Source organism: Methylophaga sp. UBA2689, from assembly GCA_002354555.1.
GTDB lineage: Bacteria > Pseudomonadota > Gammaproteobacteria > Nitrosococcales > Methylophagaceae > Methylophaga.
Window position 1 is genome coordinate 1 of the sequence record DELT01000008.1, and the last position, 48,192, is coordinate 48,192.

Consider the following 48,192-nt stretch of genomic DNA (forward strand, 5'->3'; position numbering starts at 1 on the left):
ATCAGCTCACGCAGAAAGATCTCTTTGTTGCTGTAAAGCGAGTTAATCATCAGGTTGAGAAGTTGTTTGACTTCTGTCTGGAAACCCATTGTTTCCTTATGTGCATCAACGCCCATTTCTGTGTTGCCTCCATCTGGCTGTTTTAACGATAGCTCACAGATGGGGTTGTTCATATTAGATATCAAGAGTACGTCACTATAAAAGCCTAAAAATATGATAAATCAGAACTTTAACGTTGATTAAGCTTGAATTAATTAAGCCTGTGTTAGCCTGTTGCTGGCCATGATGCCCACCCAATTCAAATAATTAAGAAAAGGATAGACACCATGCGTAAACTTACTTTGAGCTTGTTATTGGCCTTCAGCTTCACAGTACATGCCAATGAAAGCAAAGTTGATATCGAAGAACAATCAGTTCTCGGTCATCAGGAAATCGTCACCTTATTTCCTGGTGAAATCCAAACTAAAGCAAGGATTGATACTGGGGCTGCAACCAATTCCATGTATGCAGTAGATACCAAGGTCATTGAAGAAAACGGCGAGGAAATGGTGAGCTTTACTTTTATCGATCACCAAGACCAGGAATATATATTGACCCGGCCCATCGTGGATAAAGTCACGATTAAACAAGCCAGCGGGAAACAAACACGATATGTAGTTGAAATGGGGCTGTGTGTGGGCACCCATTACGAAGAAACCCGTTTTACGCTTGCTGATCGTAGTCGTATGACCTTCCCGATTCTGGTGGGGCGTAACTTTTTGGAAAATTCATTATTGGTGAGCTCATCAGAAAAGATGGTTGCATCACCGGAATGTGAGGTGGAACTGGCAAAGAAAGATCTGGAAGAACTTCCCGTAGTACAACCTTGATTCCGTAAAAGCTACTTTAAAAGCCACATTACATAACGCCGGCTCATAGTTGAACCGGCGTTTTTTTTGAGCTATGACTTAAAGGATTTAATATAGGTAATATTTTCTAGCCATAAGAGATGTTACTGTATTGCTTTAAGCTTTTTTCAGAGATGGAATGTCCAAACAATCACTTAGAATCCTGACTTACAACCTGCATAAAGGCTTTAATACCGGCAATCGGCAGTTCATCCTGCATGAAATGCGGGAGGCGCTGCGCGAAGCAGATGCCGATATTATGCTGCTACAGGAAATTCAAGGTGAGCATACTGGCCATCAGCAAAAACACAGTCATTGGCCGGATTGCCCACACTGTGACTTTATTGCTGAAGATATGTGGCCACACTTCGCTTATGCCAAAAATGCCGTTTATAGTGTAGGTCATCACGGCAATGCCATACTCAGTAAATATGCGTTGCAGAGTTGGGAAAATATCAATGTCTCTCCCTACACCTGGGCCAGCCGCAGTTTGTTACATGGCGTCATTCACATTCCTGACACCCAGCAAGAACTTCATATCGTCTGCCTGCATCTTGGTCTGACGGGCACCGAACGTAAACGTCAGTTACAAACACTTTGTGAACGCATTGATGAGCACGTGCCACATGATGCGCCATTGATTGTCGCCGGTGACTTTAACGATTGGAACGGGCAGGCTGAAAAACATTTCTACCAACGATTGGATTTGAAAGAAGCTTTCCGAACGCTGCACAAGAGACACGCACGCACCTGGCCGTCCTGGATGCCGATTTTCAAGATGGATCGCATTTATTATCGTGGCCTTGAACCTACCTTCTGTGAATGCCCCCCACATTCTTCGTGGAAATTGCTGTCGGATCATGCTCCATTAATTGCAGCGTTTGAGATTTAAACAAAAATTTAGGTCTTGCTGATCTTTTATATCCACCTTCTTTAACAAAGATTTGCTCGGCGATCTCCGGCAATAACGTTACAATAGCGCCTCTTGTTTGTTGTATAAACTCAAGGAGTGCCTGTGCCTGACATCGTTGTTATGTTTTTCCTGCTTGGCCTAGTCGGTGGCCTGGTGAAATCCGATCTGGCAATTCCCAAAGCCGCATACGATGTTTTAAGTTTGTTACTCATGCTGACGATTGGTCTTAAAGGTGGCATGGCGTTACATGGCAATATGGGCTGGAGTCTGCTGCCGGAGCTTATTTCTGTTGCTCTTTTGGGCTTTTTGATTCCGCTTATTTTATTTCCATTGCTGTTGAAAGTGGTTCGTCTGAATCTGGCCGACAGTGCCAGTTTTGCTGCACATTATGGCTCGGTCAGTGCCGGTACATTTGCGGTTGCGCTGGCTTATGCAGAAAGCAATCAATTGGTTATTGGCGGACAGGTAACCCTTTATCTGGTGTTACTGGAATTACCAGCCATTGTTATCGGTTTAATACTTTACCGACATTTTAGTGGGGTAAAACAGGCCTCGTCCGGCGGCATGTTGAGCATTCTGCATGAATCATTAACCAACCGAGGCGTTATATTGCTGGTTGGCGGGGTGTTGATTGGCTGGATGTATGGTCCAAGGCAAGGCGCCGGGGTAACTGATTTATACACTGGAGCATTTATGGGCGTGCTCGCACTATTTCTATTGGAAATGGGCCTGGTAGCCGCCGAAGCATTGAGTAAATTATCACGCGATAAAATTCCGGTAGTCATATTTGCCATTGTTGCACCCACCGTATTAGCTTTGGCTGGATTGTTTGTCGGTAAACTGCTTGGACTACCAGATGGCTCCGTATTGATCCTGGCAAGTCTAACCGCCAGTGCCTCGTATATTGCTGCACCGGTTGCCGTTCGTTCGGCTATTCCACAAGCTGATATCGGACTTGCCATGCTGGCAGCGTTAGGTCTGACGTTTCCATTTAATGTGCTTGTAGGTATTCCGCTATATCACAGCCTGATTGGTTAATTTCTCTTCCCTATGTCTGAATCTGACATTATTTTTTGCAGAGTATTTATGCGGTTCAACAATTGCATAATGCTTTAAGCAATCAACTGCAGCGAAGATGCTGCTCCGCAGTGCTACACCCCAATAACCCTTTAATAATGCAGGTTTAGCTGCATTATTAGACTAAGTGCATTTGCATTGCAGAATCCATCACAGCTTTATTTTGGTGCGGGATGGTTCAAAAATAAACAAATAGACAGTCGAATAAGGAGCCATGCATGCAATCACTGGCGTTGCTAAAGCCTATTCAGTCGATCTTGTGGAGCGTTGCTCTGCTGCTTCTTGGAAATGGACTTATCAGCACACTGTTAACCTTGCGAGGAACCAGCGAAGGGTTTTCCAGTGCAGTAATGGGCATGATCATGTCTGCTTATTTCGTCGGGTTTATCTGTGGCACCTGGGTGAGTGGACGCTTGATTCGTCGTATGGGGCATATTCGTACCTTTGCATTTTGTGCCTCTATCTGCGCCACTACCACGCTTTTACATATTATCTTCATTGATCAATGGGCCTGGATGGGCTTTCGTTTCTTTTATGGATTGGCCTACATTACGTTGATGACCGTGATTGAAAGCTGGCTCAATAGTCAGGCCGCCAGCCATGAACGTGGACGCATTTTTGCTTTTTATATGGTGGTCAATCTGGGCGCGCTCGCCATTGCCCAACAGTTGTTGCATCTTGATTCACCTGAAGGCTTTTTATTATTTGCTTTGGTATCCATTCTGGTGAGCTGGGCTATTTTACCGTTAACCATTACCCGGCGAAATCAACCCAATATCGCTACTGAAAGACCCAAAAGCAGCTTGAAAAACTTATTAAGAATCGCTCCACTATCTGTTGCCGGTGCATCTTTATCCGGATTGGCGATGGGCGCTTTCTGGTCAATGACACCGATTTATGCCACCCAACTTGGCTACGATATCAGCGGTATTGCTTTGATCATGAGTCTGACCATTATCGGGGGTGCTGTGTTGCAGATTCCAATTGGTCGCTATTCGGATAAGCATGATCGACCGAAAGTCATGACATGGGTGGTGATGCTGGCTGCAGCAATATCGATAGTGATGATTGTAGCGTCCTCACAAAAATTGCTGCTTAGTATGTTCTTTATCTGGGGTGGTCTGGCATTTTCCATCTATCCACTCTCGGTTGCCCAGCTGATCGATCAGCTGCATCCGGATGAAATTGTTTCCGGTTCATCCGATATGCTGGTCTTGCATGGGGCCGGCTGCGCGTTTGCTCCGGTGCTGTCCGGTTCTTTAATGACATTACTGGGGCCCCATGGACTACCGATTTATATTGGACTCGTATTGCTGTTGCTTGGCAGTTATATAGTTTACCGTCGTCGTCGTGTGGTCGATCTGGTCAGTGGTCGAAATGCCCACTTTGAGCCCATGGTGCAAACCAGTGCTCAAGCTTTAAATATGATGTTTGATCAAAAACAAAGAGATTTATTCGATGATCCGAGTTTTTACGGAGAAGAAGAACAAAATCGAATCATCAGTGTTCTTCGACAAAGCGGTTCTTAGATTATTTAAAGATTCCAAACGGGTACTGAATGACAAAATATTCAGCCGCCCAGCAATTGCGTTATTTTCTCAAGATCCTCTGCGATAGACTGATAGGCTTTCTTTTCCAGCTCACGGTAAGCGGTCAGGATGGATTGTCCAAACTCGGTAACTTCCGCTCCACCGCCATGTGAGCCACCTTTTGCTGTCACCACAAGCGGTTTGGAAAAGCTCAGATTCATTGTATTTACCAGATCCCAGGCACGTTTGTAAGACATCCCCATCGCGCGTCCGGCAGCAGAAATTGAACCATGCTGCACAATAGCATCGAGTAAATCAGCTTTTCCTGGCCCCAGTGCGACCGTGTCCTGGTTATGTAACCTGATTTTTATACTGACTGAATCTGACATGCAGCACCCTGATAAAGTAATTTCAAACAGATAAATAATAGCATTGTCGACTTACTCTCAGTTGAATAGCTGCGAGTTTGTGGATCCCTTTCGCTTTGATGAAAAAGCATCAAGACAAGACAAACAGGTTATTGTTTATTACCCTGAAAGGACTAACTAACGGAAAAACTGATGGCGCATAGTCACCCACATCAACACGAAGCAGCTAATTACAATCAGGCATTTGCCATTGGCATCAGCCTGAATATTATCTTTGTAATCATTGAGGCCAGTTACGGCATTCTGTCAGGATCCATGGCTTTGCTTGCAGATGCAGGGCATAACCTGAGTGATGTAGTCAGTTTATTACTCGCCTGGGGAGCCAGTGTCCTGGCAAAAAAAGCTGCCACTGATAAACGCACTTATGGATTTCGTAAAGCAACAGTGATGGCGGCATTAATCAGTTCTGTCATGTTGTTGATTGCCTTGGGTGGTATTGCATGGGAATCTATCAACAGGATGCTGAATCCACTGCCAGTTCAGGGTATGACGGTTATTATTGTCGCCAGCATTGGTGTGGTCATTAATACCATCACGGCACTGTTATTTTTTAAAGGGCAAAAACAGGATTTGAATATTCGCGGGGCTTTCCTGCATATGGCTGCCGATGCTGCTGTCTCATTAGGTGTCGTCGTTGCTGGACTGTTTATTTTGTTCAAGGGTTGGTTATGGATTGATCCTGTGGTCAGCCTGCTTATTGTTGCAGTCATTCTGGTAGGAACCTGGCGATTATTAAATGAATCTCTTAATTATGCGATGGATGCTGTGCCGGCCAATATCAATATTAAAAAGATCCAGCATTATTTGTTAAGCTTTGAACAGGTCAGACACTTTCATGACCTGCATGTATGGCCTTTAAGCACCAACGAGACAGCATTGACCGTTCATCTGGTCGTTGATGAGTCCGATCTGAATACTGTCTTGCTCTATCAGTTGCAAAACCATTTGCATGACCATTTTGGGATCGTACATTCCACCATTCAAATCGAGTCAGTGATGGAAGCTGAAAATTGCCTGCTAAACAGCAGTCATGAATGCCGAAAAGATCATTAGCTCACAGTATTAAATCAAGCCAAATTGATAGATGATTAACCCGATTTAACCTTTCAATTGAAAACGTTTGGCGTCTTGGATAAGCAGGAGAAACAAATGAGCCAGATATTTTTTGATAATTGGGAAACCTTGTTTCGCACTTTGATTATCGGTGTGCTGGCATACGTCAGCCTGATAATGTTATTGCGGATTTCAGGCAGACGGACTTTATCCAAAATGAATGCGTTTGATATGGTTGTGACTGTTGCCTTGGGTTCTACCCTGGCAACTATTCTACTTAATCGAGATGTAGCATTGGCAGAGGGAGTCCTGGCATTTGCTTTACTGATCGGCATGCAATATCTGGTGACCTGGTCCAGTGTCAGGATGCCCTGGGTACGAAAAATTGTCACCGGCGAACCTGCACTATTGGTCTATGAGGGAAAACTGTTACCGTCGGCGCTGAAACGTGCAAGGGTCACTGAAGATGAAATTCATTCGGCTGTTCGCTCTGCGGGTAGACAAACATTTGAACAAATCAAAGCCGTGGTACTGGAAACCGATGGTTCATTTAGTGTGGTGCAGCATGAGAATGCTCAAGCCACTTCAAGCTTACAAGGCATCGTTATTCCAGGCAAAGGAAAACTGGGTGGCTCGGACCTGCATTAACGATGAATAAGTTTGTCAGTGATCGATAAATCTTTCATGGAGCACTTTATTAAACTTTCTTAAAACGTCTGGCTTTGTTATGTTGCCAAGCTGTTAATTAAATTAAGATTGAATGAAAATGCATGGAAAGTTAATCAAATGGAAAGACGACAGAGGCTTTGGGTTTATCCTCTGCGAGCATAATCAACAACAAGTATTTGTTCACATTTCAGCCTTCCCATCCAGCAGTACCCGTCCCAAAGTCGGTGAAGTGCTTGATTTTGACATTGAAACTACAGCCGATGGTAAAACCAGAGCCATCAATATTAGCCGTAAGGGCTCAGTAAAAACGCAAACGCATGCTTCGACTATTAAACTCAGTAAAACGCCGGGTAAAAAAACAAAAATACTCAGCGGGATAATTATACTGTTGGTAATAGGATTGATTGTGGCGAGCGTTTCTCAAAAATTCACGTCTCCTCCAACGCCAATTGAATAATTTACTGCTCGTTGAATAACGCCACATATTCCCCTGAAAACTTACCTGCCAGCAGTTGACCGGAATACAAAACTGCTGCCACGCGAATACGGGCTTTTCCTTTACGACGTAGCAATTTAAGGAACCTTGCCCAATCCTGCTCATCCACTAGTGCAGCCGTTGCAGTAAAGTCTTCGGTCATAGGTTTGAGATAGGCCATCTCATTTCGCTGAATCACCAGTTGGGAAGCAATCCCCTCTTCCGCCAAACGGGTATGTAATAACGACCAGGCTGAAAGAATTGCCAATGTTGATGCACTACCACCAAATACTGTTTGCTGATGGTTAATATTTGGAACTAGCGGTGCATGCAGGGTTAATGATTTTGCAGTCATTTTCTGCACACTCACCTGCATGGCAGCCGACAAAGGAATGTGTTTATATAGATAACGTTCGAGTTGATGATGTGTCATATCCATAAGTCACTACTATCGTGGCAGTGTATTATCAAGGTAATCCAGTACAGAATTCATCAGCTGATTGATATTCTGATATTTTTGCAGATCGGCAGTCAGTATTTCACCCTCAGCCTGTACATAAGGTGCTGGCACCAATTCATCGGCACAGTTTTCAATAATGGCCTGAGCGGAAGCTTCGGTAGTTTCTAAATGAAATTGCAAACCAATTACTGAATGCCCCATTTGAAATGCCTGATTATGACAGCCAAAACTTTTTGCCAGTCGCAGGCTATTCTCCGGTAAATCAAAGGTTTCTCCGTGCCAGTGAAACACCGTGGCCATTTCAGGAAAAGTGAAAGCAGCTGCATTATTGTTGGCCACCCCCTGAATAGGCCACCAGCCGATTTCTTTTTCATTATTGGGATAGACTCTGGCGCCCATCGCGCTGGCGATCAATTGTGCACCGAGACAGATTCCCAGAACAGGTTTACCGGTCTCTATAAATTGCCGAATAAACTGCTTTTCTGCTATTAACCAAGGATACTGAGCTTCATCATTCACGCTCATTGGCCCGCCCATCACCACCAGAAAATCCACATCGTTAATATCTGGCAAATCAGCTTGCTGATAAAACCGGGTAGCGTTGATTTGATAGCCATGATTATCAAACCAGGCTTCAATACTGCCTAAACCTTCAAATGGTACGTGCTGAAAATAATGTGCCTGCATCTGAGTCCCGAAAATTTATTTAAAGAGGTATTACTATCACCGTTGTGTTGAACTTTGCATGTTTGCTTAATAAATTAAACAAGAATTAACCTGGCTTAAGCCATGGGAGTAATTTATTTGGTTTAATGAAAACTGCTCACTTAAAACAGCGTTTTGGAGTATCTTGGACTGAAAATGCCTATTATTTTGCCTCATGCTGTTGTAAATGATATGTGCTTTCCGAAGGAGGATCATTATGACAAAAAGTGTTTTTTTATCTATACAACAACTCAAACTAACCTCTACTCTAGCATTGAGCTTAATGCTGATGGCCTGTGCACCAGAGCCAGAAGTAAAAGACGTTCAGGCAACTGAAGCAGAAATCGAATACTTGTTTGACCGTTGGAATAACGCTTTGCAAACCGGCGATGCAGCCGCGGTAGCAGCATATTATGCAAATGATGCAGTTCTGTTACCAACGGTTTCCAATCAAGTCCGAACTGACCATGAAGGCATACGCGACTATTTTGGATATTTTCTTGCCCTGCAGCCCAATGGACGAATCGATGAAAGCAACATTACCATTAACGGCAATATTGCAATAGATGCCGGCATCTATACATTCAGTTTGACAAAAGATGGGCAGGAACAGGAAGTTCAGGCGCGTTACAGCTTTGTGTATGAACGTCAGAATGATGGTGAATGGTTAATCATCAATCACCATTCATCAGCCATGCCAGAAGAAATAGTTGATGAACCTGAGCTAATGAAAAATATTCTGATTAAAGAACAAGGCTAATTCTGTATTATCATTGATGCTCAAGTCTTCAGACATGCTTTTTGAGCACCATAATAAAATTAATCACAACAGCGAGGGAAAAAGATGACTATTGCACTGACTCCACTGATTTCTTTGATAGCCGGTATTCTGATTTTGGTTGTACCAAGATTACTGAACTATATCGTGGCAATTTATCTGATTATTATCGGTTTGGTAGGTATCTTTGGCGGCAATCTGAATATTACGCCTTAAACTTAAAAGTTACGTTTCAATGGCGACGGGAGTTGTAATAAACTTTCGTCGTTTTTTGATTTTGTTGTGATGTTCATAGCGTTATTGCATCTATCGCGTGATAACTCATATCACTGCAATGACAACTTCATGCTTTAATTTTTTACTCTTTTCCACTCACTTCTTTCAATGAAATTTTCCGGCTGTTAGCCAGTTCCACCAGCTGTTCGAGCGGGTCGGCCAGCGCTTTTATTCCTTGTGCAATTTCGTCTTCTTGATATCCCAGCTGGTGCATCAGTTTGATCTGATTTTGCAGCAGCTTCTGCATTGCAGCGACTTCTTTCAGCTGATGCATTTGTTTATCGTGACGATTTTGTTCAGTGATACGCTGTTTAGTCAGTCGGTTTTGATAGGAAATATCTTTCCACAAATCACGCAATTGCTGAATGATTTTATCCACTCCCAGTAGATTAAAATCTCCTGGCGAATGCACTTCGATGGATTTGATAATAAGACGGTGGGATTCACTCACCGAGGATAATGAACCATAAAACGCATTTTTAAGATTACGGCTTTGGCCCTTATTTTTTATCTTTTCCAGAACATAAAGACGGTTATAGAGGATATTCAGCTGGTGAAAGAAACGGTAAAAATCCTCTACCGTCCAGTCTTCGCTGGCGCTAAATCCAATTGGACTAATAATGCTCTCTGACAATCGCGGCCTCCTTGTTCGATTAATATCATCCAGTGATTAATCAGGCAAATCAATCCTCTTTGCGGCTGATAATCTCACCTTCAATGATATGAGTCTCATGACGAGATTGTCGAGAAGATCGTTGCGAAAACTGTTGATGCTGGCTGCCTGCTTGTTGAGCTTTACGCATTTGTTTACGGGCCCGGTACAACATCAAAGGAATCAGGATCCAGCTTAGTAAAACTACCACTACCAGAATCGCCAGGCTGAGCATCATCACCAGGCCCAGTAAAATCCAGGCGAAAATACGTTGCAGTAAACCGGCAGACTGAACTTGTCGGAATTGTTGTTGCCAGTTTTGAGCTTGCTGACGAAAAGCATCTGATCGAAACATAAAACCTCTTTTTTCAAGCACTTTGAGTGAAATTAGCTTTGGAAATACATAGTTCTGAGATAGCCTGCGGTTTATGGATTGAGAAAGTCGCCGGAGGTGATAAGTTTCTTTCCCGATATAGGGTGATTATAAAGATAAACCCAGGCTGGCAGCTTATTTCCATTACTCAAACAAATCATTTGCTGCTGCCGCACATATTCGTGAGGCTCTACAAAACTTGAAGAACATTCTTCATAATCATCAAGCTCGGCAAGTAGCAATTGTGGGTGGTGGATACGGTACACCTCACCGACAACCTGCTGTTGTGGATCATCTGTCAATATCACTCCTGGATAATAAGAAATTTGATACATCACAGCCTGTACCATTCCGGTATCGATATAATCACAGAAGCGCTGCAACAAATCATGGCGTTCAGTGTTTTTACGTAAGGTACCGTATACAAAAAGATAATCTTCAGTCATAAATTCGGGCTATAAAATATCAACAGATACTAATTACAATCTACGTGGTGGATTATCTCAACTAAACATGAATTCAGTCTTAACATCTCCACACTATATTGGACGCTTTGCACCGTCCCCCACAGGTCCACTACATTTTGGCTCTTTGGTCGCTGCAACAGCCAGTTATCTTGATGCTCGGGCCCATAATGGTAGTTGGCTGGTGCGAATGGAAGACCTTGATAAACCCCGTGAAGTTGCAGGTGCAGCCCAGGATATTATTGATACCCTTATAAGCTTCGGTTTTCAATGGGATGCCGAAATAATTTATCAAAGCCAGCGTGATGATATCTATCTTCAGGCACTTGAACAATTAACCTCACAACACTTGGCCTACCCCTGCAGTTGCAGCCGTAAAGACATCAACTCCGCGGCCCGAATGGGGATTGACGGCCCCGTTTATCCTGGATTCTGTCGTGATGGTTTACCGGAAGGGAAACAGCCACGTTCCTGGCGGTTGCAAGTAAATAATGACAGCATTGAATTTGAAGATCGGGTTCAAGGCAAACAATCCCAAATATTAGATCAGCAGGTTGGTGACTTTGTCCTGAAACGGGCTGACGGTTTTTTTGCTTATCAAATGGCAGTGGTGGCTGATGATGCGCTGCAGGGAGTTACACATATTGTCCGTGGTGCAGATTTACTCGATTCAACACCGAGACAGATTTATCTGCAACAGCAGCTTGGGGTTAACTCCTCGAAATATGCCCATATTCCGGTGGCCACCAATCTTCATGGTGAAAAACTCAGTAAGCAAACTCGAGCACAACCAGTAAAGCATAGAGACAGCGGTGCTGTGTTATGTCGTGTGTTGAGTTTTCTGGGAATGCAACCACCAGCAGATTTGGCGAATGTCCCGCTTGATGCGTTATGGGAATGGGCCATTCAGCATTGGCAGATACAATCCGTTCCACGGATGCGTCGTCAGGTTACATTGATACCAGAAAAAATTGAGGAGGATATCTAGCCGATCATTGGCTCATCAAGAACGCTTGAATATTCCTTTGCAATCAATGAATCAGTCGAGCTGCGGCTCGGGCAATAACGGCGAACTATTTTCCATAGATGTGAGATAACTATGCCATATCTGATGCGTTCGTAGTTTTGTCATACGAATAGAACAGCTTAATCCCATAATGCTGCGGATGGTTCCATCTCGCCAGATATTATAGATTGAACCGCATTGTTCCTGTCGATAGCTGAGCCAACTTTGCTGGGCCTTTTCAATCGATTCCACAATCAGTTTATCATCAGTATAACGCGCTCTGGATTCTGCAAGATAATGCTGCATTTCAACCTCTTGCTGCTCTAATTGCTCAGACATGCAGGCACCTATCTCATAGGTTGTGTTGGCATTTTTGCAGTCTTCTGCAGCTATTACAGGAGCTGAAATACACAACAAAAACACTCCAATGATTCTCATCACGACTCCTGGATGATTAGACGCTTCAATGCAAATCGATCAGGCAATAAAGATTTATATCTCTTCAACAACACAGACATTACGACCCTGTTTTTTGGCTTTAAACATAGCAACATCAGCACGTTTAAATACTTTTTCGGTATTATCTCCCTGGTGAAAAGTAGCTACGCCGGCAGAAACGGTTATTGGTACAGGTTTCCCGTCATAGAGAAAACGGGTATTGTTGATCTCTTCGCGGATTTTATTGGCCAGCACCGTAGTTTCAGCTAACGCGGTCGCAGGAAATATCCCGACAAACTCCTCCCCGCCAAAACGGGCAACAAAGTCAATTTCACGGGTAGAAGTCGATAAAATCTCGGCAATACGAATTAATATCTTATCGCCTGCCAGATGACCGAGGTTGTCATTTATCTGTTTGAAGTTATCAATGTCCCAGACCACCAGGCTTAGCGGATGTTTGTAACGCTGCCAGCGAATATATTCTGTTTCCAAAGCATCCATCAGTGCCTGACGATTACCGATCCCAGTCAATGTATCCTTACGTACCATTTCATGGGCTTTGCGGATACCGTCCTGCAAGGATTTGGTTTCAGATTCCAATTCCTGTAACCGATCTGTCAGCTTTTTGATTTCTAACTGCGATTGATAATAGCGGCTCTGATCAGCATTACGATATTCTTCTACCGCTCCGCTCAGTGCAGTCAAACGTTCACGAATAATCGACTTCAACTCACGTGGTTCACTTGCAACGTCAATTTGTTTGTAAATATCATCCAGACCTGCATCGACCTTTTGACCAATTTTCTGCCGTTTATTAAAGGCTTCTTCATCATCTTTCACTGTCACTCGAAGCAAGTCATCAAGTTCGTTAATGCGTTCACTTAACGTGGCAAGAAAAGCTCGATATTCAAGCTGTTGAAGCTGTGCCTGCGCTCCTAGCGAGTTAATCAGAGCGGTCAGTGCATCAATAATTTGCGGTAAATTCTTTTTATCGGGCTGGGATTGCAATTGTGCATGGATCTCGCGAAGTTGTTCGTTGAACATCTCCGGAAGCTGCAAATTATCAATCATGCTGCATAGCAACTGAGTTACTTCAATAGTACGTTTCTTAAACCCGATTTTTTGCAACAACCCTGAACGGTTTTTTTCGGGGCCTGGTGAAGCAGGTGCATTGACGTTAATCGTTTCCAGTAAAGTGACAAAATCCGGTAATAATTCACGGGTTTTCTGGTTGGTAGCACCTGTCAGCTGGATCAGCAGATTATCAACAGCTGGTTTCGACTCTGCTGGAATGGTTAAAGATAACAGCAGATGCCGTAATAATTCTGAAGCGTCGGAACTCTGCGGACTTTCATCCATTTGGTTAATAAATTGCTGTATTTTTTCGAGGATGTCGCTGATCCGTCCAACGTCTTTATTACTACGTAATTCCTTTCGCAGTGAATGTAACTGTTTATCAAGGGCGGGATTAATACCTTCGGAGACCAGGGCGAGCCGGCCAAGACTGCGTTCCAGAAGTTGAGTATAGGTTGTTTGCTTTTCTTCACTTGCAAGCAGCTCGAGATACTTATGCTTCCATTGCTCGAGTTTACTTTCCAGATCTTCTGCCGTCATTGGTCCAACCTTTGTTGTAGGCAACGTAGGATTTATTCCTTTTCCGGAATCTTACATCAGCTTTGCATGGATCTGAACTCATAATTTTCCGCAATGTGATGCAGCCCATGAACGCTTTAATAAGTTTGCCTGCACCAAAACAGCATCAAGCTGAGAAACATGACTTCACCGACAAACGTTAATAACGACTAATCAACTAGGGCTGGTTGATATTTTTAACCCGCTGCAGCCTTAATGCATTTAACACAACAGAAATAGAACTGAACGCCATTGCTGCACCAGCCAGCCAGGGAGCCAACAAACCTGCTGCGGCAATTGGAATGCCCAGAGAGTTGTAGCCAAATGCCCAAAACAGGTTTTGTCGAATATTACGCACGGTCAGGTGACTTAACTGAATGGCGGTAGCAACGGTATTAAGATCAGCCCGCATTAACGCGATATCAGCTGTTTCAATTGCCACATCGGTGCCGCTTCCCATTGCAATACCAACATCTGCTTCCGCCAGTGCCGGGGCATCATTGATACCATCCCCCACCATTGCCACGACTTGTCCCTGCTGACGCAATTCACGGATTTTATCGGCTTTATGTTCCGGCAAGACTTCTGCAATTACCTTATCAATACCCAGCTCAAGCGCAATGGCATCTGCTGTAAGTTGATTATCCCCTGTCAGCATAATGACCTGTAAGCCGCGTTTTTTTAACGCATTAATAGCTGATTTGGCGGTATCACGAATCGTATCAGCCACAGCCAGCAAACCGATTACCCGCTGATCTACTGCAATCAACATGGCGGTTTTTCCCTGTTTTTCCAGTTGTTGTTGCTGAGTTTGCCAATCTCCCATATCGATATCGTGATCCAGCATCAGCTTTTTGGTTCCCAAACGAATCTGGGAGGTTTTGCCGTTCACCTCAGCATTACCCATCACACCATGGCCACTAAGGGCAGTAAAATTCTCAACCAGCACCTTCAGTGTATTTTGGGGTTTTAACCCGTCAACAATAGCCTGGGCCAGCGGATGTTCTGATTTGCTTTCAATGGCGATGACGATGCCAGCGATAACCGATTTTTCATAATCTTCTGCCAGCAAAAAATCGGTTAATGCCGGTTTGCCTTGGGTCAACGTACCCGTTTTATCAAACACAATCGCTGTCAATGATTGGGTTAATTCCAGTGTATCGGCCTGTTTGAACAAAATACCAGCCTCTGCCGCACGTCCTGACCCCGCCATAATCGAGGTAGGTGTGGCCAGTCCCAGAGCACAAGGACAGGCGATGACCAGCACGGCCACCATGGTTTCCAGAGATCTGCCAATATCACCGGGGGTAAACCATAACCACCAGAGCAAAAACGTAATCAGGGCTATCACCACAACCACCGGGACAAATACACCCGATACCTTATCAGCCAGACGCTGAATGGGGGCCTTGGAGCCCTGTGCCTGTTCAACTACACGGACAATCCGGGCCAGTGCCGCCTCTTCACCCAGATGAGTAGCTCGAACTCGTAAAAAACCATTTTTGTTAAAGGTGGCACCAACCACTTTGTCATTGACGCTTTTTTCCACCGGCATGCTTTCACCGGTCAACATGGATTCATCTACAGCCGATTGACCTTCGACTATCACGCCATCAACGGGGACCTGTTGACCGGGTTTAATCTGCACGATATCGCCCTGCTGCAACTCTTTTACCGAAACCAATTGGGTCTGACCATTTGCTGATTCGCGTAATGCCTGTTGAGGCTGCAGTTTTAATAGTTTTCGAATAGCTTCGGAAGTGTGGCCTTTGGCTCTTGCTTCAAACCATTTGCCTAATAATATTAATGTGATCAATACCGCACTGGTTTCAAAATACAGACCATCATGTGCTGCCATCGCACCAAATTTGAAGGTAAGCCATACACTGTAAAAATAGGCAGCTGATGTGCCTAACGCCACCAACACATCCATATTGGCACTGAGATTTTTTAAGGCGTAATAACTACCACGATAAAACTGCCAACCAATAATAAACTGCACTGGCGTGGCTAAAGCCATTTGTACCCAGGCATTCATCAACACTGCGGGAATCGGCAGTTCACGGGTCCAACTGAAATGACCGATCATGCTGTATAGCAGCGGCAGAGATAAAATTGCTGCGGCGATAAATTTATATAACTGGATTCTCTGCAAATCCTGACGATTTTCTTCCTGATGTTCAATATCAATTAATTGCGCCTGATAACCCGCTTGTTCAATGGCTTTTATCAAAACAGCTGCTTCAAGGTGTTCGCCACGTATTGTGGCTTTTTCATTGGCATAATTCACCTGCGCCGACTTCACCGAAGGCGTTTTTTTCAGCGCTTTTTCAATAGTGATCGCACAAGCAGCACATCGCATGCCGCTGAGTTGCAATTGCACAATTTGCTGAGCCATTTTATGTCCTGTTGCTTAAAATGAGTGGAGAGATCAAATAGAGATTGAGGTGATGCCTCTTAAAACAAGTTTACAGGGGCCAAACCCATAATATTACCGGTAGGGCTGTCAGAATCACCAAAATAGATAACGGTAAACCAAGCTTCCAGTAGTCAGTAAAGTTATAACCACCGGGCTCCATGACTAATGTATTGGATTGATGAGCAATCGGGGTCAAAAAAGCACAAGAAGCGCCGATTGCCACGGCCATCAATAATGGGTCAGCCGAGACATTCATACCGCTGGCCACACTTAAGGCAATTGGAGCAGCCAATATCGCCGCCGCCGCATTATTAATGATATTCGACAGTAACATTGTTGCCACCATCAGGATCACCAGCGTCATTGCCGGTGGCGTGGACTCAGCCATATCAAGCAACAAACTGGCAATTAACTCCGAGCCACCCGTTGTTTCCAATGCCTGACCAACAGGCAACATCGCCGCTAACAGCACAATCACCGGCAAATCCAGGCTCTTGTATAACTTTGCTATTGGCAATAAACCTGCAAAAAACATGGCCACTACCCCTGTCACCATTGCCGTGGCTGTCGAAACTGCATCAAACATAATCAACAGAATAACGGCGACAAAGATGAGCGAAGCAATGGCCACTTTCCGCGGCTGGCCCAGACGTAAGCCTCGAGAGGCAAGCGGCAGACAGCCAAGTTCTCCCATAACGGATTTGAGTACGTCCTCATTACCTTGCATCAGCAAAATATCGCCGGCGACAAAGCGGATTTGATGTAAACGTTGTTTGAGCTGATGGCCGCGACGCGCCACAGCAAGAATATTGACGCCGTAACGTTGGCGGATCGACAGACTGCTTAAGGTATTTCCAACCAAAATCGAATCATGCGCCAGAATAGCTTCGGCCAGATCCAGATCTTTGGTTTTGTTCGAATCATCCTCGTCGGCTTCTTCTTCAGTTTGTTCATCGGTTTTATCGCCGATAAGCTTCAGGCCCGTGACATCGGTAAGCGCTTTCAAGCTGTCGGAATCCGCTTCAACCAACAACACATCGTCCTGCTGTAAGACTTTATACATGGAGGGTGTATTAAAGCGCTCTTCGCCACGAAGTAATGCTAACACTGTAATATCAGCCTCATCTTCTACTGCAGCGACTAAATCCATCAGACTGCGCCCTTTATAATCAGATTGTTCCGGCAGTGTGAGTTCTGAGAGATAACTGCTGATCTCGAATAATTCATCTTCGCTGTTACTGGCCTCACGCTTCGGCGTGAGCAAACGCCCGAATAGCACCAGAAAGATCACCCCGACAATCATTACTGCTGCGCCAACGGGTAAAAAATCAAACATGCCAAATGCGTGCGAATCTGTTTGAGCACGATAACTGGCAATAATAATATTCGGTGGTGTACCAATCAGGGTCAAACAACCACCCAGCAATGAACCAAATGCCAGAGGCATCAAAAACATTGACGGGGAATGTCCGCTCTGGCGGGACATCCAGATTGCCACGGGCATTAATAATGCCAATGCGCCGACGTTATTCATAAATCCAGAGCAAACTGCCACTGTCACGGTCAGAGCGGCCATCTGCATGGTTGGGTGACTGCCCACTCGGGTCAACTGGCGAGCAATGACATCCACCACACCGGCATTGACCAGTGCCTGACCAAGAATTAACACCGCTGCCACCGTCACCACAGCAGGATGCCCTAATCCGGAAAACACATCATCTGCGGGAATCAAACCTGTTAATGCAACGGCGAGCAACGCCAATATAGCCACCACGTCATAGCGCAATTTATCCCAGATAAATAATCCCAGCGTTGCTGCCAGCACGGCAAAAATAATGATTTGATCTGTGGTCATAAGATTCCTTTTAAACCGCAATATAACAGCTTGTTTCGAGAACGACGTTAGGAAAATAAAGTCTTAAGCTCTGATCATGCCTGTCTGCATCTGCTAGACTCAATGCGATATTTTTCATCATTAAAACAAATTGAACCACGGAGCATTTATGGCCCACGAAGAGCTGCACCTGAATTTACGTAATCTGACCCTGGAGGATTACGATCAGCTCAAAATTCTGATGGACACCGTATACGACGACATTGGAGGTGCCTGGCCGCAACCCACGATTGAAGGGCTGATTACTCAGTTTCAGGATGGACAGATCTGCATTGAAGATTCGGGTGAACTGATTGCTGTGGCATTAACCGTTATGGTCAGTTATGAGCGATTCAGCAATCCGCATACCTACGATGATTTAATCCTGAAAAACGACAAAATCTGGCATAACCCCAAAGGTGATTCATTGTATGGACTGGATGTATTTATCCATCCGGAATATCGCGGTTACCGTTTGGGGCGTCGTTTATACGAAGCGCGTAAGGAATTATGCCGTTCAATGAATCTACGCGCTATTCTGGCCGGTGGACGGATCCCTAATTACCATAAATTCGCTGATAAGCTTTCACCTGCAGAGTATATCGATCAGGTCTCACGAAAAGAGATTTATGATCCGATTCTGACTTTCCAGTTATCCAATGATTTTCAAGTCATGCGGTTGATGCATAAGTATCTGCCGGAAGATGAGAAATCATTGGGGCATGCCACATTGCTGGACTGGAACAATATTCTCTACACTCCACCTACCTCGTTATTAGATGTCAAAAAAACTCAGGTTCGTCTAGGCGCTGTGCAGTGGCAGATGCGTGAGTTTCATTCGGTTGAGGAAGTGCTTAAACAGGTTGAATACTTTGTTGATGCATTGTCCGATTACAAAAGTGACTTTGCCCTGTTTCCTGAGTTTTTCAATGCGCCATTAATGGGACTGACCGATCAAATGGATCAGACTCGGGCAATCCGTTATCTGGCGAGTTTTACCGAACAGTTCCTTAACGAAATGTCGGAAATGGCGGTCAGCTACAACATTAATATTATTACCGGCTCGATGCCATTACTGGAAAATGATCGGGTCTACAATGTGTCTTATCTTTGTCATCGTGATGGTCGGGTCGATGAACAGCGTAAAATTCATATCACCCCGCATGAGCGCCGTGACTGGGTAATTGAAGGTGGCAATAAATTTCAGGTGTTTGAAACCGATGCTGGCCGTGTCGCCATCATGATCTGCTATGACATTGAATTTCCAGAACTTGGCCGTATTGCTGCCGATCAGGAAGTCGATATTATTTTTGTGCCGTTCTGGACCGATACCAAAAACAGTTATCTGCGAGTTCGCCATTGTGCTCGGGCCAGAGCGATTGAAAATGAATGTTATGTTGCGATTACCGGTAGTGTTGGCAACCTGCCGAAAGTGGAAAACCTGGATGTGCAATATGCTCAATCCTCGGTATTTTCACCGTCAGATTTTGCTTTTCCACATGATGCAATAATGGCTGAAACCACGCCCAACAGTGAGATGATCATGTTTTCCGATCTGGATCTGGAAAAACTCAAACTGGTCCGCAATGAAGGAGCCGTCAATAATCTGAAAGATCGTCGGGCTGATCTCTACGAACTGTTTATCAAACCAAAAGATTAAATGTCTTATCGCACCCTTTTATTTGGGTGCGATAAAGATAGTTTGGTAAGAAATATCGGATTGTGGTCCCTCAATAACATCGACATTAAAAACCAAAGGACTGATGCCGCTCTGCAGCTCCGATTCTGGCACCCTAACCAGTGCAGTTACTGTGAGTACTTTGGCGGGCTCTAAAACATAAGTGTCATGCACTCCATGCAGGCTTGCCCCCTCCAGACCTTCAATATGATATTGCACTTCAATCGGCACATTCTGTTTGTTGAGCAATTTCAGCGTATAGCGGTTCTGTATCGAACCATCACTCAGACGTACAAACAGGGGCTGACGATCGGGCCTGACACTGAAGTCTGTGGCAGATAACGATAAAAAGCCATAGGCTATACCGGCCAATGACGCCATCAGGATCAAGCTGTAAATAATGACCCGTGGACGCTTATACAAGGGTTGGGGTTTACTGTGACCCTGGAGCTCGGCATAGGAAGCATAACGAATCAAACCGCGGGGTTCATTAATTTTATCCATTACTGAATCACAGGCATCAATACACATTCCACAGGTAATACATCCCTCCTGCTGACCTTTACGAATATCAATCCCGGTCGGACAGACATTGACACAAAGTTTGCAATCTATGCAGCTGCCTTTAGTCGGATCGGTCTCACCTTTTTTCAGTTTGCCACGGGGCTCGCCGCGTTCAGCATCATAGGCAGGCAAAACCGTATTCTGGTCATACATAACTCCCTGTAAACGGGCATAGGGACACAACCAGAAACAGACCTGTTCACGCATAAACCCGGCAAACACATAGGTAAAAGTGGTAAAGATTGCCATCGCAATCCATACCGCAATATGTGCCTGAAAACTAAACACATCACGCCACAACTCAAACGCATCAGTGAACCAGGCGGAAAAGGTCAGACCGGTTAACAAGGCAATAGCCAGCCATAAAGTGTGTTTACTGATTTTTCTCAGCAGTTTACTGACCGACCATGGCGCTTGTTTGAAACGTAATTGTTTTTGGGGAGTATTCCCTTCAAGTTTGCCTTCAATCCAGGTATAGATATCGGTCCACACCGTCTGGAAACAAAAGTAACCACAAAAAACCCGCCCGGCGACACTGGTTACTGCCGCCAATAGAATGGCAAAAAACAACAAGGTCAGTGAGAGCATCCAGATATCCTGCGGGAATATCGTCAGCTCAAAAAAATGAAACTGGCGATGGGGAATATCCAGTAATACCGCCTGTTTATCATCCCAGCGGATATAAGGCACCAGAAAATAAAACAGCCAAACTGACATACCAAACCATTTAAGGTTACGAAACCTGCCTGACATACGTTTTGCGACAATTTTCTCGCCACCGGCATTCACATCCCAATCGGCCATTTCCTCATAGATATCATCGTTTTTTTCCATAAAGTGAATAGGTTGTTCAGTCATAATTATTTCACCTCAGGGGTCAAATGATGTGATGTGATGTAGAAGCGGGCTGAATTAATAATCCGCGCAATATGCTTAATGCCTGTGACAAAGTCGCATGATCTGGGGACAATCCCAGCGACAATCGCACGGCTTGTCGTTGATTGTCAGTGAAACCAAAACTGTTACATGCCACAACTGATACACCCAGCACGGTGGCTTGTTCAGCAAAAGCTTGAGCCTGCCAGCAACTAGGGAGTTGTAGCCAGATATGATGGCCTTCCTGATGACTGTAAAAATCCATTCCGGCTAATAATTGGCTGGCAATCTGTTGACGCAGACGATTTTCTTCCCGAATAGCCTCGGCAAACCGATTAATACGTCCATCGTAAATCCAGCGTGTCACCAGCGCCGCCATCAATGGTGACGCCATAACACTAATCGCTCTTAATACATTCGCAAGGCCCAGTGCATGTGAGTTACTGGGAGCAATCACATAGGCCAGTCGTAAAGCGGGCGTGATACATTTGGAAAGCGTTCGTACATACCAGGTACGATCAGCTGCTAAATCGACTATGGCTTTAACTGCCTCAGTCTGCAGTGGCGAATAAGGATCGTCTTCAATAATCGTGATGTCATATTCATTGGCAACGGCAACGATTTGCTGCCGGCGGGTTAATGACATGGTGGCTGTGGTTGGATTATCCATTGTCGGAACCAGATAAATTGCCTTGATTCTATGCTCCCGACATGCCTGTTCAAATGACGCTGGAAGCACACCTTCTTCATCCATAGCTAAAGGCTGCAATACCAGTTCAAGTTGTTCAGCAGCCGATTTAAGACCTGGGTAGACAAACTCACCACAAGCAATAATATCGCCGGGTTTAGCCATACAATGCAAAATGGCATATAAAGCAGCCTGTGCTCCACCGGTAATTAGTGTGCGTTCTGCCGAGACATTCGTTATAGATTGATTTAGCCAGCCTGATGCAGCACTTCGATCATGTGGATTCCCGGCACTATCCTGATAATGCAGCTGCAACACGCGATCTGCTCCAGAAATCAGCTGGGCAATACCTTGTGGAATATGTTGCTGTAACCCGGCTGACTCAGGCTGCGGCGGATTATTCATGCTCAAATCCAGCAATGGACGAGACTCGGAGATATGTGAAATAAGTTTGCTTTCGACGTGCTGTCGGACATAACTACCACGCCCGGTTGTAGCGTCAATCAATCCGCGGCGACGGGCTTCGTTGAAAGCCCGGGTAACCGTGGTCAGATCAACATTTAAGGTTTCAGCAACAGCACGTTGCGGTGGTAAACGATCGCCGGCTTTGACATAACCGGAATAAATATCTGCTTCCAATGCCTCAACAATGCCAAGATATTTGGATTTGGCATCAGTTTCGATTCGGGCTTTCCACAAGTGCATAGATAAGATCCTTAACATATGGGCTACACGCTAAGCACTTTCCCGTACAAAAACAACTTTATTTGCATACAAAAATAAACAATGTATGGGCATATTGATTTAACGAGTAATATTGTATGGAAAAATGGCGTATTAATGACAAAATTGTCGAAAAGACCCATACAATTTTTTACAACTAACGTTATCGGATTTTAATTTTTTAAGTTTGCATTGCGCAAAGGACTCAACAAGCCCTTGTGTGTTTTATGTGCCAAACGAATTTCGGAAATAGTTTGTTGCCAGTCGGCCACTGGCGCAGGCTTACCAAAGTGATACCCCTGATAAACATGGCAGCCAAATTTTTCCAGCAGCACGGCTTGCTCTTCGGTTTCCACGCCTTCTGCAATCACCGCCAAGTCCAGGCTTTGTCCCAACGCAATGATGGTGCTGACAATTGCTTCATCGTTCGGATCGGTCAGCACATCGCGGACAAATGACTGATCGATTTTCAGTTTATTCAGCGGCAGTAATTTTAGATAACTTAACGACGCATAGCCGGTGCCAAAATCATCAAGGGCAAACCGCAAACCACGTTGACGCAAGGCGTTCATCCGTTCGATAGTCTGGTCAATGTCTTCAATTAACAGACTTTCGGTGATTTCAAGCTCCAAATGATTTGGATTGACATCGAACTCTTTCAGGCAGCTGTCGATATAATCAATAAACTGTATATGTCGGAACTGCCGTGGGCTGATATTGACTGATAAGGTAAGATTTTGCATTTCCGGGATCATTGCCCAGTCTGCCAGAATCTGACACGCCTCCCTTAACACCCAGGCGCCCAGAGGAATGATCAGCCCGCTGGATTCGGCGACCGGAATAAAGTCTACCGGTGAAATAAATCCTTCAACCGGATCATGCCAGCGAAGTAGCGCCTCCATGCCAACATATTGCTGGTCACTGCTGATTTGAGGCTGAACATACAATTCGAGTTGCTGCGAGGCAATTGCTTCCCTTAATTTGCGTTCCAATTGACTGCGACGATTAACTTCCAGCTGCATAACCGGATCAAAGAATCTCAGACTGTTTCGTCCCGAGGCCTTGGCTCGGTACAAAGCCATATCAGCATCCTGTAATAAACGTTCAACATCCCCCTCGGCATCGGAAAACAATGCTATTCCCAGACTCGCAGAAGCAATGTACTGAGTTTGTTCAAGGGCGAATGGCATTACAAAATCCTGCAGAATTTCCTCGGCGCATTGTCGTGCAAGGGCTTCTACTTCTCCCCGAGCTTTACCCATTTTAGGTTTGACGATTACAAATTCATCAGACCCCAACCGGGCAGCCAGATCATGGGGTAATAATCGTGACTGAAGTCGTTTTGAGACGCCTTGTAGTAATAAATCTCCGGCGTGATGCCCCAGCGTATCATTCAAGGTCTTAAAGGAGTCCAGATCGACAATCAGTAATGCACCTTCCATTTGGGATTGACGACCTTCTGCCAGCGAATCTTCCAGAAACTCCATTAACAATCTACGGTTGGCCAGACCGGTCAGAGAATCATATAGCGCCAGTTTACGGAGCTGTTTCTGGATTAGCAGGTAATCGGTAATATCTGTGGAAATGCCACATAACGCGTAAATAGTGCCATCTTCCTGCCGTAATGGTAGCTTGACCGATAAAAATGTTTGGGCTTTGTCCGTTCCAAGAACGGTACTCATTTCTTCTTCAACGATACGTTCGCCTTTTTCGATAACTCTTAAATCATGTTCCCGAAAAGTTTTGCAGGTATCGCGATCAAACAGTATTTCATCAGTTTTACCGATGATATCGTTTTCATTCAGGCCTATCAATTTGACAACATTTTTATTTACATATTGATAGCGTAATTGTAGATCTTTAATGTAGATATGGGCATCCACACTATCAAGAATCACGTTGAGATTTTGTTGGGTCTGGCGCAGAGAAATAGTTTTTTCCTTTACACTGCGACGCATCATCAGCAAAAACAATAAAGCACTGAGAAAACCGACCACCAAAGCAATAAGCAACCACCAGATTTCTTTTGGAATCGTCATCCGGGTTGTTGAACTGTTCCATTTTTTTAAGACCGTAAAATATGGCGAATTGGCATCTGCCTGCCATTTTTGTAAGTAGCGATCTATTGTTTTTAGCACCTCACCATGCTTATTTTTGGGAGCGGCAAAAAATAATCGACTCGGTTGAAATACCACTGGCGTGGGTCTTAAATTCAGTTCAGCCGCTTTAAGCTCACTGATAAAGTTATTAGCGGTAACAGCATCGGCAATGCCCCCGGATAGAGCAGCGAACGCTGCCTGTTGGGTGTCAACGACAACAAAGGTGACATCAATATTGAAATTTTCAGTTAACTGTCTGAGGTAGTCATATTGAATGGACCCCTTGAGTAATGCCAGGCGTTTACCATCAAGTTCCAACAGACTGCTGAGGTTATGTTCACGGGTTACATAAATCTGCGACCAGCTGAGTAATGCAGCCGTGCTATGAAAATCATAAAACTCAGCTCGCTCTGAGCTGGCTGCCACATCAGGCAATATATCAATTTCTCCCTTGGCAAGTTGCTTCAGACAATCATTCCAGTAGCAGGGTACAGCAACCAGCTTCCAGTTTTCCTGTAACGCAATAACTTGTAAAAGATCCCCCAGAATGCCACTCACCTGACCGGCTGGATCCATCACCAATTTAGGTGGGTTTTCATAAACACCAACGCGTAAAACAGTTTGCTCAGCCCATAATTTGCCGCTGGTAAGGATGGCTGATAACACCACCAGAAACCTTAATAAATTGGCTAATTTTGCGTTTGAACTCATTATGGGAATAACCGCCGGGACAGAACACTATTTATACCAGAATATAGTGCTCTCATTGAGCAAATATAATTAATCAATCTGTAGTGACAGGCCAATGCATTACAGGTTGGTATTGCGGCCCGTGATCGGTGGAAACCGATTTCATTAATACCAGCTGTTCTACTTTAAAATGAACTGGAGCAATGGGCACGTCTAAAGACTCACTGGCTTTTCGCGCCAATGTAATATGGGGAAGGTAAGGTTTTTCATCGACTTTAATATCTGCCTGACTGGCGATATGTTCCAGTTGGTTCACCAGACTATACAACTCAGCGCTTGGAGCACGGCTGGTCAGGCAAAATATCTTTGGTCCATCCCAGTAAGAAAGATGATCAAACTGCATATCTATTGCCGGGAAACGTATTGAGTCAGTCTGTTTCAACAGAGCATTTAATTGTTGTTGATCTAATTGGCCGAGAAATAACAATGTCTGATGTAAATTGGCAGTGGTTTGCAATTTCAGCGAGGGGTCATCCGGCAGACGTTTCATAATGTGCTGAATCTGCATCCGTGAACTGGTGTCGGGAGACAAGGCAAAAAAATATCTGCCTGGTGTTAACGGGGAGTTTTGTTGTGAATTCATATTAATCAGAGTCCGCCATTACAATCTGATTCCGACCATTTCTCTTGGCTTTATAGAGCGCATCATCAGCTCGCTTAATCGTATCACCAATAGTTTCCCCGTGCCTATATTCGCTTAATCCAAAACTGGCGGTAATTTGCTGATTTACCGGGAAATTATAACTCTGTACCTGACGACGGAGCTGATCGGCCAACTGAAAAGCTCCATTTTTGGTAGTTTGGGAGCAGAGAATCAGAAATTCCTCCCCACCCCAACGACCTACCATATCGTTCTCACGCACCATGGACATTAACAGAGAAGCAAATTGTTTGATAACCTCATCGCCCACATCATGACCGTAGTCATCATTAATGGTTTTAAAAAAATCAACGTCCAGCAGAATGATTGAAAAAATCTGCTTGGTCTGACTCGAAGTTTCAATTTCCTCGTTGAACCGTTCATGTAAGGCATACCGGTTAGCTAATCCGGTCAGATGATCGTAGCGCGAGATTTGTTCTAACTGATTATTCAGATTACGCAGGTTTCGATTATGGTGATGCACCTGCCGATAACGATAAACCAATACTAACAACACTAACGACACGCCCACCAATAATTGCCAGAATAAAACAGTATTATGTTGTTGAAAGTCTATTGATAACCAATTGTTCAATACACGTTGTCGTTCTACTTCTGAAGTATCATCAATGGCCTTGTTGAAAATTTCGAGCAATTGCGGTTCGCGAGTGCTCACCCCCACCGACATTGCATACTGCAGCTCCAGCACATTACTGATCTTCAGGTGCGATATTCCCCAGCGAAGCATCTGGTAATTAATGGTCGGTACCGTATCGATAAATCCATAGGCAGTGCCGGTTTCGACCATTTTCAGGCCTTCTCGTGAGGTATTTACAGTGGTGATATTGATATCCGGATAGCGATTACGCAACAATTCGACCCCGGCATAGCCTTCCACCATCACAAAATCGCGATGTTGAATTTGTTCAAACTTCACCACAAACTGGCGATCAGGCTGAGTGGCAACAGCCAATGGATAAAAAATAAATGGCTTGCTGACATTCAGCCATTCACGTCGACTGGGCACATCCTGTGCGCTGGCAAGAATATCGCACTTGCCATCCTGTATAAATTGCAACGATTGTTCCCAGTTAGTCGTGTTGACCAACTGGATAGGCTTATTGATTTTGTCAGACCATAAAGCATAAAAATCTGACATGATCCCGGTGAACTTACCTTTCTCATCAATGCCTTCATAAGGCAGCCAGTCAGGATCAACACACAGCTCAATGACTTGTTTTTGGGTGAGATAAGCCTGTTCTTCTTTGGTCAATACAACTTCTGCATTGGCTGAAATGTGTCCCGCCATAAAGCCAATCAAGACCAATATTGTGTTTATGGTTCTAGTAACCGTCCCTGGCTTCATTGCCGACCTTAGCTCACTTTAATTAATTATTGTCCCGGATAAATACCCAATCATTTTTTTGACTCATTTCTTCACTGTATCGATAGCCATCCGAGTCAAATTGCTTGAGTTTTTCCGGAGTGTTAATTTGCTGGTCAATAATATAACGACTCATCAAACCACGTGCTTTTTTGGCATAAAAACTGATCATTTTGTACTGACCGTTTTTCCAGTCTTTAAAAACTGGCGTAATAATAGTCGCCTTGAGCTTTTTGGCATCAACGGCTTTAAAGTATTCATTTGATGCTAAATTGATCAACACGCCATCTTTCAATGCAGGTTCCCCTTCCAGGGATTGCCGTATTTTATCTCCCCAAAAACTGTAAAGATCTCTGCCGGCATCATTTTGAAACGGGGTGCCCATTTCCAGACGATAGGGTTGCATTAAATCCAGGGGTCTTAACACACCATATAAACCGGAGAGTATTCGTAAATGCTGCTGTGCAAAGTCCAGCCCTTTATCATCCAGGGTCTCAGCTGCAAGACCGGTATACACATCTCCTTTAAATGCCAGAATTGCCTGTTTGGCATTTTCTTCGGTAAAGGGTGTTTGCCATTGCTGAAACCGCGCCATATTCAAACCGGCAAGTTTGTCGCTGATCTTCATTAAATTGGCGATTTCCTGAGAAGACAGCTTTTTCAGTTGCTCAATCAATTGTTGTGATTGATCCAGAAAACGAGGTTCAGAGTATTTATTGGTAGACACAGGCGTATCGAAATCAAGCGTCTTGGCCGGAGAGATTACAGTGAGCATAAGAAATTCAGTATTCCATCAGTCAATTTTATTTTTTAGGGGCATCTGGATCATCACGGTCAGTGATGTCTTCATAGTCAGCAATATAATCGTCGTTATCATACACCGCTTCAACTTCCACCTCATCATATAGTGGGTTGAATGGGAACGGTTTTTTATCATCATTGTATGTCAGAAATAAAACAATTTGCTGTATAAAACGAGACAAGTCTTTTGAAAATCCTCGAATAGCATCATTGGCGCTGCCACTAAATAAAGCAAAGATAAACTGCACAATGACCACAATCGCCAACACTGACATCGTTAGATACAGCACAAACCCGTAAAGCAACATATACAAAAGGCGTATCAATTGGTTTTTTTCATCACTGTCTTTAAATTCCGTATTATCCATGTCATTTCTCCTGGTAGGTAATAAGTCAATATCACTTTAACACTTCCATAACTTGTTGCGGAAAGTCGAGCAATAAATTTCTTAAAATGGTGAATTGCTGGAGCAATGGGCCGCTTTATGGGAAACTTCAACGTTTATTTTGTTGATGACAGACTATGGACCGATTCTTTGCCTCGTTGGAAACTTCGATAAACCATTTCACTGAATACACTGGCAAACTTTGCAGCTGGTTGGTTTTGCTACTGGTATTGTTAACCTGCTACGACGTAATGATGCGTTATCTGTTTCAACAAGGATCAGTTGGTTTACAGGAATTGGAATGGCATCTGTTTGCATTGATATTCCTGCTCGGCAGCGCCTATACGCTAAAACACGATGCACATGTACGGGTAGATATACTTTATCGCAGTCAACGGCTAAGTGATAAACACCGTGCCTGGATTGATGTCCTTGGCATCATATTGTTTCTGATGCCGTTTTGCCTGCTGATTCTGATCAGTAGCTGGCCATTTGCCTACAATGCCTATCTTTATCAAGAGGGCTCACCCGACCCTGGCGGTCTACCCTTTCGCTTTATTCTCAAAGCAGCCTTGTTGCTGGGGTTTCTACTGATAATGATTCAGGCTGTGGCTGAGTTAATTCGTAATATCCGCATTATTCAACATCATCAGGAGCAAAAGTAATGGAATATATTGCTTTACTGATGTTTGCCTTGTTGATCCTGCTCTTATTGACCGGCTATCCGGTCGCCTTTGTGCTCGGTGCCATTTCGCTATTATTCGGTAGTATCTATCTGGGCTTTGACTTCTTCCAACTGTTGCCATTTCGTATTTGGGGCATCATGACCAACTTCACCTTGTTGGCGGTGCCATTGTTTGTATTTATGGGTGTGGTTCTGGAAAAATCCGGTGTTGCAGAAGAACTACTCGATACCATGGGACGGGTGTTTGGGAGAATTCGCGGAGGGCTGGCAATATCAGTTGTCATGGTGGGTGCTTTGTTAGCTGCCACCACCGGAGTAGTAGGCGCATCGGTAGTCACCATGACCGTCATTGCTTTACCTTCGATGCTGAAGCGAGGTTACGCCCCGTCTTTAGCCAGTGGCACTATTGCTGCTTCTGGCACGTTAGGACAAATCATTCCCCCAAGTATCATATTGATCCTGTTAGGTGATGTTATCGGCGTGCCGGTGGGTGAATTATTTATCGGTGCGGTCGTGCCGGGCATAATGCTGATTGTGGCTTACATTCTATATATAGTCTATGTCGCATGGCGTCATCCACACCTGGCACCAGCGGTTCGGGATGATAACCCGGAACTGGCCGCGCTCTGGATCAGTGTTTTAAAGAGTCTGCTTCCCCCCTTATTGCTCATAATCGCGGTATTGGGTTCCATTTTTTATGGTATTGCCTCTCCTACCGAATCCGCTGCGGTTGGTGCGCTGGGGTCATTGATACTGGCTGCTCTGCATCGTCGTTTGACGCTGCCAAATCTACGCGATGCTATGGAGAAAACAGCTCGTCTGACCAGCATGGTGTTTTTAATTTTTATAGGTGCCACCGCCTTTGGACTGGTGTTCGTCGGCATGGGTGGTGATGGACTGATTCTGGATATTTTTTCAGGTCTGCCGGGAGGCAAATGGACGTTTTTAGTCCTTAGTATGTTGCTGATATTCATACTGGGCTTTTTTCTCGATTTTATTGAGATCTGTTTTATTGTGGTGCCGATCATTGCACCGGTAGCCATCCATTTGAATATTGATCCATTGTGGTTTGCTCTGCTGATTGCGATTAACCTGCAAACGTCATTTTTAACACCGCCATTTGGTTTTTCATTGTTTTATCTGAAAGCCAGTGCCCCAGCAAACTTAAAATTGATGGATATCTATAGAGGCATCATGCCGTTTGTAGGTATTCAGATTATTGTGCTTGCACTGCTTATCAGTTTTCCGGCCATCTCACTATGGTTGCCAAACCTGATGGGGTAAAACAGCCCCTAAACTATTACGCTATTTTTTAAGGGTGTACCAAAGTCCAATTGTTTATTTTTTGTATATCAATACCATACAACTAACTTCCATGTATCCATTAAAGGATTAAGCCAAGTGCATGTATCTAAATTAACTCTTGCCAGCCTCTTTTTTATCAGTTGCAGTCAGATGGCAAATGCCAGCCCTGTCGATGCCACTTCATTACTCAACCAATATAACCTCATCACCTCTGGCGATGTCACAAGTACCTCAGAGGTCGAAGGAAATGCACTTATTGGGGGCAATGTTAATGGCGGCCTTTACAACATGCATCAAACATCGAATGCCGCTGTGCCGGCACTGACGGTGGGTGGAGACGTTAGTGGCAACGTTCAAACCAAAGGCAAAGGTCTGAATGTAGGTGGAAATGTTGCCGGGAATGTCACAATGAATGATGGTGGGGATGCCTTTGTTGGTTCGGTCTCTGGATCCTTACAAAATAATGCAAACAGCAACGGCTCCACTTCAGTTGTTGGTGATATCTCAGGTAGCGTAAACACCAATGGTGGTAATACGACTTATGGCGGAAATCTGACGGGTTCGGCAAATGCTAATGGCGGCGGAAGCGTATCAAACCAACCGGTTACCGCTCCCTTCGATCCTGCTACTCAAGCTTCAAATGCAATGAATGTGTTAAGCAATTTTTCTAACCAATTATCCGGGCTTGATGCAAACAGTAGTTATAGCATTAATGGGGGAAAAGTTACTTTTAACGCCGTCGGTAATGATAGTGGGCTGGCAATCTTCAGCATCACTGATGCAAGTAATTTTTTCGACAAAGCCTTTGAGTTTGATTTCAGCATGACCAATACGCAGAGTATTCTGTTTAATGTGTTCAGTGGCGACAATACTGGATTGGATATCATGGCTAATTTTCTAGCCAGTTCAGCGACGCTCTCGGGATCAATGTTTTTATGGAATTTTGTCGATGCTACTGAGCTCAATCTGAACAGCCAGTTTGGTGGGACTATTCTGGCACTGAATGCAGATGTCACAAATAGTAATAATATTGAGGGCACACTAGCAGCCAAAAGCCTGAGACAATATGGTGAGATTCACTCTCAACCTACCGATTTCATCCCACCGGCAGCTGTTCCGATCCCAGCCGCATTGCCTTTGTTTCTGAGTGGTTTGATTGGATTCTTCTCACTTCGTCGTAATCGCAAAAAATCACTTTAATTTAAGTTTTAAAACCAAAAAGCCACCAACGACATCGTTGGTGGCTTTTTTATTTGCATAGGGCTTGTTAGTTCTCAATAAAAGCAATGCCTTGAACCTGGCTGATATTGTTTTCAGCAAAATGCAGCATCATTAAACGGTCCAGTCCCAATGCCACGCCACTGCATTGCGGCAAACCACACTGCATTGCTGTCAGCAGATTTTCATCTATCGGCATTTGGGGTTTGCCTTGTTGCAGACGCAATTGATTATCCTGCTCAAAACGCTGACGTAATTCGGTGGCATCACATAATTCGTCATAGCCATTAGCCAGCTCCATTCCACCAGCGTATAGCTCAAACCGACTGGCGACCTGATGTCCTTCAGCATTCATTTCGATTTTCGCCAACTGCGCCTGAGATGCAGGAAACTCCGTAACCATCACCGGCATTTCCAGCGCTTTAAGCTGTGGTTCAATTACTTCGCTCATCAACATTTCCAGCCAGCCATCCCGATCAGTTTGCCAATCAGCGGTAAGCCCGGCTATACTATCCAATGCAATCTGTTTCAGTAAATTGTCATCCGCCTGATAAATATCCAGCTGCAGATATTTAGCGAATAAATCACGATAAGTAAATATGACTGCTGCAGGTAAGCCGATCACCTGTTGCATAAAAGCATCGACTTCCGCCATTAGCTCAGTCAGCGAAAACCCCGGTCGATACCACTCCAGCATGGAAAACTCGGGCGCATGCTGGTGACCCAACTCACCATTTCGAAATACCGTGGCAATCTGATAGATCGCGCCGCTGCCGGCCGCCAGCAAGCGTTTCATCGCAAACTCAGGTGAAGTATGCAAATACAGGACTTTGGAATCGCTGCCCGCCTCAAACCGTGTGGAAAAACTGTCAAGATAAAGCGCAGTAGGTGCTGCCGAAGACAAAATGGGAGTATTCACTTCCAGTACATTGCGAACTGAAAAAAAACGGCGGACATTTGCCAGTAGCTTTGCCCGCCGTTTTAATGTGATTTGTAATTGCTCATTTTGAAGCATTATTCAGACTTAGGGGTAAGGCATGTAAGCTTGCTACATACACCACTAAAAATACAAAAACTGATAATGATTTTAATCTTTTTTAGCACGTTCGACGTAAGAAGCTGAACGAGTATCAACCCGCAACACTTCACCGATTTCGATAAATAACGGGACTCGCACTACTGCGCCCGTTTCCAGCGTTGCCGGTTTACCACCGCCACCTGAAGTATCACCACGCACACCCGGATCAGTCTCAACCACTGCCAGATTAACGAAATTAGGCGGCGTCACCAGCAGTGGTGTGCCATTCCATAGAGTGACCGTGTATACATATTGTTCTTTCAGCCAGTCTTTACTGTCAGCAATCGCATTGGCATCGGCAGCATATTGTTCGAAACTACTGGGATCCATAAAGTGCCAGAATTCACCGTCGCTGTAGGAAAATTCCAGATCGATTTCGACAACGTCAGCACTTTCAACAGATTCGTTCGTTTTGAAAGTACGTTCGTTAACGCGCCCGGTTTTCAGGTTACGGAATTTAACGCGGTTAAATGCCTGACCTTTACCTGGTTTCACAAATTCATTTTCGATGATGCTGCAAGGATCGCCATCCATCATGAATTTCAGTCCGGCTTTAAACTCATTTGTACTATAACTTGCCATGCTTACCTCTTTTGGGGGACGATCGTCGCCTGTTCACAAAATCAAAGCCCACTATGATACCGCAATCGCAAGCTGACGTAATCTTTGCTGATTGGCAGGATGAATTAAGTCATGCCGTTAAAAACCCTGCCCTATTACTGCAAATGCTTGGGCTGGAGGATCGATTGCAGGCAATTAATGCCGAGAGCTTAAAAAACTTTCCGCTGCGGGTGACGCAAAGTTATATCAATAAAATGCATTATGGTGATGCCAGCGATCCACTGTTACGTCAGGTTTTCCCGCTGATTGATGAAAATATTGAGGTCGAAGGTTTTTCAGCGGATCCGGTCGGAGATCATCTGGCGATCAGCTCACCTGGCATTTTGCATAAATATCAGGGCCGGGCATTACTATTGACAACCGGTGCCTGTGCCATTCATTGCCGTTACTGTTTTCGCCGGCATTTTCCTTATAGCGAGAGCAACCCATTAGCCAGTCAGTGGCAACAATCGATTGCTGCATTGCAAAGTGATAACAGTATTCGGGAAGTGATTTTCAGTGGCGGCGATCCATTGGCATTAAACGACACTAAATTAGCGGCCATGGTAGAAGACCTGCAGAAAATCCCACATATCAAACGGCTGCGAATTCATACACGGCTGCCATTAGTGCTGCCAAAACGGGTTAGCAAAAGCTTATTGAGTTGGATCAGCGGCTCTTCCCTACGGGTAGTGATGGTCATCCATGCCAATCATGCAAATGAAATTGATGCTGAAACAGCTGAAGCGCTATTGCAGTTACGCAATGCCGGTTGTGAACTACTCAATCAAGCCGTTTTATTACGTAGTGTTAATGATGATGCCGAAAGTTTAATCGCGCTAAGCGAGAGATTAAGCGAAGTTCAGGTTTTACCCTACTATTTGCACTTACTCGATAAAGTAAAAGGGGCCAGTCATTTTGATGTAGCTGAACAGCAAGGAATAGAGCTCATTGCTGCCATGCGTCGCGAATTACCTGGCTACCTTGTGCCGCGGCTGGTGCGCGAGCAACAAGGTGAAACCAGTAAAACCATTATTGCTTAGACGCTTTTTTCCGTTCAGACATCGGGATATATTCACGCTGTTCATGACCAACATAAATTTGTGTTGGACGATAAATACGGTTATTGGAAATCTGCTCACGCCAATGAGCCAGCCAACCGGCTGAGCGAGCGACTGCAAACAATGCGGTGAATTGATCTTCTGGAATGCCCATTTCTGAGTAAAGAATACCGGAGTAGAAATCCACATTCGGATACACGCCTTTATGCCCCAGACGATCCACACAGACTTCTTCCAGTTTCATCGCCGTAGCAAACATCTTATCAAGTGAACCACCACGTTCTTCCACCAGCTTGGTCACCAGCTTGTGCAGGATGGTGGCACGTGGATCTTTGACCTTATATTCACGATGCCCCATGCCCCAGATAACTTCTTTGTTGGCGAGTTTTTTATCGACCCAGGCTTCAACATTTTCTGGTGAACCAATTTCCTGCAACATGCCAACTACACGCTGATTGGCACCACCATGTAATGGACCGGAAAGCGTACCAATCGCGGCTGAAATAACGCTGTAAGGAGATGCTAATGTTGAACCGGCAACCAAGGCTGCAAAGGTTGACGCATTCAACGTATGTTCAGCATGCAGAATCAGACAAACGTCCATAATGCGCGCCATCAGGCTGTCCGGTTCTTTACCGGTAAACATATACAGCAGGTTTTCCGCCACGGATAAATCATCTCGCGGATTAATGGGATCATAGCCCTGGCGCATGTGTTCCCACATCGCGACCAAAGGTGCCATCTGCGCAATAATGTTCACCGTCATATTGCGGACATAGTCAATATCTTTACAACTTTCTGCATCGGTCAGACATTCGGTGCCCGGATAGAACATGCCCAAACTGCAAACCGCTGTTTGCAACATATCCATCGGATGACCGGTATGCGGGAAATGACGCATCATTTCACGAATATGATATTTGATGCGATAGCTGCTGCGCAGCTGTTTGGAAAAGCGATTTAAAGCTGCTTTAGTGGGTAGTTCGCCATCCAGTAGCAATAACGTGGTTTCTTCAAAAGTACTGTTGGTTGCCAGTGTTTCCAGTGGATAACCACGGTAACTAAGGATGCCTTTTTCGCCATCAATGAATGAAATGGCTGACTTCGTGGCAGGCACACCTTCCAGGCCGGGTAAAAAATCGCTCATCTACTACCTCGTGTTTAAATCCAGCTGGTGGAGTTATTGAAATTGGGGGTCATTATACTGCAATGGGACAAGACCGAAACCCCGCGCCATTGGTAGCAGATTTCGCCTTCTCAAATATGTTTATCCATTACGACTAATATATCGTTGCTTTGGAAAATCTAGCCTAACGTATCCGCCCAGATGTTTTCAGCCCAACCTTGAGCATAACGACCTTCCTGTTCACTGGCCGTCTCGGAAACTCCGCCGCTGGGGTGAGGGACCATATCCTGACTGTTTTTATCATAACGATAAACCGCGGCAACATGCCCTGCTTGCTGCCCATCGACAAAACTGTAGCAGGTATTGCTGAAGATAGGTTGTTGCTCTGGTAATTCATCACGCAACAAAGCTATAACTGCAGCGGCACACACTTTAGCCTGCTGGTTAGCAATATGTGCAGATTTTGGTAGTTTGGCGGCCACCGCATCACCTATCACATGCACTCGTTCAACCGCTGTGGACTCATAAGTCAGAAAGTCTACAGCACACCAGCGATTATCAACATTAATCACCCCAGCCATTGCAGCCACCGCGCCAGCTTTCTGTGGTGGGATGACGTTTAATACATCTGCCTGATAACGGTCAAAAAAGCTCTCAACCTCCAGATTGGCCACATTGACCGACTCGATCGGATTCATTGGCTGATACTCAATCAAACCATCATATTGCTGTTGCCACGCTTCGGTAAATAAGGCTTTTTTAGAGACAATATCCGGGTTGGCATCCAGTATCAGTAGTTTGCCGGTAGGATTATGCTGTTTAAGATATAAAGCGATCTGACATGCACGCTCATATGGGCCGGGAGGACAGCGAAAAGGTGCTGACGGAACCGTCATTATCACCACTCCGCCCTGCCGCATCGACTTAAGCTGATTGGCTAATAACAAAGTCTGCTCACCCGCTTTCCATGCATGGGGGACATGTTCCTGAGCTTCAGCCGTAGCAAGGATAGGCAGCTGGTCATAAATAAAACTGACGCCGGGGGCAATAATCAACCGGTCATAGTCCACTCTGCTTTCATCTGCCAGCCAGAGTTGGCGGTTTTCGGTATCAACTGCGATAACTTCGGATTGTACAAAACGAATAGCCTTCTCTGTCTGTAACGCACTGTAGTCATGAGTAAGCTGTGACAGGTTGCGATTGCCGCTGAGCACCAGATTACTCTGTGGACAGGAGATAAACTGACGGTTTTTTTCTATCAACGTGATATCAAGTTCCGGCGCCCACATGCCCAGATAACGTGCTGCGGTAGCACCAGCAAATCCGCCGCCAACAACCACGACTTTCTGTTTTTGATTCCGATAACACGCCGTAGACAACCCCAATGGTATAGCTGCCATAGCTGATAGATAGGCTGCATTTTTTAACACTTGTCGACGCTTGATAGTCATATCAGAGCTCTCAGCTGTTAATTTACTGACTCAGGAGACTTTTTCACCCTCAGCCTGCAGATCCGCATGATAAGAGGATCGCACCATTGGTCCGCTGGCAACGTGTTCAAAGCCCATTTCCTTACCTGCTACTGCCAGTTCGTCGAATTCGGCAGGAGTGACAAAACGCTCAACAGCCAGATGATGCCTGCTAGGTTGCAGATACTGGCCCAGCGTCAGCATACGACAACCATGATCGCGTAAATCCTGCATCACTTGTTTAACCTCATCAATCGTTTCCCCGAGTCCCAACATCAGGCCTGATTTAGTGGGTACTTCAGGATGCATTTGCTGAAAGCGCTGAATCAGATCCAATGACCATTGATAATCCGAGCCAGGTCGAACGGCTTTATAAAGTCTAGGGATACTCTCCAGATTGTGATTAAAAATATCCGGTGGATTATCCGCCAGTATTTCTAATGCCACATCCATACGGCCGCGAAAATCAGGCACCAGCACTTCAATACGGGTTTGCGGAGATTGCTGACGGATTTCACTGATGCAGCGACTGAAATGCGCTGCGCCACCATCACGTAAATCATCACGATCTACCGAAGTCACTACCACATGTTTGAGCTGCATGGCGGCAATGGTTTTTGCCAGATGATTCGGTTCATTTTCATCCAGTGCATCAGGCCGACCATGGGCCACATCACAGAAAGGGCAACGTCTTGTACAGATATTGCCCATGATCAGAAATGTCGCCGTACCATGGGCAAAACATTCCCCCAGATTAGGGCAGGAAGCTTCTTCACACACGGTGTGCAAATCATGATCACGCAACATTTTTTTGATACGTTGTACTTCAGGTGCACCTTGTGATTTGGCACGAATCCATTCCGGTTTGCGTTTCGGATCACTAGGAACGATTTTTATGGGAATACGCGCGACCTTTGAGGCACCTTTCAGCGCTTTTACATCACGTTTTACCGGTTCAACCATATCACTCATGTTTTGTTACCTTGTTGCATCTGTGAGGTAAAAACAGACACAAATTGTTTTTTTACTGAGGCCATATCTGTGTTTACACCCAGGGCTTTCATATCCGTCATTTGCATTCCTGCATAACCGCAGGGATTGATATCGGCAAAAGGCTGCATGTCCATATCGATGTTCAAACTCAGACCATGATAACAGGCGCCACGTTTGACCCGTAATCCCAATGAAGCAATTTTCGCTTCACCACAGTAAACACCGGGGGCATCTTTACGGGCATATGCGTCAATCTTATGCTCAGCCAGCATGGCAATAACTGTGTTTTCCAGACAACTGATCATATTGCGAACGCCCATGCCGTGCCGACGTAAATCAATCAATGGATAAACGATTAATTGTCCCGGCCCATGGTAGGTTATTTGCCCCCCACGATCAGTTTGTACCAGCGGAATTGTATTTTGTCTTAGCAGATGATTTTGCTGGCCATTAAACCCCTGAGTGTAGACAGGATAATGTTCTAATAGCCAAAGTTCATCTTCGGTGTGATTATCACGTTGCAGCGTGAACTGCTGCATGGCAACTAAAGTAGGTTGATAATCCCGTAGGCCGAGATCCTGTATCTTCATCAGAGCACGTATTTAACGGCTTCGTGACTACTGAGTTCCTGATAGATAGCGTCCAGTTGTTTTTTACTGGTCGCCTCAATAACCACGGTAATGGAAGTATATTTGCCTCCCGAGCTCTGTTTGCTGGTGACTGCCCCTTCAGTAATATCACCAGCATGCTTTCGGATGATTTCCACCACAATATTATCCAACTGTGGGTGGGTTTCTCCCATTGCCTTCACCGGATAGTCGCAGGGAAATTCCAGTAAAGTCTCTTCGCCGTTTGATTCACTCATCAGATTACCTCTTGTTTAAAGCGCTGAAACAAGATGTCCATTTGTTGCCAAACGGGGCCGGGTTTACCGTTACCAACGATTTCACCATCCAATAAGGTAACCGGCACCACTTCTTTTGTTGAACTGCTGATCCAGATTTCATCCGCATTTCGCAGAGTTGATTCGCTGACGGCTCTCTCATGTAACGGCATATCATTTTGCGCCGCCAGTTCGATAATCAGATCACGGGTAATGCCAGGCAATACTTTTTCATCTTTTGGCGCAGTAAAAATGACACCATCGATAACTACATATGCATTGCTGGCTGAACCTTCGGTCAGATAATTATCGCGGAGCAATAATGCTTCCTGTGCACCAGCATCCTGCGCCAGCTGTTTCATCAGACTGTTTGCCAGCAAGGTAATAGCTTTAATATCGCAACGCATCCAGCGAATATCGGCTGTAGTAATGGCCTTGATACCATCCGTTTTCCAGCTATCGGCAACCGGATGCAGCGGATTACTCATCATAAACACACTGGGTGCCACACCAATTGGAAAGATATGATCTCTTGGTGCAACGCCCCGGGTGACCTGCAAATACAATGACTGATCGCCCGCATTATTTCGGGCAATCAAATCATTAATAATCTCGGTCCATTGCGCATCTGAAAACGGGTTTTCGATCCGTACGCCGTCCAGACTATTTTGCAAGCGCTGCAGGTGCCTATCGAGTAAAAAAGCGCTTCCGGCATAGACCGGAATCACTTCATAAATGCCATCACCTAATAAATATCCGCGGTCATACACAGAGACCTGAGCTTTGTCAGCTGGGATAAATTCGCCGTTAAGATAAACTATTGCCACGAAACATTAACCCCAGATAAGCATCAACAAACTGTCGAGGATTCGTCTCCACCAGCTGCCTTTTTCAACCTCATCCACAGCAACCAGCATACGAGTGGCAACCACCTCATCGCCCAAACGAATTTCCACCTCTCCCAGCTCAGAGCCTTTGGCAACGGGAGCGACAACAGGCTGTTGGATATTGGTTGATGCCTGCAAGTCTTTATAACGCCCGCGAGGAACCGTAATAGACAATGGCTGTGCCAGGCCCAGGTTCAACTGATCAGTTTGCCCTTTCCATACCTTGGTTTGAGTAATCGCCTCATCAGCAGCGTAAAGCTGATGCGTTTCAAAGAAACGGAATCCAAAGTTAAACATCTTCTGGATTTCCTGGGCACGGGCATTTTCACTTGCCGTGCCAAGAACCACAGCAATCAGGCGCATACCATCACGCTTTGCTGAAGCAGATAAGCAGTAGCCAGCCTCTTCGGTGTGACCTGTTTTCAGGCCATCTACCGTATTATCACGCCATAGCAATTTATTACGATTGTGCTGAGTGATACCGTTGTAGGTATATTCCTTTTCTGCATACCATTGGTAATGTTCCGGAAAATCTCGGATTAAGGCTGCAGAAAGGATCGCAATATCATGTGCCGTGGTGTAATGCTCTGCTCCAGGCAAACCAGTAGCATTCTGATAATTAGTGTTGACCATACCCAGTTTCTGAGCATATTGATTCATCATCTGGGCAAACACTTCTTCACTACCAGCCACATGCTCAGCCAACGCTACAGCAGCATCATTACCTGATTGCACAATCATGCCACGCAACAGGGCTTCCACCGTTACCTTGGTGTTCACCTCGATAAAACTGCGTGAGCCAATCATACGCCAGGCTTTTTCACTGATTAATACTTCATCATCAAGTTTAATATTGCCATCGTGGATTTCCTGGGAAACCACATAAGAGGTCATTAATTTGGTAATGCTGGCCGGTGGCAGCCGCTCATCTGCATTTTCGGACATTAAAATATGTCCGCTATCGTAATCCTGCAAAATATGTGCAGTACCCGCAATTGAGGGTGCTGTAGGATTCGGCGTGATCATTCCCGCCGAACTGATAGTGGCGACACTGAACAATAGCCCTGCCAGGCTCATTTTGAAAATTTTAATCATTTAGTTACTCTCAATAAAAAACAGTTATTCCTTGATAAGCCGGGTATCAGAAAAACCTAATCCCATTAGTTGATTAGCGATCCTATCGCTATATTCAACACTTTCAAGTGGGCCAATCCGAACCCGGTATAAGGGAGTTTGAGCACGTTCAACAGATGAAATATGAACTCGCTCTTGAATCTGTTGCTGAACTTGTTGCTTTATCTGTTCTGCCCTGCTTAATGTGCTGAATGCTCCTATCTGCAGAAACAGTGCGACTTTTCCCATTGTAGTGGTTGGGGTTGAAACAGCATTTGCTGTGGGTGTTACATTGGCAACTACATCTTTTTTAGCGGCAGTAGAGGCAACGACATTCTTACTGTTTATCGCTCGTACCTCTACATGACCAGTACCTTTATCAATAATACCCAGCTTGGTTGCTGCGCTATAGGATAAATCTATCAATCGATCATCATGAAACGGCCCACGATCATTAATTTTTACCACNNGTTTTATGAGCAGCCGTCATCGCATACATATCGTAAGGCTCACCACTGGAGGTGCGTCTGCCATGAAACTTTGTACCGTACCAGGATGCCTTGCCACGCTCTACATAATTTTCACTACTGGCAAGCGTGTAATATCTTCTGCCGAACACTTCATATGAAGCTGGATTACCATATTTACTTCTTGGTTCATCACGTGGGACTGCATCCGGGATTTTCGAAACATCCGGCTTTACTTTTGGTGCAGAATCCTGTTGTTCAGTTACTGTTCCGCACGACCAAAGCCCCGTCAACATTACCGATAAGGTCAAATACTTAACTACACGCCGTTTCATTTTGCAGACTCATAACCATCACGAATCGCTTCTGACAGTTGAATAACAGCCATGGCATACATACGGCTGTGATTGTAACGGGTTATCGCATAAAAATTCTGTCGGCCTAACCATAGCTCTTCACCATCGGGCTGGGTCAGGCTGAAAACGGTAATCGCATCTTCACCCTCCGGTAATTTATCGGTGCTCAAACCGGATTTCCTTAACTCTTCACGCGTTACGGTAGGCTTCAATCCGCGATCAATCAAATCCTGTGGCAGATCATTACCTTCGTATTCTGTTGCATGCACAATGCTTTCGCCTGGCTGCCAGCCGTGACGACGCAGATAATTAGCAATACTGCCGATAGCATCCGTTGGATTATTCCAGATATCACGGTGACCATCATTATCAAAATCGACAGCATATTCACGAAAACTGCTTGGCATAAACTGTCCCAACCCCATAGCCCCGGCATAGGAGCCAACCGGTTCCAGTTGAGACATCTCTTCTTCGCGAGTCAAAATTAAAAAGTTTTTCAATTCCGAGCGGAAAAAAGGGCTACGCGGAGGGTAACGAAAGGCCAGAGTCGATAAGGCATCCACAACCCGGAAACTCCCCATGTTACCGCCGAAACGGGTTTCCACACCTAAAATAGCCAGGATTATTTCAGCAGGTACACCCAATTCTTTTTCTGCTCTTTTTAGAGTATCGGCATGTTTTTTCCAATAAGCCACCCCCGCATTAATGCGCGCCTGATCAAGGAATATCTCACGATATTCATACCATGGCTTACTTTTCTCAGCAGGTCTGGAAATCGCTTTAAGAATACTGTCTTTGACTTCAACCTGAGCAAACAGGGTTTCCAGTTCTGCTCTGTCAAACGCATGTTCTTCAACCATTTCGTCAATAAATTTATCCAATTCCGGTAGTTCAGAGTTGGCAAAGGCTGGCGTCATTATCAGGCTTAACAGCGTAGCGGTAATGTATTTCTTCACGGTGACATCATCCTCCGATGAGTGTGTATGGACATCAGGATACCGAAGCCTGCCAGCAAGGTCACCATGGATGTACCTCCATAGCTGATCAGTGGCAGCGGCACCCCGACAACAGGTAAAAGACCAGTAACCATTCCTACATTTACGAATACATAGACCAGAAATGTAATGGCAATACTGCCCGCCAATAATTTCATGTAACTCAACTGCGCTTGAGCAGCTATATACAGGCCTCTCGCAGTAATTAAAAGATAAACTGTAATCAGCAGTGTCAAGCCAATCAGACCAAATTCTTCTGCAATCACAGCAAAAATAAAATCGGTGGAGCGTTCCGGTAAGAACTCCAGATGCGACTGCGTCCCCTGTAACCAGCCACGGCCTTGTAACCCACCCGACCCAATCGCAATCTTCGATTGGATAATATGATAACCGGCACCTAGTGGATCCGACTCAGGGTTAAATAAGGTCATCACCCGGCGACGCTGATAGTCATGCATTAAATACCATAATACCGGCGCAGCGGCAGCGGCCAGTGCCAGAAAACTCATGATCAGCCGCCAGGAAACACCCGACAGAAAAACCACTATCAACCCCGAACTGGCAATTAATAATGCCGTTCCCAGATCTGGCTGTTTGGCAATTAACAAGGCTGGAACAGCAATCATCACCAGTGCAAAAAACATTCTGACAAAACTGGGTGGTAATGGTCTATCTGCCAGATAAACGGCTACCACCAAAGGTACCGCCAATTTCATAATTTCAGATGGTTGAAAGCGGAAAAAACCCAAATCAAGCCAGCGCTGAGCTCCTTTTCCTATTGTGCCAAACAATAAAACAGCAATCAGCATTAACAGTCCGACAGCATAGATCCAAAAGGCAACATCTTTGAATCGATCGGGATGTATCTGTGCCAGAATAATCATCACCGTTATAGCGATTGCCATTCTGACTCCCTGACGAAGCAATAAACCAACGTCTTCACCACCACTGCTGTATAGCACTACGGAACTGAACAACAGCAGCGTCAGGATACCCAGTATCAAGAAGCCATCCATGTGCGCACGTTGCAATCCCGATCGCCACTGAAATCCGGGCACCCGACGTCTATCCTGCAGCAAGCCGCTCATCGCTCTTGGCGATTGTCTTACTTCATTGCGTAACTGGCTCATCAGTCTCTATTCCAAAATATACATCGATAAGCTTACGTGCGATTGGAGCGGCTGTGGCACTGCCACTTCCCCCGTTTTCAACTACTACCGCAATCGCTATTTCAGGATCGACCGCTGGGGCAAAGGCAACAAAAAGTGCGTGATCATGTAGTTTTTTGGCCAGTAACTCCGCATCATATTTTGCATCCTGAGCTATTCCGAATACTTGTGCTGTGCCTGTTTTCCCTGCAAACTGGAATGGTAAATCTGTTCCGATATGCCTTGCCGTGCCACGCTTACCATGGACGACCTCAACCATCGATTCAATTACCGACTGCCAGTGACTGGATTTTTGTATCGGTAAACTGTCAGCTTGTTGAACACCCAATAACTGCATACCCTCGTCATTATCCGTTTTAGTAGCACGTACCAGTTGTGGGGTATAAACCGTTCCCATCATTCCAAGCGTTGCTGTGGCATGCGCCAGTTGAATCGGCGTCATCTGATTAAATCCCTGACCTATCCCCGAAATCAGCGTTTCACCGGGATACCAGGCCTGATTGCGCTGATTACGCTTCCATTCTCTGGAAGGTGACAGGCCCTTACTCTCGCCAGGAATATCGACACCTGTCTGATGACCAAAGCCAAACAAATCCAGAAAGCCATGTAACCGATCAATCCCTATCGCATGTGCCAAATCATAAAAATAAACGTCACAGGATTCGGCCATGGCACTTTTCAGATCAACGTGACCATGCCCTACGCGTTTCCAGCAGCGATACCGATGGGTATTACCAGGTAATGAATAAAAGCCAGGACAATATGTGCGGCTTTGCTGGGTTACGACATTTAACTCCAACCCCGCCAGAGCAACAAAGGGTTTGAATGTTGATCCGGGTGGATAATGACCGCGTAATGCACGATTAAACAGGGGTTGATCGATGGAGTCACGCAATTCTGCATATTCTTTGACGCTAATCCCGTTCACAAAAGAGTTTGGGTTGTAATCCGGTTTGCTGACCAAGGCTAACACACCACCGTTTTTTGTATCGAGTACGACGACGGAGCCATTATAATCACCCAATGCTTCTGCGGCCGCCTGCTGCAGATTGATATCAAGATGCAAATACAGATCCTGTCCTGCAGTGGCCGGTTCACTGAACAGTTCTCTAACGGTACGACCCTGCACATTGGTTTCAACCTGACGATAGCCTACTGTGCCATGCAGCAAATCTTCGTATTGTTTCTCAACGCCGGTTTTACCTATTTGCAGTGTGCCTTTGTAATTTTGCCGATCAATAACCTGCGTTTCCTGCTGATTAATACGACCAACATAACCCACCGCATGGGCAAAAAGCGGTCCCTGCGGATAATGCCGAATCAAGCGACCAACCACATCAACCCCAGGGAAACGATGGCGATTAACTGAAAATAATGCGACTTCTCTCTGAGTCAGCTGGTTACGAACGACTATTTCTTCGAAAGCTCGATGACGTATACGGCGCTCATTGAACGCATCAATATCTTCAGCGGTCAGTGATAGCAGCTCAGCCAATTCAGCAATAGTTTCATCCAGGTTTTGTACTTTCTCAGGGATCAACTCCAGACTGAACGTCGGAATATTTTCGGCCAGTAACACGCCATTACGATCGTAAATCAACCCGCGTTGGGGTGGTAACGGCTCAATATCTACACGATTACGATTGGAAAGTGAATCAAAGTGTTCAAATTCGACAATCTGCAGCATCACCAGGCGAAAAATAATGATGCCAAACAAAACTAGCGATAACAGCCCGGCGAATATCAGTCGGTTACTGACCAGTCGACTTTCACGAAAATGGTCTTTGAGCCTGTGCCGAGGATCGATCACAATCAACTCACCTGAAAACTACGACGTATTTTCCTTAATACGGCATACACAAGGGGCCAGACCAGTGTACTGGTCAGTACGGTCAACCAGTGGTTCCAACTGAAGCTGATCGGCGCACTCAGCATCACAATAAAATGCACCAGAGATACCAGGGACAATATTGTAAAAGCCTGTTGCCAAAGAGGATATTGACGTATTTGTAAATGTAAACGCCCCACCAGATAAATCACCAATGCATAGGCAAATGCATGAATGCCCAGAATACCTCCGGTGACCACATCCATCACCAAACCGGTAAACCAGGCGACACCAATGCTGACCCGTTGTGGTAAAGCCATGGCCCAGTAAATCAGCGTGATAGCGACCCATTCCGGGCGTGCATATCGAAGCGTATCCGGCAGTGGCACCAGCATTAATAAAATGGCGAATAACAAGGTAATATAGATGACACTGCTGTGCTGTGGCTTCACCAGAACCATCAGTTATTTTCCTCCGATGAAGTTATTGGCGCATCAGCTGCAGGCTGTTCTTCCAATGCAGGTAAATCACTTTCTTCAATTTGCAAAGGGAATGTTATACCGAAATCAATTTTCTCACCCGGCAACACCAACATGACTTCTCGACTGGTTGCCAATCGAGCGGCTGGGGTAACGGTAATTTCCGCAAAAGATTTTCCCTGCGGGAAATTTACTGAGATCACCTTTCCAACGGGGTAACCAACAGGGAAACGTCCGCCCAAACCAGAGGTTACCAATAAATCTCCTACGCGCACATCGGCATTGTGCGGTAAAAACTCCATCTGTAAATTTTCTCCCAGACCACGTCCAGTGACCACAGCGCGTAAGCCATTTCTGACAATCTGTACCGGAATACTATGACTGGGGTCAGTCAACAACACGACACGGCTGGAAAACTGGCTGACTTCAGCTACCTGGCCCATGACACCAAGAGAGTCGAGTACTGGCTGCCCTTCATAGACACCAAAGGTTTCACCCTTATCGATGATGACATGCTGATAAAAAGGATCTAAGTCGACACTGAGTAGTTCGGCGACTTGCACTCGTTCCTGGAGACGAAATGATGAACCGAGCAATTCTCGCAAACGCATGTTTTCACTTTCCAGCGCCTGCATTTTCTGCATCCGCACACTGTTAGTGAGGTTTTGTGCTTCGAGTTTCATGATTTTTTCACGCAGTTGCCGATGGCCCTGGAAAAAATCGGCAAACCACGTGGTGAAATCGTCTGGCATTGAGGCGAGTTTCTGCACCGGATAAACAACCGTAGACAGGGTCATCCTGACGGGTTTGAAATAATCCAGTCGTGTATCCAGAAAATACAATAACAACGATGCGACTACTGCAAGCAGCATCCGAGTATTTAACGAAGGTGTTTGGGCAAATAACGGTTTAATGGCTCAGTTCCGAAAATGAAAAGACCTTCACAAATAACCTTGCTATTTGTAAAGGTCAAATACCTACTTCAATCTGACTGAAGACTATTCAAACGTAAATACGTCGCTCCCGCGTTCGTCGATAAGTTCTAATGCACGACCACCACCTCTGGCAACACAGGTCAGCGGGTCTTCTGCGACGATGGCTGGCAAGCCGGTTTCTTCCATTAACAGTCGATCCAGGTCTCTTAGTAACGCACCACCACCCGTCAGCACGATACCTCGTTCAGCAACGTCAGCGCCCAGTTCCGGAGGTGTCTGTTCCAGCGCAGTTTTCACTGCAGCTACAATACCGGCCAATGGATCCTGCAGCGCTTCCAGTATTTCATTACTGTTCAGGGTGAAACTGCGCGGAATACCCTCTGCCAGATTACGGCCACGTACTTCCATTTCTCTGACTTCGTTTCCAGGATAGGCAGAACCAATTTCTTTTTTGATCTTTTCAGCAGTGGCTTCGCCAATCAAGGTTCCGTAATTACGACGGACATAATTGACAATCGCCTCATCGAACAAATCACCACCGATTCGTACAGAAGCTGAATAAACAATACCGTTCAGTGAAATAATCGCGACTTCAGTGGTTCCACCACCGATGTCCAGCACCATCGAGCCACTGGCTTCTTCCACCGGCATACCGGCACCAATGGCCGCTGCCATCGGTTCTTCAATCAAAAATACATCACGCGCACCGGCGCCGGCAGCAGATTCACGAATTGCCCGACGTTCAACTTGTGTTGAGCCGCAGGGTACGCAGACCAAAACGCGCGGACTTGGTTTTAAAAAGCGACCTTCATGCACTTTGCGAATAAAATGCTGCAACATTTTTTCAGT

General features: G+C 45.2%; 48 protein-coding genes. 15 read left to right on the plus strand and 33 right to left on the minus strand.

Annotated features, from left to right (window positions below):
* The first annotated feature begins 326 nt into the window (after window positions 1-326).
* The 4 genes from B3M51_RS00440 to B3M51_RS00455 all read left to right on the plus strand — a co-directional run bounded on the left by B3M51_RS00440 (window position 327) and on the right by B3M51_RS00455 (window position 4,406).
* Window positions 327-869 (plus strand): ATP-dependent zinc protease, encoded by a 543-nt coding sequence (locus B3M51_RS00440; protein ID WP_292756086.1) that lies wholly within the window; start codon window positions 327-329, stop codon window positions 867-869.
* A gap of 157 nt (window positions 870-1,026) precedes the next feature.
* Window positions 1,027-1,779 (plus strand): endonuclease/exonuclease/phosphatase family protein, encoded by a 753-nt coding sequence (locus B3M51_RS00445; protein ID WP_292479732.1) that lies wholly within the window; start codon window positions 1,027-1,029, stop codon window positions 1,777-1,779.
* 123 nt (window positions 1,780-1,902) lie between these two features.
* Window positions 1,903-2,838 (plus strand): sodium-dependent bicarbonate transport family permease, encoded by a 936-nt coding sequence (locus B3M51_RS00450; protein ID WP_292479734.1) that lies wholly within the window; start codon window positions 1,903-1,905, stop codon window positions 2,836-2,838.
* A 257-nt stretch (window positions 2,839-3,095) separates the two neighbouring features.
* Window positions 3,096-4,406 carry an MFS transporter gene (locus B3M51_RS00455; RefSeq protein ID WP_292479736.1) on the plus strand — a complete coding sequence of 437 codons (1,311 nt, stop codon included), beginning with the start codon at window positions 3,096-3,098 and terminating at the stop codon, window positions 4,404-4,406.
* Window positions 4,407-4,447: 41 nt separating this feature from the next.
* On the opposite strand, the gene B3M51_RS00460 is transcribed toward B3M51_RS00455, so the two are convergent.
* The gene (locus B3M51_RS00460; protein ID WP_292756089.1) at window positions 4,448-4,795 is read right to left on the minus strand and encodes a winged helix-turn-helix domain-containing protein; all 348 of its coding nucleotides are present in this window, start codon (window positions 4,793-4,795) and stop codon (window positions 4,448-4,450) included.
* A gap of 171 nt (window positions 4,796-4,966) precedes the next feature.
* Between B3M51_RS00460 and B3M51_RS00465 the strand changes: the two genes are divergently transcribed.
* The 3 genes from B3M51_RS00465 (at window position 4,967) to B3M51_RS00475 (ending at window position 7,013) form a co-directional block, all read left to right on the plus strand.
* The gene (locus tag B3M51_RS00465) at window positions 4,967-5,887 is read left to right on the plus strand and encodes a cation diffusion facilitator family transporter (RefSeq protein WP_292756091.1); all 921 of its coding nucleotides are present in this window, start codon (window positions 4,967-4,969) and stop codon (window positions 5,885-5,887) included.
* Window positions 5,888-5,983: 96 nt separating this feature from the next.
* Window positions 5,984-6,535, plus strand: coding sequence for a DUF421 domain-containing protein (locus tag B3M51_RS00470; protein ID WP_292756093.1), 552 nt, complete (start codon window positions 5,984-5,986; stop codon window positions 6,533-6,535).
* A 118-nt stretch (window positions 6,536-6,653) separates the two neighbouring features.
* Window positions 6,654-7,013, plus strand: coding sequence for a cold shock domain-containing protein (locus tag B3M51_RS00475; RefSeq protein ID WP_292756095.1), 360 nt, complete (start codon window positions 6,654-6,656; stop codon window positions 7,011-7,013).
* A gap of 1 nt (window position 7,014) precedes the next feature.
* On the opposite strand, the gene B3M51_RS00480 is transcribed toward B3M51_RS00475, so the two are convergent.
* Both B3M51_RS00480 and B3M51_RS00485 read right to left on the minus strand, forming a co-directional pair.
* Window positions 7,015-7,470, minus strand: coding sequence for a thioesterase domain-containing protein (locus tag B3M51_RS00480; protein WP_292756097.1), 456 nt, complete (start codon window positions 7,468-7,470; stop codon window positions 7,015-7,017).
* Between the two features lie 9 nt (window positions 7,471-7,479).
* Window positions 7,480-8,178 carry a type 1 glutamine amidotransferase gene (locus B3M51_RS00485; protein WP_292756099.1) on the minus strand — a complete coding sequence of 233 codons (699 nt, stop codon included), beginning with the start codon at window positions 8,176-8,178 and terminating at the stop codon, window positions 7,480-7,482.
* A gap of 235 nt (window positions 8,179-8,413) precedes the next feature.
* Here B3M51_RS00485 and B3M51_RS00490 point away from each other — a divergent pair, with 235 nt between their 5' ends.
* Together B3M51_RS00490 and B3M51_RS00495 are read left to right on the plus strand one after the other, a co-directional pair.
* Entirely contained in the window at window positions 8,414-8,956 is a 543-nt protein-coding gene (locus tag B3M51_RS00490) for an SgcJ/EcaC family oxidoreductase (RefSeq protein WP_292479752.1), read from the plus strand.
* Window positions 8,957-9,040: 84 nt separating this feature from the next.
* Entirely contained in the window at window positions 9,041-9,190 is a 150-nt protein-coding gene (locus B3M51_RS00495; RefSeq protein ID WP_014707945.1) for a DUF3096 domain-containing protein, read from the plus strand.
* Window positions 9,191-9,332: 142 nt separating this feature from the next.
* Here B3M51_RS00495 and B3M51_RS00500 read toward each other — a convergent pair whose 3' ends face one another.
* From B3M51_RS00500 to B3M51_RS00510, 3 genes are all read right to left on the minus strand, one after another.
* Window positions 9,333-9,884: a hypothetical protein gene (locus B3M51_RS00500; RefSeq protein ID WP_292756101.1), complete on the minus strand. Its 552-nt coding sequence runs from the start codon at window positions 9,882-9,884 to the stop codon at window positions 9,333-9,335.
* Between the two features lie 49 nt (window positions 9,885-9,933).
* On the minus strand, window positions 9,934-10,257 hold the full coding sequence (locus B3M51_RS00505) for a hypothetical protein (RefSeq protein ID WP_292756103.1): 324 nt from the start codon (window positions 10,255-10,257) through the stop codon (window positions 9,934-9,936).
* A gap of 71 nt (window positions 10,258-10,328) precedes the next feature.
* Complete coding sequence (locus B3M51_RS00510) at window positions 10,329-10,721, minus strand: gamma-glutamylcyclotransferase family protein (RefSeq protein WP_292756105.1); 393 nt, start codon at window positions 10,719-10,721, stop codon at window positions 10,329-10,331.
* A 67-nt stretch (window positions 10,722-10,788) separates the two neighbouring features.
* On the opposite strand from B3M51_RS00510, the gene gluQRS reads away from it, so the two are divergent.
* Complete coding sequence (gene gluQRS / locus B3M51_RS00515; protein ID WP_292756107.1) at window positions 10,789-11,727, plus strand: tRNA glutamyl-Q(34) synthetase GluQRS; 939 nt, start codon at window positions 10,789-10,791, stop codon at window positions 11,725-11,727.
* A 51-nt stretch (window positions 11,728-11,778) separates the two neighbouring features.
* Here gluQRS and B3M51_RS00520 read toward each other — a convergent pair whose 3' ends face one another.
* The 4 genes from B3M51_RS00520 to B3M51_RS00535 form a co-directional block, all read right to left on the minus strand.
* Window positions 11,779-12,183: a lysozyme inhibitor LprI family protein gene (locus B3M51_RS00520; RefSeq protein ID WP_292756109.1), complete on the minus strand. Its 405-nt coding sequence runs from the start codon at window positions 12,181-12,183 to the stop codon at window positions 11,779-11,781.
* 54 nt (window positions 12,184-12,237) lie between these two features.
* Window positions 12,238-13,797 carry a GGDEF domain-containing protein gene (locus B3M51_RS00525; RefSeq protein WP_292756111.1) on the minus strand — a complete coding sequence of 520 codons (1,560 nt, stop codon included), beginning with the start codon at window positions 13,795-13,797 and terminating at the stop codon, window positions 12,238-12,240.
* A 196-nt stretch (window positions 13,798-13,993) separates the two neighbouring features.
* Window positions 13,994-16,213 (minus strand): heavy metal translocating P-type ATPase, encoded by a 2,220-nt coding sequence (locus B3M51_RS00530; RefSeq protein WP_292756113.1) that lies wholly within the window; start codon window positions 16,211-16,213, stop codon window positions 13,994-13,996.
* A gap of 70 nt (window positions 16,214-16,283) precedes the next feature.
* Window positions 16,284-18,089: an SLC13 family permease gene (locus B3M51_RS00535; RefSeq protein WP_292756115.1), complete on the minus strand. Its 1,806-nt coding sequence runs from the start codon at window positions 18,087-18,089 to the stop codon at window positions 16,284-16,286.
* 148 nt (window positions 18,090-18,237) lie between these two features.
* Here B3M51_RS00535 and B3M51_RS00540 point away from each other — a divergent pair, with 148 nt between their 5' ends.
* Entirely contained in the window at window positions 18,238-19,767 is a 1,530-nt protein-coding gene (locus tag B3M51_RS00540) for a bifunctional GNAT family N-acetyltransferase/carbon-nitrogen hydrolase family protein (RefSeq protein ID WP_292479768.1), read from the plus strand.
* Window positions 19,768-19,785: 18 nt separating this feature from the next.
* Here B3M51_RS00540 and ccoG read toward each other — a convergent pair whose 3' ends face one another.
* From ccoG to B3M51_RS00575, 7 genes are all read right to left on the minus strand, one after another.
* Window positions 19,786-21,207 carry a cytochrome c oxidase accessory protein CcoG gene (gene ccoG / locus B3M51_RS00545; RefSeq protein ID WP_292756117.1) on the minus strand — a complete coding sequence of 474 codons (1,422 nt, stop codon included), beginning with the start codon at window positions 21,205-21,207 and terminating at the stop codon, window positions 19,786-19,788.
* A 19-nt stretch (window positions 21,208-21,226) separates the two neighbouring features.
* Window positions 21,227-22,618 carry a PLP-dependent aminotransferase family protein gene (locus B3M51_RS00550; RefSeq protein WP_292479771.1) on the minus strand — a complete coding sequence of 464 codons (1,392 nt, stop codon included), beginning with the start codon at window positions 22,616-22,618 and terminating at the stop codon, window positions 21,227-21,229.
* Window positions 22,619-22,809: 191 nt separating this feature from the next.
* A complete protein-coding gene (locus B3M51_RS00555; protein ID WP_292756119.1) occupies window positions 22,810-25,446 on the minus strand; it encodes an EAL domain-containing protein in 2,637 nt (878 codons plus the stop codon).
* 73 nt (window positions 25,447-25,519) lie between these two features.
* Window positions 25,520-26,068: an RNA 2',3'-cyclic phosphodiesterase gene (thpR, locus tag B3M51_RS00560; RefSeq protein ID WP_292479774.1), complete on the minus strand. Its 549-nt coding sequence runs from the start codon at window positions 26,066-26,068 to the stop codon at window positions 25,520-25,522.
* Between the two features lies 1 nt (window position 26,069).
* Window positions 26,070-27,434: a diguanylate cyclase gene (locus B3M51_RS00565; protein WP_292756121.1), complete on the minus strand. Its 1,365-nt coding sequence runs from the start codon at window positions 27,432-27,434 to the stop codon at window positions 26,070-26,072.
* Between the two features lie 79 nt (window positions 27,435-27,513).
* Window positions 27,514-28,284: a peroxide stress protein YaaA gene (gene yaaA / locus B3M51_RS00570; RefSeq protein WP_292756123.1), complete on the minus strand. Its 771-nt coding sequence runs from the start codon at window positions 28,282-28,284 to the stop codon at window positions 27,514-27,516.
* 28 nt (window positions 28,285-28,312) lie between these two features.
* Complete coding sequence (locus tag B3M51_RS00575; RefSeq protein ID WP_292756125.1) at window positions 28,313-28,678, minus strand: DUF4389 domain-containing protein; 366 nt, start codon at window positions 28,676-28,678, stop codon at window positions 28,313-28,315.
* Window positions 28,679-28,833: 155 nt separating this feature from the next.
* On the opposite strand from B3M51_RS00575, the gene B3M51_RS00580 reads away from it, so the two are divergent.
* The 3 genes from B3M51_RS00580 (at window position 28,834) to B3M51_RS00590 (ending at window position 31,886) form a co-directional block, all read left to right on the plus strand.
* Window positions 28,834-29,361 (plus strand): TRAP transporter small permease subunit, encoded by a 528-nt coding sequence (locus tag B3M51_RS00580; protein ID WP_292479782.1) that lies wholly within the window; start codon window positions 28,834-28,836, stop codon window positions 29,359-29,361.
* Window positions 29,361-30,665 carry a TRAP transporter large permease gene (locus B3M51_RS00585; protein WP_292756127.1) on the plus strand — a complete coding sequence of 435 codons (1,305 nt, stop codon included), beginning with the start codon at window positions 29,361-29,363 and terminating at the stop codon, window positions 30,663-30,665. Before B3M51_RS00580 ends, B3M51_RS00585 begins: the two co-directional genes overlap by 1 nt.
* A gap of 171 nt (window positions 30,666-30,836) precedes the next feature.
* A complete protein-coding gene (locus B3M51_RS00590; protein WP_292756129.1) occupies window positions 30,837-31,886 on the plus strand; it encodes a choice-of-anchor A family protein in 1,050 nt (349 codons plus the stop codon).
* 67 nt (window positions 31,887-31,953) lie between these two features.
* Here B3M51_RS00590 and epmA read toward each other — a convergent pair whose 3' ends face one another.
* Both epmA and efp read right to left on the minus strand, forming a co-directional pair.
* Complete coding sequence (epmA, locus tag B3M51_RS00595; RefSeq protein ID WP_292756131.1) at window positions 31,954-32,919, minus strand: EF-P lysine aminoacylase EpmA; 966 nt, start codon at window positions 32,917-32,919, stop codon at window positions 31,954-31,956.
* A gap of 72 nt (window positions 32,920-32,991) precedes the next feature.
* Window positions 32,992-33,564, minus strand: coding sequence for an elongation factor P (efp, locus tag B3M51_RS00600; protein WP_041354687.1), 573 nt, complete (start codon window positions 33,562-33,564; stop codon window positions 32,992-32,994).
* A 53-nt stretch (window positions 33,565-33,617) separates the two neighbouring features.
* Between efp and epmB the strand changes: the two genes are divergently transcribed.
* On the plus strand, window positions 33,618-34,625 hold the full coding sequence (gene epmB / locus B3M51_RS00605) for an EF-P beta-lysylation protein EpmB (RefSeq protein WP_292756133.1): 1,008 nt from the start codon (window positions 33,618-33,620) through the stop codon (window positions 34,623-34,625).
* Here epmB and B3M51_RS00610 read toward each other — a convergent pair.
* The 14 genes from B3M51_RS00610 to B3M51_RS00675 all read right to left on the minus strand — a co-directional run.
* Complete coding sequence (locus tag B3M51_RS00610) at window positions 34,615-35,790, minus strand: citrate synthase (protein ID WP_292353781.1); 1,176 nt, start codon at window positions 35,788-35,790, stop codon at window positions 34,615-34,617. The two genes, epmB and B3M51_RS00610, sit on opposite strands and share 11 nt — an antisense overlap.
* Window positions 35,791-35,948: 158 nt before the next feature.
* A complete protein-coding gene (locus tag B3M51_RS00615) occupies window positions 35,949-37,220 on the minus strand; it encodes an NAD(P)/FAD-dependent oxidoreductase (RefSeq protein ID WP_292479792.1) in 1,272 nt (423 codons plus the stop codon).
* 30 nt (window positions 37,221-37,250) lie between these two features.
* Window positions 37,251-38,210 (minus strand): lipoyl synthase, encoded by a 960-nt coding sequence (gene lipA / locus B3M51_RS00620; RefSeq protein WP_292479794.1) that lies wholly within the window; start codon window positions 38,208-38,210, stop codon window positions 37,251-37,253.
* Window positions 38,207-38,821, minus strand: coding sequence for a lipoyl(octanoyl) transferase LipB (gene lipB / locus B3M51_RS00625; RefSeq protein WP_292756136.1), 615 nt, complete (start codon window positions 38,819-38,821; stop codon window positions 38,207-38,209). Before lipB ends, lipA begins: the two co-directional genes overlap by 4 nt.
* On the minus strand, window positions 38,821-39,096 hold the full coding sequence (locus B3M51_RS00630; RefSeq protein WP_292479798.1) for an HP0495 family protein: 276 nt from the start codon (window positions 39,094-39,096) through the stop codon (window positions 38,821-38,823). Before B3M51_RS00630 ends, lipB begins: the two co-directional genes overlap by 1 nt.
* Entirely contained in the window at window positions 39,096-39,941 is an 846-nt protein-coding gene (gene dat, locus B3M51_RS00635; protein ID WP_292479800.1) for a D-amino-acid transaminase, read from the minus strand. The genes B3M51_RS00630 and dat overlap by 1 nt, the downstream gene beginning before the upstream one ends.
* Before the next feature lie 6 nt (window positions 39,942-39,947).
* Window positions 39,948-41,096: a D-alanyl-D-alanine carboxypeptidase family protein gene (locus B3M51_RS00640; RefSeq protein ID WP_292756139.1), complete on the minus strand. Its 1,149-nt coding sequence runs from the start codon at window positions 41,094-41,096 to the stop codon at window positions 39,948-39,950.
* Between the two features lie 24 nt (window positions 41,097-41,120).
* A complete protein-coding gene (locus tag B3M51_RS00645; RefSeq protein WP_292756141.1) occupies window positions 41,121-41,540 on the minus strand; it encodes an SPOR domain-containing protein in 420 nt (139 codons plus the stop codon).
* A gap of 372 nt (window positions 41,541-41,912) precedes the next feature.
* Window positions 41,913-42,893, minus strand: coding sequence for a lytic murein transglycosylase B (gene mltB, locus B3M51_RS00650; RefSeq protein ID WP_292756143.1), 981 nt, complete (start codon window positions 42,891-42,893; stop codon window positions 41,913-41,915).
* Window positions 42,890-44,020, minus strand: a complete 1,131-nt coding sequence (gene rodA, locus B3M51_RS00655; protein ID WP_292756200.1) for a rod shape-determining protein RodA — start codon at window positions 44,018-44,020, stop codon at window positions 42,890-42,892. The genes mltB and rodA overlap by 4 nt, the downstream gene beginning before the upstream one ends.
* 22 nt (window positions 44,021-44,042) lie before the next feature.
* Window positions 44,043-45,911, minus strand: a complete 1,869-nt coding sequence (mrdA, locus tag B3M51_RS00660; protein WP_292756145.1) for a penicillin-binding protein 2 — start codon at window positions 45,909-45,911, stop codon at window positions 44,043-44,045.
* A 2-nt stretch (window positions 45,912-45,913) separates the two neighbouring features.
* Window positions 45,914-46,390, minus strand: a complete 477-nt coding sequence (mreD, locus tag B3M51_RS00665) for a rod shape-determining protein MreD (RefSeq protein ID WP_292479810.1) — start codon at window positions 46,388-46,390, stop codon at window positions 45,914-45,916.
* The gene (mreC, locus tag B3M51_RS00670; protein ID WP_292756202.1) at window positions 46,390-47,322 is read right to left on the minus strand and encodes a rod shape-determining protein MreC; all 933 of its coding nucleotides are present in this window, start codon (window positions 47,320-47,322) and stop codon (window positions 46,390-46,392) included. The genes mreD and mreC overlap by 1 nt, the downstream gene beginning before the upstream one ends.
* Before the next feature lie 84 nt (window positions 47,323-47,406).
* The coding region (locus B3M51_RS00675) for a rod shape-determining protein (protein WP_292756146.1) at window positions 47,407-48,192 on the minus strand (786 nt) is incomplete at its 5' end.

Coding starts and splice junctions, on each gene's coding strand:
- B3M51_RS00490 (WP_292479752.1), top strand. CDS start 8,414: ATGACAAAAAGTGTTTTTTTATCTATACAACAACTCAAACTAACCTCT.
- B3M51_RS00565 (WP_292756121.1), bottom strand. CDS start 27,434: ATGGCGGGACACATTTCAGCCAATGCAGAAGTTGTATTGACCAAAGAA.
- lipA (WP_292479794.1), bottom strand. CDS start 38,210: ATGAGTGATATGGTTGAACCGGTAAAACGTGATGTAAAAGCGCTGAAA.
- B3M51_RS00530 (WP_292756113.1), bottom strand. CDS start 16,213: ATGGCTCAGCAAATTGTGCAATTGCAACTCAGCGGCATGCGATGTGCT.
- B3M51_RS00555 (WP_292756119.1), bottom strand. CDS start 25,446: ATGAGTTCAAACGCAAAATTAGCCAATTTATTAAGGTTTCTGGTGGTG.
- B3M51_RS00495 (WP_014707945.1), top strand. CDS start 9,041: ATGACTATTGCACTGACTCCACTGATTTCTTTGATAGCCGGTATTCTG.
- thpR (WP_292479774.1), bottom strand. CDS start 26,068: ATGAATTCACAACAAAACTCCCCGTTAACACCAGGCAGATATTTTTTT.
- B3M51_RS00540 (WP_292479768.1), top strand. CDS start 18,238: ATGGCCCACGAAGAGCTGCACCTGAATTTACGTAATCTGACCCTGGAG.
- B3M51_RS00615 (WP_292479792.1), bottom strand. CDS start 37,220: ATGACTATCAAGCGTCGACAAGTGTTAAAAAATGCAGCCTATCTATCA.
- B3M51_RS00550 (WP_292479771.1), bottom strand. CDS start 22,618: ATGCACTTGTGGAAAGCCCGAATCGAAACTGATGCCAAATCCAAATAT.
- B3M51_RS00505 (WP_292756103.1), bottom strand. CDS start 10,257: ATGTTTCGATCAGATGCTTTTCGTCAGCAAGCTCAAAACTGGCAACAA.
- efp (WP_041354687.1), bottom strand. CDS start 33,564: ATGGCAAGTTATAGTACAAATGAGTTTAAAGCCGGACTGAAATTCATG.
- B3M51_RS00440 (WP_292756086.1), top strand. CDS start 327: ATGCGTAAACTTACTTTGAGCTTGTTATTGGCCTTCAGCTTCACAGTA.
- B3M51_RS00520 (WP_292756109.1), bottom strand. CDS start 12,183: ATGAGAATCATTGGAGTGTTTTTGTTGTGTATTTCAGCTCCTGTAATA.
- epmB (WP_292756133.1), top strand. CDS start 33,618: ATGATACCGCAATCGCAAGCTGACGTAATCTTTGCTGATTGGCAGGAT.
- ccoG (WP_292756117.1), bottom strand. CDS start 21,207: ATGACTGAACAACCTATTCACTTTATGGAAAAAAACGATGATATCTAT.
- B3M51_RS00630 (WP_292479798.1), bottom strand. CDS start 39,096: ATGAGTGAATCAAACGGCGAAGAGACTTTACTGGAATTTCCCTGCGAC.
- B3M51_RS00640 (WP_292756139.1), bottom strand. CDS start 41,096: ATGATTAAAATTTTCAAAATGAGCCTGGCAGGGCTATTGTTCAGTGTC.
- B3M51_RS00485 (WP_292756099.1), bottom strand. CDS start 8,178: ATGCAGGCACATTATTTTCAGCACGTACCATTTGAAGGTTTAGGCAGT.
- mreD (WP_292479810.1), bottom strand. CDS start 46,390: ATGGTTCTGGTGAAGCCACAGCACAGCAGTGTCATCTATATTACCTTG.
- B3M51_RS00575 (WP_292756125.1), bottom strand. CDS start 28,678: ATGGATAATACGGAATTTAAAGACAGTGATGAAAAAAACCAATTGATA.
- B3M51_RS00510 (WP_292756105.1), bottom strand. CDS start 10,721: ATGACTGAAGATTATCTTTTTGTATACGGTACCTTACGTAAAAACACT.
- rodA (WP_292756200.1), bottom strand. CDS start 44,020: ATGAGCGGCTTGCTGCAGGATAGACGTCGGGTGCCCGGATTTCAGTGG.
- lipB (WP_292756136.1), bottom strand. CDS start 38,821: ATGAAGATACAGGATCTCGGCCTACGGGATTATCAACCTACTTTAGTT.
- gluQRS (WP_292756107.1), top strand. CDS start 10,789: ATGAATTCAGTCTTAACATCTCCACACTATATTGGACGCTTTGCACCG.
- B3M51_RS00455 (WP_292479736.1), top strand. CDS start 3,096: ATGCAATCACTGGCGTTGCTAAAGCCTATTCAGTCGATCTTGTGGAGC.
- yaaA (WP_292756123.1), bottom strand. CDS start 28,284: ATGCTCACTGTAATCTCTCCGGCCAAGACGCTTGATTTCGATACGCCT.
- B3M51_RS00465 (WP_292756091.1), top strand. CDS start 4,967: ATGGCGCATAGTCACCCACATCAACACGAAGCAGCTAATTACAATCAG.
- B3M51_RS00580 (WP_292479782.1), top strand. CDS start 28,834: ATGGACCGATTCTTTGCCTCGTTGGAAACTTCGATAAACCATTTCACT.
- B3M51_RS00475 (WP_292756095.1), top strand. CDS start 6,654: ATGCATGGAAAGTTAATCAAATGGAAAGACGACAGAGGCTTTGGGTTT.
- B3M51_RS00460 (WP_292756089.1), bottom strand. CDS start 4,795: ATGTCAGATTCAGTCAGTATAAAAATCAGGTTACATAACCAGGACACG.
- B3M51_RS00480 (WP_292756097.1), bottom strand. CDS start 7,470: ATGGATATGACACATCATCAACTCGAACGTTATCTATATAAACACATT.
- B3M51_RS00610 (WP_292353781.1), bottom strand. CDS start 35,790: ATGAGCGATTTTTTACCCGGCCTGGAAGGTGTGCCTGCCACGAAGTCA.
- B3M51_RS00585 (WP_292756127.1), top strand. CDS start 29,361: ATGGAATATATTGCTTTACTGATGTTTGCCTTGTTGATCCTGCTCTTA.
- B3M51_RS00445 (WP_292479732.1), top strand. CDS start 1,027: ATGTCCAAACAATCACTTAGAATCCTGACTTACAACCTGCATAAAGGC.
- B3M51_RS00525 (WP_292756111.1), bottom strand. CDS start 13,797: ATGACGGCAGAAGATCTGGAAAGTAAACTCGAGCAATGGAAGCATAAG.
- epmA (WP_292756131.1), bottom strand. CDS start 32,919: ATGCTTCAAAATGAGCAATTACAAATCACATTAAAACGGCGGGCAAAG.
- B3M51_RS00470 (WP_292756093.1), top strand. CDS start 5,984: ATGAGCCAGATATTTTTTGATAATTGGGAAACCTTGTTTCGCACTTTG.
- B3M51_RS00535 (WP_292756115.1), bottom strand. CDS start 18,089: ATGACCACAGATCAAATCATTATTTTTGCCGTGCTGGCAGCAACGCTG.
- B3M51_RS00590 (WP_292756129.1), top strand. CDS start 30,837: ATGGCAAATGCCAGCCCTGTCGATGCCACTTCATTACTCAACCAATAT.